At 69.9% G+C, this 56,295-nt stretch carries 50 protein-coding genes, 1 tRNA gene, 1 other RNA gene and 1 pseudogene (2 of these 53 running past the window's edge); 26 read left to right on the top strand and 27 right to left on the bottom strand.

What is annotated here, in order from left to right:
- A protein-coding gene (locus tag ACWGLC_RS08450; protein WP_452099458.1) for a DUF3253 domain-containing protein crosses the window boundary here: on the top strand, positions 1-425 show its 3' portion. Its footprint begins 100 nt before the window's first position; the window shows 425 of its 525 coding nt (coding positions 101-525); the start codon falls outside the window, past its left edge; its stop codon occupies positions 423-425.
- Between the two features lie 159 nt (positions 426-584).
- Positions 585-1,742 (top strand): acyl-CoA dehydrogenase family protein, encoded by a 1,158-nt coding sequence (locus tag ACWGLC_RS08445; protein ID WP_230929482.1) that lies wholly within the window; start codon positions 585-587, stop codon positions 1,740-1,742.
- Between the two features lie 152 nt (positions 1,743-1,894).
- Here the strand turns inward: ACWGLC_RS08445 and ACWGLC_RS08440 are convergent, their stop codons facing one another.
- Both ACWGLC_RS08440 and ctaC read right to left on the bottom strand, forming a co-directional pair.
- Positions 1,895-2,311, bottom strand: a complete 417-nt coding sequence (locus ACWGLC_RS08440; RefSeq protein ID WP_344989928.1) for a cytochrome c oxidase subunit 4 — start codon at positions 2,309-2,311, stop codon at positions 1,895-1,897.
- Positions 2,312-2,349: 38 nt separating this feature from the next.
- On the bottom strand, positions 2,350-3,468 hold the full coding sequence (gene ctaC, locus ACWGLC_RS08435; RefSeq protein WP_452099457.1) for an aa3-type cytochrome oxidase subunit II: 1,119 nt from the start codon (positions 3,466-3,468) through the stop codon (positions 2,350-2,352).
- 227 nt (positions 3,469-3,695) lie between these two features.
- Between ctaC and asnB the strand changes: the two genes are divergently transcribed.
- Entirely contained in the window at positions 3,696-5,621 is a 1,926-nt protein-coding gene (asnB, locus tag ACWGLC_RS08430) for an asparagine synthase (glutamine-hydrolyzing) (protein ID WP_452099456.1), read from the top strand.
- Positions 5,622-5,716: 95 nt separating this feature from the next.
- Here the strand turns inward: asnB and ACWGLC_RS08425 are convergent, their stop codons facing one another.
- Both ACWGLC_RS08425 and ACWGLC_RS08420 read right to left on the bottom strand, forming a co-directional pair.
- Entirely contained in the window at positions 5,717-6,694 is a 978-nt protein-coding gene (locus tag ACWGLC_RS08425) for a carbohydrate kinase family protein (RefSeq protein ID WP_452099455.1), read from the bottom strand.
- 66 nt (positions 6,695-6,760) lie between these two features.
- Positions 6,761-7,108 (bottom strand): HesB/IscA family protein, encoded by a 348-nt coding sequence (locus tag ACWGLC_RS08420; RefSeq protein WP_230929487.1) that lies wholly within the window; start codon positions 7,106-7,108, stop codon positions 6,761-6,763.
- Positions 7,109-7,274: 166 nt separating this feature from the next.
- Here ACWGLC_RS08420 and ACWGLC_RS08415 point away from each other — a divergent pair, with 166 nt between their 5' ends.
- The 3 genes from ACWGLC_RS08415 to ACWGLC_RS08405 all read left to right on the top strand — a co-directional run bounded on the left by ACWGLC_RS08415 (position 7,275) and on the right by ACWGLC_RS08405 (position 10,589).
- Positions 7,275-7,964: a DUF3043 domain-containing protein gene (locus ACWGLC_RS08415; protein ID WP_452099454.1), complete on the top strand. Its 690-nt coding sequence runs from the start codon at positions 7,275-7,277 to the stop codon at positions 7,962-7,964.
- Between the two features lie 69 nt (positions 7,965-8,033).
- Positions 8,034-9,806 (top strand): nicotinate-nucleotide--dimethylbenzimidazole phosphoribosyltransferase, encoded by a 1,773-nt coding sequence (gene cobT / locus ACWGLC_RS08410; protein WP_452099453.1) that lies wholly within the window; start codon positions 8,034-8,036, stop codon positions 9,804-9,806.
- A 6-nt stretch (positions 9,807-9,812) separates the two neighbouring features.
- On the top strand, positions 9,813-10,589 hold the full coding sequence (locus ACWGLC_RS08405) for an adenosylcobinamide-GDP ribazoletransferase (protein WP_452099452.1): 777 nt from the start codon (positions 9,813-9,815) through the stop codon (positions 10,587-10,589).
- Positions 10,590-10,646: 57 nt separating this feature from the next.
- Here ACWGLC_RS08405 and ACWGLC_RS08400 read toward each other — a convergent pair whose 3' ends face one another.
- Positions 10,647-11,738, bottom strand: coding sequence for a branched-chain amino acid aminotransferase (locus tag ACWGLC_RS08400; RefSeq protein ID WP_452099451.1), 1,092 nt, complete (start codon positions 11,736-11,738; stop codon positions 10,647-10,649).
- Between the two features lie 32 nt (positions 11,739-11,770).
- On the bottom strand, positions 11,771-12,883 hold the full coding sequence (gene gcvT / locus ACWGLC_RS08395) for a glycine cleavage system aminomethyltransferase GcvT (RefSeq protein WP_452099450.1): 1,113 nt from the start codon (positions 12,881-12,883) through the stop codon (positions 11,771-11,773).
- Between the two features lie 156 nt (positions 12,884-13,039).
- Between gcvT and ACWGLC_RS08390 the strand changes: the two genes are divergently transcribed.
- Positions 13,040-14,569: a leucyl aminopeptidase gene (locus ACWGLC_RS08390; RefSeq protein WP_452099449.1), complete on the top strand. Its 1,530-nt coding sequence runs from the start codon at positions 13,040-13,042 to the stop codon at positions 14,567-14,569.
- Positions 14,570-14,621: 52 nt separating this feature from the next.
- Here ACWGLC_RS08390 and ACWGLC_RS08385 read toward each other — a convergent pair whose 3' ends face one another.
- Positions 14,622-14,987 (bottom strand): oxidoreductase, encoded by a 366-nt coding sequence (locus ACWGLC_RS08385; RefSeq protein ID WP_230929494.1) that lies wholly within the window; start codon positions 14,985-14,987, stop codon positions 14,622-14,624.
- Positions 14,988-15,302: 315 nt separating this feature from the next.
- Between ACWGLC_RS08385 and sucB the strand changes: the two genes are divergently transcribed.
- The 4 genes from sucB to ACWGLC_RS08365 all read left to right on the top strand — a co-directional run bounded on the left by sucB (position 15,303) and on the right by ACWGLC_RS08365 (position 19,834).
- Entirely contained in the window at positions 15,303-17,156 is a 1,854-nt protein-coding gene (gene sucB / locus ACWGLC_RS08380) for a 2-oxoglutarate dehydrogenase, E2 component, dihydrolipoamide succinyltransferase (RefSeq protein ID WP_452099448.1), read from the top strand.
- A gap of 130 nt (positions 17,157-17,286) precedes the next feature.
- Positions 17,287-17,964 (top strand): lipoyl(octanoyl) transferase LipB, encoded by a 678-nt coding sequence (gene lipB, locus ACWGLC_RS08375; RefSeq protein ID WP_452099447.1) that lies wholly within the window; start codon positions 17,287-17,289, stop codon positions 17,962-17,964.
- A gap of 21 nt (positions 17,965-17,985) precedes the next feature.
- Positions 17,986-19,002 (top strand): lipoyl synthase, encoded by a 1,017-nt coding sequence (lipA, locus tag ACWGLC_RS08370; RefSeq protein ID WP_230929497.1) that lies wholly within the window; start codon positions 17,986-17,988, stop codon positions 19,000-19,002.
- A gap of 76 nt (positions 19,003-19,078) precedes the next feature.
- Positions 19,079-19,834, top strand: a complete 756-nt coding sequence (locus ACWGLC_RS08365) for a DUF4191 domain-containing protein (protein WP_452099446.1) — start codon at positions 19,079-19,081, stop codon at positions 19,832-19,834.
- 194 nt (positions 19,835-20,028) lie between these two features.
- On the opposite strand, the gene ACWGLC_RS08360 is transcribed toward ACWGLC_RS08365, so the two are convergent.
- Positions 20,029-20,517 carry an RDD family protein gene (locus ACWGLC_RS08360; RefSeq protein ID WP_452099445.1) on the bottom strand — a complete coding sequence of 163 codons (489 nt, stop codon included), beginning with the start codon at positions 20,515-20,517 and terminating at the stop codon, positions 20,029-20,031.
- Positions 20,518-20,737: 220 nt separating this feature from the next.
- On the opposite strand from ACWGLC_RS08360, the gene glnA (ACWGLC_RS08355) reads away from it, so the two are divergent.
- Positions 20,738-22,174: a type I glutamate--ammonia ligase gene (glnA, locus tag ACWGLC_RS08355; RefSeq protein ID WP_452099444.1), complete on the top strand. Its 1,437-nt coding sequence runs from the start codon at positions 20,738-20,740 to the stop codon at positions 22,172-22,174.
- Positions 22,175-22,321: 147 nt separating this feature from the next.
- Positions 22,322-22,732, top strand: a complete 411-nt coding sequence (locus tag ACWGLC_RS08350) for a hypothetical protein (RefSeq protein WP_452099443.1) — start codon at positions 22,322-22,324, stop codon at positions 22,730-22,732.
- A 67-nt stretch (positions 22,733-22,799) separates the two neighbouring features.
- Here the strand turns inward: ACWGLC_RS08350 and ACWGLC_RS08345 are convergent, their stop codons facing one another.
- The 5 genes from ACWGLC_RS08345 to glnA (ACWGLC_RS08325) form a co-directional block, all read right to left on the bottom strand.
- Positions 22,800-23,360 carry a DUF732 domain-containing protein gene (locus tag ACWGLC_RS08345; protein ID WP_452099442.1) on the bottom strand — a complete coding sequence of 187 codons (561 nt, stop codon included), beginning with the start codon at positions 23,358-23,360 and terminating at the stop codon, positions 22,800-22,802.
- Positions 23,361-23,387: 27 nt separating this feature from the next.
- Entirely contained in the window at positions 23,388-24,359 is a 972-nt protein-coding gene (locus ACWGLC_RS08340) for an endonuclease/exonuclease/phosphatase family protein (protein WP_452099441.1), read from the bottom strand.
- A complete protein-coding gene (locus ACWGLC_RS08335) occupies positions 24,356-24,721 on the bottom strand; it encodes a hypothetical protein (protein ID WP_230929504.1) in 366 nt (121 codons plus the stop codon). The genes ACWGLC_RS08340 and ACWGLC_RS08335 overlap by 4 nt, the downstream gene beginning before the upstream one ends.
- An 82-nt stretch (positions 24,722-24,803) precedes the next feature.
- Positions 24,804-27,887 (bottom strand): bifunctional [glutamine synthetase] adenylyltransferase/[glutamine synthetase]-adenylyl-L-tyrosine phosphorylase, encoded by a 3,084-nt coding sequence (locus ACWGLC_RS08330; protein ID WP_452099440.1) that lies wholly within the window; start codon positions 27,885-27,887, stop codon positions 24,804-24,806.
- A gap of 28 nt (positions 27,888-27,915) precedes the next feature.
- Positions 27,916-29,256, bottom strand: coding sequence for a type I glutamate--ammonia ligase (glnA, locus tag ACWGLC_RS08325; RefSeq protein ID WP_230929506.1), 1,341 nt, complete (start codon positions 29,254-29,256; stop codon positions 27,916-27,918).
- Between the two features lie 218 nt (positions 29,257-29,474).
- Here glnA (ACWGLC_RS08325) and panB point away from each other — a divergent pair, with 218 nt between their 5' ends.
- Positions 29,475-30,338 (top strand): 3-methyl-2-oxobutanoate hydroxymethyltransferase, encoded by an 864-nt coding sequence (gene panB / locus ACWGLC_RS08320; RefSeq protein WP_452099439.1) that lies wholly within the window; start codon positions 29,475-29,477, stop codon positions 30,336-30,338.
- Positions 30,338-31,366 (top strand): prolyl aminopeptidase, encoded by a 1,029-nt coding sequence (gene pip, locus ACWGLC_RS08315; protein WP_452099438.1) that lies wholly within the window; start codon positions 30,338-30,340, stop codon positions 31,364-31,366. Before panB ends, pip begins: the two co-directional genes overlap by 1 nt.
- Before the next feature lie 21 nt (positions 31,367-31,387).
- On the opposite strand, the gene ACWGLC_RS08310 is transcribed toward pip, so the two are convergent.
- Positions 31,388-32,206, bottom strand: coding sequence for an SDR family NAD(P)-dependent oxidoreductase (locus ACWGLC_RS08310; protein ID WP_452099510.1), 819 nt, complete (start codon positions 32,204-32,206; stop codon positions 31,388-31,390).
- Between the two features lie 65 nt (positions 32,207-32,271).
- A complete protein-coding gene (locus tag ACWGLC_RS08305; protein WP_452099437.1) occupies positions 32,272-33,777 on the bottom strand; it encodes a flavin-containing monooxygenase in 1,506 nt (501 codons plus the stop codon).
- A 173-nt stretch (positions 33,778-33,950) separates the two neighbouring features.
- Between ACWGLC_RS08305 and ACWGLC_RS08300 the strand changes: the two genes are divergently transcribed.
- Positions 33,951-35,582 (top strand): CYTH and CHAD domain-containing protein, encoded by a 1,632-nt coding sequence (locus ACWGLC_RS08300; protein WP_452099436.1) that lies wholly within the window; start codon positions 33,951-33,953, stop codon positions 35,580-35,582.
- A 10-nt stretch (positions 35,583-35,592) separates the two neighbouring features.
- On the opposite strand, the gene ACWGLC_RS08295 is transcribed toward ACWGLC_RS08300, so the two are convergent.
- Complete coding sequence (locus tag ACWGLC_RS08295; protein WP_452099435.1) at positions 35,593-35,766, bottom strand: SPOR domain-containing protein; 174 nt, start codon at positions 35,764-35,766, stop codon at positions 35,593-35,595.
- A gap of 354 nt (positions 35,767-36,120) precedes the next feature.
- Here ACWGLC_RS08295 and ACWGLC_RS08290 point away from each other — a divergent pair, with 354 nt between their 5' ends.
- Complete coding sequence (locus ACWGLC_RS08290; protein ID WP_452099434.1) at positions 36,121-36,927, top strand: hypothetical protein; 807 nt, start codon at positions 36,121-36,123, stop codon at positions 36,925-36,927.
- 71 nt (positions 36,928-36,998) lie between these two features.
- Here ACWGLC_RS08290 and rnpB read toward each other — a convergent pair.
- From rnpB to ACWGLC_RS08270, 4 genes and pseudogenes are all read right to left on the bottom strand, one after another.
- Positions 36,999-37,424: RNase P RNA component class A (gene rnpB / locus ACWGLC_RS08285), an RNA gene on the bottom strand.
- Positions 37,425-37,461: 37 nt separating this feature from the next.
- Positions 37,462-38,097, bottom strand: a pseudogene (locus tag ACWGLC_RS08280) (histidine phosphatase family protein); the annotation flags it as partial.
- Between the two features lie 8 nt (positions 38,098-38,105).
- Complete coding sequence (locus ACWGLC_RS08275; RefSeq protein WP_452099433.1) at positions 38,106-38,837, bottom strand: zinc ribbon domain-containing protein; 732 nt, start codon at positions 38,835-38,837, stop codon at positions 38,106-38,108.
- An 11-nt stretch (positions 38,838-38,848) separates the two neighbouring features.
- Complete coding sequence (locus tag ACWGLC_RS08270; RefSeq protein WP_452099432.1) at positions 38,849-40,039, bottom strand: Nif3-like dinuclear metal center hexameric protein; 1,191 nt, start codon at positions 40,037-40,039, stop codon at positions 38,849-38,851.
- Positions 40,040-40,259: 220 nt separating this feature from the next.
- On the opposite strand from ACWGLC_RS08270, the gene ACWGLC_RS08265 reads away from it, so the two are divergent.
- The 4 genes from ACWGLC_RS08265 to ACWGLC_RS08250 all read left to right on the top strand — a co-directional run bounded on the left by ACWGLC_RS08265 (position 40,260) and on the right by ACWGLC_RS08250 (position 43,678).
- Positions 40,260-40,928 (top strand): HAD hydrolase-like protein, encoded by a 669-nt coding sequence (locus ACWGLC_RS08265; RefSeq protein WP_452099431.1) that lies wholly within the window; start codon positions 40,260-40,262, stop codon positions 40,926-40,928.
- Positions 40,918-41,391, top strand: a complete 474-nt coding sequence (locus ACWGLC_RS08260; RefSeq protein WP_452099430.1) for a low molecular weight protein-tyrosine-phosphatase — start codon at positions 40,918-40,920, stop codon at positions 41,389-41,391. Before ACWGLC_RS08265 ends, ACWGLC_RS08260 begins: the two co-directional genes overlap by 11 nt.
- 30 nt (positions 41,392-41,421) lie before the next feature.
- Positions 41,422-42,441: an SURF1 family cytochrome oxidase biogenesis protein gene (locus tag ACWGLC_RS08255; RefSeq protein WP_452099429.1), complete on the top strand. Its 1,020-nt coding sequence runs from the start codon at positions 41,422-41,424 to the stop codon at positions 42,439-42,441.
- Between the two features lie 64 nt (positions 42,442-42,505).
- Positions 42,506-43,678 carry an RCC1 domain-containing protein gene (locus ACWGLC_RS08250; RefSeq protein WP_452099428.1) on the top strand — a complete coding sequence of 391 codons (1,173 nt, stop codon included), beginning with the start codon at positions 42,506-42,508 and terminating at the stop codon, positions 43,676-43,678.
- A gap of 36 nt (positions 43,679-43,714) precedes the next feature.
- On the opposite strand, the gene ACWGLC_RS08245 is transcribed toward ACWGLC_RS08250, so the two are convergent.
- The 3 genes from ACWGLC_RS08245 to ACWGLC_RS08235 form a co-directional block, all read right to left on the bottom strand.
- On the bottom strand, positions 43,715-44,587 hold the full coding sequence (locus tag ACWGLC_RS08245; protein WP_452099427.1) for an MBL fold metallo-hydrolase: 873 nt from the start codon (positions 44,585-44,587) through the stop codon (positions 43,715-43,717).
- A 46-nt stretch (positions 44,588-44,633) separates the two neighbouring features.
- Positions 44,634-44,709: transfer RNA gene (locus ACWGLC_RS08240), tRNA-Val, on the bottom strand.
- Positions 44,710-44,850: 141 nt separating this feature from the next.
- Entirely contained in the window at positions 44,851-45,285 is a 435-nt protein-coding gene (locus ACWGLC_RS08235) for a DUF3052 domain-containing protein (protein ID WP_452099426.1), read from the bottom strand.
- Between the two features lie 303 nt (positions 45,286-45,588).
- On the opposite strand from ACWGLC_RS08235, the gene aceE reads away from it, so the two are divergent.
- The 5 genes from aceE to ACWGLC_RS08210 all read left to right on the top strand — a co-directional run bounded on the left by aceE (position 45,589) and on the right by ACWGLC_RS08210 (position 52,766).
- The gene (aceE, locus tag ACWGLC_RS08230; protein ID WP_452099425.1) at positions 45,589-48,384 is read left to right on the top strand and encodes a pyruvate dehydrogenase (acetyl-transferring), homodimeric type; all 2,796 of its coding nucleotides are present in this window, start codon (positions 45,589-45,591) and stop codon (positions 48,382-48,384) included.
- Complete coding sequence (locus ACWGLC_RS08225) at positions 48,381-49,634, top strand: PucR family transcriptional regulator (RefSeq protein ID WP_452099424.1); 1,254 nt, start codon at positions 48,381-48,383, stop codon at positions 49,632-49,634. The genes aceE and ACWGLC_RS08225 overlap by 4 nt, the downstream gene beginning before the upstream one ends.
- Positions 49,635-49,789: 155 nt before the next feature.
- Entirely contained in the window at positions 49,790-50,716 is a 927-nt protein-coding gene (locus tag ACWGLC_RS08220; RefSeq protein ID WP_452099423.1) for an ACP S-malonyltransferase, read from the top strand.
- A gap of 102 nt (positions 50,717-50,818) precedes the next feature.
- Positions 50,819-51,070 (top strand): meromycolate extension acyl carrier protein AcpM, encoded by a 252-nt coding sequence (gene acpM / locus ACWGLC_RS08215; RefSeq protein WP_230929524.1) that lies wholly within the window; start codon positions 50,819-50,821, stop codon positions 51,068-51,070.
- A gap of 259 nt (positions 51,071-51,329) precedes the next feature.
- The gene (locus ACWGLC_RS08210) at positions 51,330-52,766 is read left to right on the top strand and encodes an acyl-CoA carboxylase subunit beta (protein WP_452099422.1); all 1,437 of its coding nucleotides are present in this window, start codon (positions 51,330-51,332) and stop codon (positions 52,764-52,766) included.
- 98 nt (positions 52,767-52,864) lie between these two features.
- Here the strand turns inward: ACWGLC_RS08210 and ACWGLC_RS08205 are convergent, their stop codons facing one another.
- The 4 genes from ACWGLC_RS08205 to ACWGLC_RS08190 all read right to left on the bottom strand — a co-directional run.
- The gene (locus ACWGLC_RS08205) at positions 52,865-53,374 is read right to left on the bottom strand and encodes a DUF3145 family protein (protein WP_452099421.1); all 510 of its coding nucleotides are present in this window, start codon (positions 53,372-53,374) and stop codon (positions 52,865-52,867) included.
- Between the two features lie 248 nt (positions 53,375-53,622).
- Entirely contained in the window at positions 53,623-54,486 is an 864-nt protein-coding gene (locus tag ACWGLC_RS08200; protein ID WP_452099420.1) for a serine hydrolase domain-containing protein, read from the bottom strand.
- Between the two features lie 47 nt (positions 54,487-54,533).
- Complete coding sequence (locus ACWGLC_RS08195) at positions 54,534-56,114, bottom strand: ABC transporter permease (RefSeq protein ID WP_452099419.1); 1,581 nt, start codon at positions 56,112-56,114, stop codon at positions 54,534-54,536.
- On the bottom strand, positions 56,111-56,295 hold the end of the coding sequence (locus ACWGLC_RS08190) for an ABC transporter ATP-binding protein (RefSeq protein WP_452099418.1). Its footprint extends 745 nt past the window's final position; only the last 185 of its 930 coding nucleotides appear in the window; the start codon falls outside the window, past its right edge — the gene reads right to left on this strand; it ends in the stop codon at positions 56,111-56,113. The genes ACWGLC_RS08195 and ACWGLC_RS08190 overlap by 4 nt, the downstream gene beginning before the upstream one ends.

Here is a 56,295-nt window from a genome sequence, read left to right as displayed (position 1 = left end):
CCATCCCGGAGAAGCTGCGTGTCGAGCTGGTCCGCGCGCTCATGGCCGGGCGACGCGGCGTGAAGAAGCACGGTGACGCGGCACGGGTGGTGGTGCACGACGCGAAGGTCGCCCTCGGCGAACGCGGCGATCCGTGGTGGGAACCGACGGAGGACGGGACACGCCGGCGGCTCGAGGCCACCATCAGGACACTTCTGCGCGCCCGGGGCACCGGGTCGATCTGCCCTTCCGATGCGGCCCGTGTCGTCGGCGGGGATCAGTGGCGCGAACTCATGGACACAGCTCGGTCGGTCGCCTTCGACCTCCGGGGGCGAGGCATGGTGGCGGTGACGCAGAAGGGCCAGCGGGTCGGCGGGGCCGACGTGAGGGGACCGATCCGCCTCGTCGCGGACTCCGCGCTGGAATTCGTCGAGACCACTGAGTGAATCAACACCAACGGATGAGCCGCGAGCCCGGCGGAGTGCACTCCTTTCCTTGTAAGCTACTCGTTGGTAGTAGTCCACCACCCTGAGGCCCCGCTCCTCTGACGGCACGTCCAGCCGCAGCGATTCGAGCGGCGGATCGACCATTGGAAAGGCAGACCTTTGCGCCGCACTGTGTTCGACGAAGACCACGAGGCCTTCCGCCAGACCCTCCGCTCCTTCATCGAGTCCGAGGTGACCCCCCACTTCGAGGAGTGGTACGAGGCCGGGATCGTCCCCCGCGAGTTCTACTACAAGCTCGCCGACCTCGGCCTGTTCGGTATCACGGTGGACGAGGAGTACGGCGGCGCCGGCCTGGACACCCACAAGTTCGAGGCCATACAGACCGAGGAGATCACCCGGGCCGGCGTGACCTTCGGCGGATCCAACGTCCATGTCGCGCTCTGCCTGCCCTACCTCAAGATGCTCGCCACGGAGGAGCAGAAGAAGCGCTACTTCCCCAAGTTCGTCTCCGGCGAGGAGATGTGGGCCATCGCCATGACCGAGCCCGGCACCGGCTCGGACCTGGCGGGAATGAAGACCACCGCGAAGCTCTCCGAGGACGGTACGCACTACATCCTCAACGGCGCCAAGACCTTCATCACCGGCGGCGTCCACGCCGACCGGATGATCGTGTGCGCCCGTACCTCCGCTCCGCGTGAGGACGACCGCCGGTTCGGGATCTCCCTGCTCGCCGTGCAGACGTCGCTCGAGGGCTACTCGGTGGGCCGCAAGCTCGACAAGGTGGGCCTCAAGACCTCGGACACCGCGGAGCTCTCGTTCACCGACGTCAAGGTGCCGGTCGAGGACCTGCTGGGTGAGGAGAACCGCGGCTTCAACTACCTGGGCCAGAACCTGCCGTCCGAGCGCTGGGGCATCGCCTTCGGTGCCTACGGTCAGGCCGCCGCGGCCGTCCGCTTCGCGCAGGAGTACGTGGAGCAGCGCGAGGTGTTCGGCAAGACCGTCGCCTCGTTCCAGAACACCAAGTTCGAGCTCGCGGCGTGTAAGGCCAAGGTCGACGCGGCCCAGGCCGTCGCCGACCGCGCCCTCGAGGCCCTCGACGTCGGCGAGCTCACGCCCGCCGAGGCCGCCTCGGCCAAGCTGTTCTGCACCGAGGTCGCGGCCGAGGTCATCGACCGCTGCCTCCAGCTCCACGGTGGCTACGGCTTCATCAACGAGTACCCGATCGCACGCCTGTACTCGGACAACCGCGTCAACCGCATCTACGGTGGCACCAACGAGGTCATGAAGACCATCATCGCCAAGGACATGGGACTGTAACCACACGTCCGCACCTGGCTGCGCGTCGCCCGGGGCCCCGTCCGCTCACCGCGGTCGGGGCCCCGCTCCGTTTCCGACGCCCGTCTCGGTGTACGCGAAAACCCCCGGCGCGGGTCCGCGCCGGGGGTTCTACGGGGTCGTTCACACCGGGATCAGTGCTTCTCGCGACCCCAGTGGTACTCGAAGACCAGGCCGCACACGGTGATGATCAGGGCAATCGCGCCGCCGATGATCACCCACCAGTTCCAGAACGCCGCACCATAGCCGATGATGAAGATCGAGAAGGCCATCATGAACGGCCAGAGGCTGTGCGGGCTGAAGAAGCCCAGCTCGCCGGCACCATCGGAGACCTCGGCCTCCTCGTAGTCCTCGGGCAGCGTGCTGATACGACGGGCCACGAAGCGCAGGTAGCCACCGATGAGCAGGCTCAGGCCGGCCGAGAGGATGAAGGCCGTGGTGCCCACCCACTCCACGCCGGTGCGGGAGGTGCCGGTCAGATAGCCGTACCCGATTCCCAAGACGGCGAGGAAGATAAACAGCCCGTCGAAGATTCTTACTGTTGCGTTCATCGCTTAAGGAGTCCTTCGCGTGATACCCGGGAGAGGCGTCAGTTGGCCGACGCGTTCTCGATGATGTTGTTCTGGTCACGCGTATCGCTACGGCCCGTCTTGAACGGGGACGTGGACGTGGCGTACGGCGTCTGGCCGATCTCCTGCAGCGCCTCGGCATTGCTGGCCGTCGGGTTGTCCTGACGGAACTGGATGTACTGGGCGAAGTCCTCCGGGGAGACCGCCCGCAGCTCGAAGTTCATCATCGCGTGGTAGACGCCACACATCTCGGCGCACCGTCCGACGAAGGCGCCCTCACTGTCGATCTTCTCGACCTGGAACATGCTCAGCTGCTGGTTGCGGCCGGGGTGCGGCATGACGTCCAGCTTGTAGATGAACTCGGGGATCCAGAACGAGTGGATCACGTCGGCCGAGGCGAGGCGGAACTCGATCCGGGTATCGGTCGGAACCACCAGGACCGGGACCTCCTCGGAGGTGCCGACGGTCTCGATGTTGTTGTAGTGCAGGTACGACTTGTCCTCGGCGAGGCGGCCGTGGATCGGGCCACCCGCGGCGGGCATCCCCTCGTGACCGAGAGCCTCGCGCTGCTCGTCGGAGAGCACGCCGGCCTCCTCGGCCTGGCGGGTCGCCTCCTCGTTGGTGCCGTCCGCGATGGTCACACCGTCGACGTCGACCTTGTTGTAACCGAACTTCCAGTTCCACTGGAACGCGGTCACGTCGACACGCACCCCGACCTCGTCCTCGGGACGCAGGTCGAGCACCTTGTTCTGCGTGATCACGGTGAAGTAGAAGAGGATCGAGATGATCACGAACGGCACTGCCGTGTAGATCAACTCGAGCGGCACGTTGTACGCGGTCTGACGGGGGAATTCCCCGTTGTCGTTCTTCTTCTTGCGATGGAACGCCATCGACCAGAAGATGAGGCCCCACACGAAGAAGCCGACAATCAGCGACGTGATGACGGTGCCCGTCCAGAACTCACGAATCGCGACGCCCTCCGGGGTGATCCCGGTGGGGAACCCGAAGTTGATCGTCTGGTTCCACCACTTGTTGTCGGTGTGGAGGCTACAACCGGACAACAGCAAGCCCAATGTGCCGAGAGACACAGCCAGTGTCGCCCTGCGCGTCCGACGACGCCCGTCACGCTGTTCCACCATCACGCCTTCCTGATCAGCGGCACCGACCACATGGCCGGGACACCTAAGAAGAGTAGACCACGACTCTCAGTTTGGATGCCGCGGGTCCGGCAATTCACCCGATGCGCCCCCGCGCCGTCCGCCGGAGCGGTACGGGGGCCCGGGACCAGTAGTATTCGAACCCGTCGCGGCCCGTGCTTCCGGGCCCTGCCCAATTACCGACTTCCGATCGACGAGGTACCCGACGCATGTGTGGCCTACTTGGTCTGCTCACCCCCGACGGCTCCGCCCGCACCCACGAGAACCGGGTGCTGGGCGCCATGGGATGCCAGCGGCACCGCGGTCCCGACGAGGTCGGTACGTGGGTCGACGAGAACGTGGCGTTCGGTTTCAACCGGCTGTCGATCATCGACATCGCCCACTCGCACCAGCCGCTGCGCTGGGGCCCGCCGGAGCAGCCCGACCGCTACGCGCTCGTGTTCAACGGCGAGATCTACAACTATGTCGAGCTCCGTGCGGAGCTCCGGGAGAAGCACGGCGCCGAGTTCCGGACCGAGGGCGACGGCGAACCGATCGTCGTGGCATTCCATCACTGGGGCCCCGCCGCGGTCCGCCGGCTCCGCGGCATGTTCGCCTTCGCGATCTGGGACACCGTCGAGCGCTCGCTCTTCATCGCCCGCGACCCGTTCGGGATCAAGCCGCTGTACATCGCGAGCGGCAAGGGCGGCACGGTCTTCGCCAGCGAGAAGAAGTCCGTGACGGAACTGCTCGACCTCGTCGTCGTCGACACCTCCCTCGACACCCGCGCCCTACAGCACTACGTCACCCTCCAGTACGTCCCCGAGGACGAGACCCTCACCCGCGGGGTACGACGCCTCGAGTCGGGCTGCCACGCGCGCATCACCCCCGGTACCGCACCGGTCATCGAGCGGTACTTCGAGCCCACCTTCCCTGTCGTGCCCGTCGCCGACGGCGACGCCGAGCGTCGCTACGACCAGATCGCCGCGGCGCTCGAGGACTCCGTCGCCAAGCACATGCGCGCCGACGTGACCGTGGGCTCGTTCCTGTCCGGAGGCATCGACTCCACCGCGATCGCCGCACTCGCCCGCCGGCACAACGAGAACCTGCTGACCTTCACCACCGGGTTCGAGCGCGAGGGCTACTCCGAGATCGACGTGGCCGCCGAGTCCGCCGCGGCGATCGGCGTCGAGCACATCGTCAAGGTGGTCTCCCCCGAGGAGTTCGCCGCCGCGATCCCCGAGATCATCTGGTACCTCGACGAGCCGGTCGCCGACCCCGCCCTGGTCCCCCTCTACTTCGTGGCCCGCGAGGCGCGAAAGCACGTCAAGGTGGTCCTGTCCGGTGAGGGCGCAGACGAACTGTTCGGTGGCTACACGATCTACAAGGAGCCGCTCTCCCTCGCGCCGTTCGAGAAGATCCCCGGCGGCCTGAGGCGCGCGCTGGGCAAGGCCAGCACCCGGATCCCCGAGGGCACCCGCGGCAAGAGTCTTCTGCACCGCGGATCGATGAGCCTCGAGGATCGCTACTACGGCAACGCTCGCTCGTTCTCCGAGGAGCAGGTCCGGTCCGTACTACGCGACTACCGTCCGGAGTGGGGGCACCAGGACGTCACCGCGCCGATCTACGAGCGCTCCCGCGGCTGGGACCCGGTCGCGCGGATGCAGCACCTGGATCTGTTCACCTGGCTGCGCGGCGACATCCTCGTCAAGGCGGACAAGGTCACCATGGCCAACTCTCTCGAACTGCGGGTGCCGTTCCTCGACCGCGAGGTCTACGAGGTGGCCTCCCGTCTGCCGCACTCCGAGAAGATCTCGCACGGCACCACCAAGTACGCGCTACGCCGCGCGCTCGAGCGGATCGTGCCGGCGCACGTGCTGCACCGCAAGAAGCTCGGCTTCCCCGTTCCGACCCGCCACTGGCTGGCCGGCCCCGAGCTGCACGACTGGGCCCGCGATCACGTCCTGGCCTCCGGCACGGACGAGTACGTCGACAAGGCGGCGGTCCTGCAGATGCTCGACGAGCACCGCCGCGGGGACTCCGACCACAGCCGTCGGATCTGGACGATGCTCTGCTTCATGATCTGGCACGGCATCTTCGTCGAGGGCCGGATCGTCCCGGACATCGAGCAGCGCGACTACCCGGTCCGTCTCTGACCTGACAAGACTGCGTCCCAACGAGCAGAGCGTTCAGCACACGATTCCCGGGTGAAGGTGTGCTGGACGCTCTGCTCGTTGCGAGGTGGCCCGGATCAGGCAGGTAGGAGCGCGCCGAGCTCCTCGGCCGCCTCGTCGCCGTAGGTCTCGGCCAGACGACGACGAGCGGCCACGGGGTCGATCGTCCACTCCTGAGTGCCGGTGGTCTCCAGGACGTGGGTGGCGATGAGCGCACCGAACTGGGCGGAACGCTCGAGCGACAGCCCGTCGAGCACGCCGCTGAGGAAGCCGGCGCGGAAGGCGTCACCGACGCCCGTGGGGTCGAGCAGGTTGGTCGAGGGCACGATGCCGACCTCGATCGGCTCGGCCCCCTGCTCCACGATCACGACACCCTTGCCGCCGCGAGTGGTGATGCGGGTGCCGACCCGGGCGTCGAGCTCCTCGGCGCTCCACCCGGTCTTGTTGAGCAGGAGCTCGTACTCGTACTCGTTGGTGAACAGGTAGCGGGCGCCGTCGACGAGCGCCGCAGCCGCCTCGCCGTCGAGGAACGCCAGCTGCTGCGACGGATCGGCCGCGAAGTCCAGCCCGAGCTCGCGACACTCCGCGGTGTGCGAGTTCATCGCTGTCGGGTCATTGGCGCCGATCAACACCAGCTCCGGTCGGCCGATCCGCTCGACGAGCTTCGGCAGAGAGATGGTGGAGGCCTCCCCCATCGCACCCGGGTAGAAGGACGCGAGCTGTGCCATATCCGAATCGGTGGTGCACACGAAGCGGGCGGTGTGCAGCGCCGAGCTGATGTGCACCGCCGAGCAGTCGACGCCGTGGCGCTCGAGCCAGGCGCGGTAGTCCGCGAAGTCCTCGCCGGCGGCACCCACCAGGTGCGGCTGGCGGCCGAGCACGCCGAGCGCGAACGCGATGTTGCCGCCGACCCCTCCACGACGGATCTGGAGCGAGTCCACGAGGAAGCTCAGCGACACGTGCGCGAGCTGGTCCGGCAGCAGCTGCTCGGAGAATCGACCCGAGAAGGTCATGAGGTGGTCGGTGGCGATGGAACCGGTGATGACGACGGGCATGCCCCAGACAGTAGACGACCCGGGACGACGATCTGTCGGCCCGGGTCGTCAGTTGAGACCGTGGGGTCAGTTGAACGAGTCGCCGCAGGCGCACGAACCGGTCGCCTGGGGGTTGTCGATCGTGAAGCCCTGCTTCTCGATGGTGTCGACGAAGTCGATCGAGGCGCCCGTCAGGTACGGGACACTCATGCGGTCGACGGCGAGCTTGACGCCACCGAAGTCATCGATGACGTCGCCGTCCAGGGAACGGTCATCGAAGAAAAGCTGGTAGCGCAGGCCGGCACAGCCACCGGGCTGAACGGCGATGCGCAGCGACAGGTCGTCACGACCCTCCTGCTCGAGCAGGGCCTTTGCCTTGGAAGCGGCGGCGTCTGTGAGCAGAACGCCGGTGGCGGTGTTCTCCGCAGTGGTCATGTCGGTTCTCCTTGCGATCCGAGAGGGCTTCGGGGACGTCTCGTGTGTGTCAACGCCCAGCGGGGAGTCCTCTATTCCCCGGCATCCGTTCCGCTCCCCACGATACGCCTGCCACCGCGTATGGGTGAATGTCCGGCCCCGTTCCCCGATCGCCTAGCCTGGTGATGTGAAGTTGCGCGCATTCGGCTCCAGAGATGACGAGAACGGCAAGGGCTCACCCGCCCCCGAGGCCCGGCCCGAACCGGAGCCCGACACCGGGCCCGTCGTCGACCCGCGCAAGCCCGCGGGCAAGGGCAAGCCGACCCCCAGACGTCGCGACCAGGAGCGGGCCCGCGGTATGCGTCAGGGCCCGGTCACGGCTCCGCTGACCCGCAAGGAGGCCCGCGACCGCCGCAAGGCCGCCGAGGCCGACATGACCAAGGAGGAGCGCAAGGAGGCCAAGGCCGAGGCCCGGGCCGCGCGCGAAGAGCGTCGCCAGCTCATGATGGAGGGTGACGACCGTTACGTGCTCTCCCGCGACCGCGGCGAGGTCCGCCGGTTCGCCCGCGACTGGGTCGACACCCATCGCCGCCTCATCAACTGGTTCATGCCGCTGGCGCTGTTCGTGATCGTCTTCCAGCTGATCCCGAACCCCACGCTGATGGTGTACAGCCAGACCCTGTTCCTCGTGCTCATCGCCGTCGTCGTCATTGACGGGATCCTCCTCGGCCGCACGGTCAACCGCGTGGTCAGGGAACGCTACCCCGACACCGAGGACACCGGGTTCGGTATGGGCTGGTACGCGGTCATGCGCGCGACGCAGCCCCGGATGCTGCGCACGCCGCGTCCGCGTGTCCGCCCCGGCGACACGATCTGATCTGATCGCGAGCGCCCTGCTCCCCGCACCGCTCTGATCCACCGACCTCCCCCGGAAGGGCCGAACCCCATGCGCCAGCTCGTCCTCGGCGGTACCCGCTCGGGCAAGTCCGTTCACGCCGAGTCCGTGGCCGGTTCCGCCGGCACCGACGTGGTCTATGTCGCCACCGCCCGTCACGATGCGGACGACGAGGAGATGTCGGCGCGTATCGCGGCGCACCGGGGCCGTCGGCCCGCGCACTGGACCATCGAGGAGACCGACGAGGTCGTCCGCGTCCTGCGGGATCACCCGTCCGCGACCGTGCTGGTGGACGATCTCGGCGGCTGGCTGGCCCGCCGGATGGACGCGACGCTGGGCTGGGCCGACGGTGGTGCGGCCGTGGCCACCGAGCTGGACGGGCTCGTCTCCGCGGTCGCCGACCGCACCGGGCCGGTGGTCCTGGTCTCCCCGGAGGTCGGGCTCGGGGTGGTGTCCGAGACGCTCGCGGGCCGACTGTTCGCCGACATGATCGGCTCGCTCAACCGACGCCTGGCCGAGGTCTGTGATTCGGCGGTGCTCGTCGTCGCCGGTCGGGTCCTCCCTCTGACCGGCGGGACGGCAGCGGCGCCGAGCGACGTGGCCGTCCCCGCCGCTCCCTCCTCCGGGCCCCCCGCCGTGCCTCTCCCGCAGCCCGGGACGGACGACGACGCCGCCGCCACCACCGACGACGACGACAACAACGCCACCGGGTCCCCCGCCACCGACACGGGGCCGTGCCCGGAGTTCGCCGGCCTCCGCGACGTCGCGTACTACGACGACCCGGTGGCCTTCGGCCCCGTCCACCCGCCCTCCCACACGGTGTCGGAGCAGGCGAGGGAGCGGCAGCTGACGCTCACCAAGCCGGCCGGTTCGCTCGGCCGTCTCGAAGAGCTGGCGACGTGGATCGCCGCCTGCCAGGACGCGTGCCCGCCCCGCCGGCTCGAGCGGGCCCGAGTCGTGGTGTTCGCCGGCGACCACGGCATCGCCGAGCACGGGGTCTCCGCTTTCCCGCAGGAGGTCACGTTGCAGATGGCCGACAACATCGTCGGCGGCGGTGCGGCCGTATCGGTGCTGGCCAGGCAGGCGGGCGCCACCGTCCGGGTGGCCGATATCGCGATGTCGGCCGAGCGCCCGGGTGGGCTCGACGATCACAAGATCCGACGCTCCTCCGGCGCGATCGACCGCGAGGACGCGCTGACCGGGGACGAGGTACGGGCCGCGATCGCCGCGGGCCGCCGGATCGCCGACGAGGAGGTCGACGCAGGGGCGGATCTGCTGATCGCCGGAGACCTCGGGATCGGCAACACCACCCCCGCCACCGTGCTCGCGTGCCTGATCACCGGCCGCGAGCCGGTCGAGCTGGTCGGGCGGGGCACCGGGATCGACGACGAGGGATGGATGCGCAAGACCGCCGCCATCCGCGACGCCATGTTCCGGGCGTCCGGTGATCTGCGGGATCCGGTCGCGATGCTCCGCAAGGTCGCCGGCGCCGACATCGCCGCGATGGCCGGCTTCCTCGCCCAGGCCGCGCTCCGCAGGACGCCGTGCATTCTCGACGGCTCCGTGGTGACCGCCGGGGCGCTCATGGCCGAGGCCCTCGCGCCGGGCTCTCGCCAGTGGTGGGTGGCCGGGCACCGCAGTGCCGAGCCGGCTCACACCGCCGCGCTGACCTACCTGACCCTCGAGCCGGTTCTCGAGCACTCCATGCGCCTCGGCGAGGGCAGTGGCGCCGTCGCCGCGCTGTCGGTCGTCCACAACGCGATCGCGATCCTCACGGAGATGGCGACCTTCGCCGACGCCGGGGTCAGCGGCAGGGACGACTGACCTCTCGTGCTGGACGCGGTGCGGGTGTCGCTGTCGTGGATGACCGTGCTGCCCGTCGGTCGCACCGGTGTTCCCGATGCGGCCACGGCCGGGCGCGCGATGACGGCGCTGCCGGTCGTGGGGCTGGTCTGCGGGACCCTGGCCACCGCGACCGCCCACGGCGTGCACGCCCTCGGCGCGGGCGCCTTGTTGTCCGGTGTCGTGGGGGTCGCGGCGGTGCTCGCTGTGACCCGCGGAATGCATGTCGACGCGCTGGCCGACACCGCTGACGCGCTCGGCTCGTACGCCGGTCCGGAGCGGGCCCTTCAGATCATGCGCTCCGGGTCGATCGGTCCGATGGGGGCCGCGGTACTCGCCCTGATTCTTCTCGCCGAGGTCGCGGCGCTGGGCCAACTCGTCGACTCGGGTGCCTGGCTCGCGCCGATCGCCGCGTTCGTCGTCTCGCGTTGCCTGCCGGTCGCGCTCCTCCGGCGGGGCGTTCCGCCCGCGTCGCCGACGGGGTTCGGTGCGATGGTCGCCGGCTCCCAGTCCAGGATGGCCGTGGCCGGGGTCGGCCTGCTGACCGTGGTCGCAGGTGCCGGCCTGGCGGGCGCGGGACCGCTCCCCGACCACTGGTGGATGCCGGCCGTGGGTGCCGCGGTGGGCCCGGCCACGTTCCTCGCCACCGCCGCCGCCGGCCGTCATGTGGTCCGCCGGCTGGGCGGCATCAACGGCGATGTGCTCGGCGCCGCCATAGAGACGGGAACGGCGACGACTCTCGTCGCCGCCGTCCTCCTGCTCTGACCGATCTCCGGGCCGGGTCGTGGTGACCGCCCGGCGTCGCCGGGCGGATCGCGCCCGTCAGGCCAGGGTGGTCATCCAACCGAACGGGTCCTCGACGGAGCCGCGCTGGATTCCGGTGAGGGTCTCGCGCAGCTGCATGGTGATCTCGCCCGGCCCGCCGTCGCCGACCGTGTAGCCCCCACCGGCGTGCTTGACGGAGCCGACGGGGGTGATCACGGCTGCGGTGCCGCAGGCGAAGACCTCGGAGATCTCCCCGGAGGCCACCCCGGACTCCCACTCCTCCACCGAGACCTTGCGCTCGGTGACCGGGTAGCCCAGGTGCCGGGCCAGCTGCAGCAGGCTGTCGCGGGTGACGCCGGGCAGCAGCGAACCGGACAGCTCGGGAGTGACGATCTGCGCGGAGTCCCCGGAGCCCAGGATGAAGAACAGGTTCATCCCGCCCATCTCCTCGACGTACTTACGCTCGATCGCGTCGAGCCAGACGACCTGGTCGCAGCCCTCGGCCGCGGCCTGCTCCTGCGCGCGCAGGGACGCCGCGTAGTTTCCACCGAACTTCGCGGCACCGGTGCCACCGGGGCTGGCGCGCACGTACTCGGTGCTCAGCCAGACGCTGACGGGCGCGACGCCGCGCGAGAAGTACGCGCCCGCGGGCGAGGCGATCACGGAGTACATGTACTCCTCGGCCGGTCGCACGCCGAGCCCGGTCTCGGTGGCGATCATGAACGGTCGCAGGTAGAGGGCCTCCTCGCCGCCGGCGGCGGGCACCCAGTCGCGATCGATTGCGATGAGCTGCCGCAGCGACTCCATGAACAGCTCCTGCGGGATCTGCGGCATGGCGAGTCGCTGCGCAGACCTGTTGAACCGGGCCGCGTTCTGCTCCGGACGGAAGGAGGCGATCGAGTCGTCTGCCTGGCGGTACGCCTTGAGCCCCTCGAAGATCGTCTGCGCGTAGTGCAGGACGACGGCCGAGGGATCGATGCTCAGCGGGCCGTACGCCTCGATGACGGGCGTACCCCAGGCACCGTCGGCGTACTCGATGGTGACCATGTGGTCGGTGAAGTGCTGGCCGAAACCGGGCGACGCCAGGATGGCCTCGCGCTCCTGCGCTGATCTCGGCGCGGCGGAGGGGCGGATATCGAAGTCGGACATGAGGTCTCGTTCCTGGAATGGGTGGTGCGTGGTCAGCGGGTGCGAATCTCGATGAGCGGGGGTACCGCGAGGCGGCAAGCTACCTCGCGCCCGCGTACGTCCACCACGACCTCGTCGTTCTTCTTCAGTCCCGCGTCCAGTTCGATGAACGCCAGCGCTATGCCGGTCTTGAGGGTCGGCGAGAAGGTGCCGGAGCTGGTGACGCCCACGTCGCGACCGTCGGCCCGCACCGTCTGCCCGGCGCGCAGCACCCCGCGGCCCGTCACCTCGAGCGCGTACATGCGGCGCGCTGGCCCGGCCTCCTTCTTCTGCAGCAGCGCCTCGCGGCCCCAGAAGCCGGGCTTGTCCCAACCGATGGCCCATGCGCAGCGCGCCTCGAGCGGATTGAGGTCCACGGACAGCTCGTTGCCGTGCAGCGGGTACCCGGCCTCGGTACGCAGCGAGTCGCGCGCCCCGAGCCCGCAGAGGGCGCCCTCGCGGGCGAGGACCTGCTCGGCGAGTGCGTCCCAGAGGGCGCCTGCGTGCTCCCACTCGGGCAGGACCTCGAAGCCGTACTCGCCGGTGTAGCCGGTGCGGCAGATCCGGACGGAGCTCCCGTTCCAATCGGCGTCGACGTAGGCCATGTAGTCCAGGTCGGTGGGCAGGCCGAGGGCGGTGAGGACCTCGCCGGACCGCGGCCCCTGGACGGCGATCACGGCGCGCGAGCGGTGCTGGTCGGTGATGGTGATCCCGGGCGCGCGCTCGGCGGCGGCGGCCTGCAGCATCCGCACGACCTCGGCGGTGTTGGCGGCGTTGGGGATGAGGAAGATCTCCTCGTCGGAGACGCGGTAGGCGATCAGGTCGTCGACCACGCCGCCGCTGTCGTCACAGCACAGCGTGTACTGCGCGCTGCCGGCGGAGATCCGGTCGATGTCGTTCGTGAAGCACGAGTTGACGAACTCGGCGGCGCCCGGCCCGGTCACGAGCGCCTTGCCCAGGTGGCTCACGTCGAACAGCCCGACGGAGGCGCGGGTCGCGGTGTGCTCGGCGACGGTTCCGGAGTACTGCACAGGCATCGACCAGCCACCGAACGGCGCGAAAGTCGCCCCGGCCTCGACATGGCGGGAGTGCAGTGGTCCCTCGTAGAGGTCTCCGGTATCAGTCATGTCGCCACTCCTCGCGCTCTCCAGTACGGCTGGACCCCCACGTTAGTCGATAGACTATGGTGCCCTCGCCGTGGCGCCCACGCCACGGTGCGCGGGCCCCGGGACCTGTTCCCGGCGATGTGCCCAGCCAGTTGCCCACGACCCCAGGAGCGCCTTATGCCGACCGCGGATTCGATCCTCAGCCACGACCCGGACCTCGCCCCGATCGAGGCGGTCACCTCGCCTGTGAAGTCCGACGTGGTGGTGGTGGGAATCGCCGCGGATGCCGCTGTCGACGGGGAGAAGAAGGCGGCCCCCGTCGTCGTCGCCCCGGGTCTCGAGGGTGAGGCGACCACTGCGCTGGCCACGCTCGCCCGGTCGCTCGGCGCGTCGACCAAGGTCGGCGCCACCACCCGCGTGCCGGCGCCGGCGGGGGTCCCCGGCGATTCGGTCGTGCTGGTGGGCCTCGGTGGCTCCGAGGACGAACGGACCGACGAGGTCCTGCGCCGTGCGGCCGGTGCCGCCGCCCGCGTCTGCCGTGGCCTCGGGTCGGCGCTGGTCCTTCTCGACGCCGGGCGCGCGGAGGCCGTCGCCCTGGGCGCCGGGTTGGGGTCCTTCGCTCCGGCCAAGGTCACCGCGAAGGACGAGAAGAACGACGACGACGCAACCGCCGCGGACACCCTCCGGGTATTCGTCGGCGAGGGCGGCTCGGACGCGGTCTCCCGGGCCGCCACCATCGCCGAGTGCGTCGGTCTGGCCCGCGACCTGGTCAACACCCCGCCCAACCTGTTGTTCCCGGGCTCGTTCGCTGATCGCGCGGCGGCGCTTGCCGCGGAGGCCGGCCTGGAGGTCGAGGTGCTGGACGAGGCCGCGCTCGCCGAGGGCGGGTTCGGCGGCATCCTCGCCGTGGGTGGCGGCTCGTCCCGCGGCCCACGCCTGGTGCGTCTGACCCATCGTGGCGGCCCGGGGCGTCCGACGGTCGCGCTCGTGGGCAAGGGCGTCACGTTCGACACCGGCGGCATCTCCATCAAGCCCGCGGCGGGCATGGAACAGATGACCATGGACATGGGCGGCGCCGCGGCCGTGGTCGCCACCGTGATCCTGGCCGCGCGCCTCGGGCTGGACATGACCGTCATCGCCTCGGTGCCGATGGCGGAGAACATGCCGTCGTCCACCGCCTACCGGCCCGGCGACGTGCTGACCATGTACGGCGGGACGACGGTCGAGGTGCAGAACACCGACGCCGAGGGCCGGCTCATCCTGGCCGACGCGATCGTGCGCGCCTGCGAGGACTCGCCCTCACACCTCATCGACACCGCGACCCTGACCGGTGCCCAGATGGTCGCGCTCGGTAAGAAGACCCCGGGCGTCATGGGTACCGAGGAGTTCCGCGACCGCGTCTCCGAGCTCAGCCGCGGGGTCGGCGAGGGTGGCTGGTCCATGCCACTGCCCGAGGAGCTGCGCGACGGCCTGGACTCGGAGGTCGCCGACATGACCAACGTGACCCCGCACCGCTGGGGCGGCATGCTCTCGGCGGCCCTGTTCCTGCGGGAGTTCGTGGCCGAGGGCGTGGAGTGGGCGCATATCGACATCGCCGGTCCGGCGTACAACGACGGCGGCCCGGAGGGCTACCTGCCCAAGGGCGCGACCGGCGTGCCGGTGCGGACCATGCTCGCGGTGCTCGAGGACATCGCCGCGACCAACTGACGGCGTTCGGCGGCTTCCGGCCGCCGACGGCTTCCGGGGGCCGACGGGCGGGCTACCGCTCGTCGGCCCCGCGCATCTGTTCGCGTAGACGTTCGGCGCGCTCGCGACGCTCCCGCTTGATGCGGACCTCTTCGTAGTCACGCATCCGCTGCGGGTACCCGTTCACGGAGGCGTCGAAGAGCGGCACCTTGAGTTCGGAGGTGATCCGACGGGCGGTGGCCAGGTCACCGACCGGACGACGCGTCCACTCGCCGTCGAACGCCACCAGGCACAGTCCCGGAACGGAGACCAGTGTCTCCGGTTCCAGGAAGGCCTCGACCCCCACGCGGGTGCGGCACCACCGGCGGAAGTGGTCCAGATCGGCCGGGTCGGCGGGGATCCGGGCGTTCCGCCGTCGGAAGATGTCCTGGATCCCCATCGTCGGCCTCCTTCCGCCGGACCCCCGTCCGGGGTGGGTCCGACCATGATGTGGCGATCGTACCGAGCCTCAGCAGCCGAGATCTGAGCGGCCACCTGCCGGAACCGGGTCCGGCCTGCGCCCGGATCGGTGCGTCCGGCAACGCCGACCAGTGGCAGAAGGCACAATGGACGACGATCATCTGGACTGGGCGCCACCGCGGACCGGTCCGGTGCTCCGACGAACAGATTGTTGCCCAACCCACGTCGCCGCTCATCGCGGGTGCGGACCGCGCCCGGGAGCTGCGCCTAAGAACTCTCGAGGAGTCACGACACCATGGCCTTCTCCGTACAGATGCCGGCACTCGGTGAATCCGTCAGCGAGGGAACCGTCACCCGCTGGCTCAAGAAGGAGGGGGACACGGTCGAGGTCGACGAGCCTTTGCTCGAGGTCTCCACCGACAAGGTCGACACCGAGATCCCTTCACCCACCGCGGGTACGCTGACCAAGATCATCGCCGGCGAGGACGAGACCGTCGAGATCGGCGGCGAGCTCGCCGTCATCGACGACGGCTCGGGCGGAGACGACGATTCCGGCTCTGGCGAGGACGCCGCCGAGCCGGCCGAGGACACCTCCTCTGACGATTCGACCGACGAGCCGGCCGAGGAGACCCCGGCCCCGGCCGAGAAGTCCTCCGGCGGCAGCAACAAGGGCGGCGGCAAGGGCACCGACGTGGTCATGCCCGAACTCGGCGAATCCGTCACCGAGGGCACCATCACCAAATGGCTCAAGGCGGTCGGCGACACCGTCGAGGTCGACGAGCCACTGCTCGAGGTCTCCACCGACAAGGTCGACACCGAGATCCCCTCCCCCGTCGCCGGCACCCTCCAGAAGATCGTCGCCGACGAGGACGAGACCGTCGACGTCGGCGCCACCCTCGCCGTCATCGGCGAGGGCGCCGCCGGCGAGGCCGAGCCAGAGGACGAGGGCACACCCGAGCCCGCGGAGGAGGCCCGCCCGGCGCAGGCCCCCAAGCAGGCCGAGGGTGACGCCACGGACGCCTCGGGCGCCGAGAAGCAGGCCGACAAGGCCGGCGACACCCCCGAGCAGGAGAAGAAGGCGGCCGCCAAGGCGGAGGCCAAGACCGACGGCGGGGACGCCGGACGGCGCGAGAAGTCGGCTCCGCAGGCATCCTCCGACTCGGGTGTGCCGAAGCGGGCCGAGCCGGCGGCTGCCGCCAAGTCGGGGTCGTCCCCATACGTGACCCCGCTGGTGCGCAAGCTCGCGCAGGAGAACGGCGTGGACCTGGACACGGTCAAGGGCACCGGCATCGGTGGCCGAATCCGTAAGCAGGACGTCCTCGCAGCAGCGCAGGGCGGCACGGACGAGAGCACTCCGGAGCCCCCCGCCAAGGCGGCGCCCACCACTGGTGGTCCATCGTCCGCGGGAGTCCGGCCGGAGCTCGCCGAACTCCGCGGCACCACCAAGAAGGCCAACCGGATCCGCAAGGTCACCGCCCGGATCACCCGTGAGTCGCTGCAGTCGAGCGCGCAGCTCACGCAGGTCTTCGAGGTCGACATGACGCGCGTTGCGCAGCTTCGTGCCCAGGTCAAGGAGCAGTTCGCCGACAAGCACGGCGTCAAGCTCACCTACCTGCCGTTCTACGCCAAGGCCGTGGTCGAGGCTCTCGTCTCGCATCCGAACGTCAATGCGTCCTACGACGAGGACTCCAACGAGATCACCTACCACGAGTCGGTGAACCTCGGCATCGCCGTGGACACCGAGGCAGGACTGCTCTCGCCGGTCATCAAGAACGCCCAGGACATGGATATCCCGACCCTGTCCAAGTCGATCATCGACCTCGCGGAGCGGGCGCGGGCCGCCAAGCTCACTCCCGACGATCTCTCGGGTGGCACGTTCACCATCACCAACATCGGCAGCGAGGGTGCCCTGTTCGACACCCCGATCCTGGTTCCGCCGCAGGCGGCGATGCTGGGCACCGGCGCGATCGTGCGTCGCCCGGTGGTGGATGCGGACGACGACGGCGAGTCGATCGCCATCCGGTCGATGGGCTACACCCCGCTGACCTACGATCACCGCCTGATCGACGGCGCTGACGCCGGCCGCTTCCTCACCACGGTCAAGGACCGTCTCGAGAAGGCCGAGTTCGAGAGCGACCTCGCGCTGTAGCCGGTAGGTCCTGACGACGGGCGCCCTCCTTTCGGGAGGGCGCCCGTTCTCCTGTCTCACGTGGGTATCGGCAGGGGCTTTTCGAGCCGGCCGCCCTCTGCCGTCGGCATCGGGGCCTACGCTGCAGGACATGCCCTTCAACGGTCAATCCCTCCGCCGCGACCCGACCCCTCCGGAGATCCGCCGACTCGACACGGTCGAGTACTCCCCCACGTGGGAGCTCCAGCGCACCCTCGCCGAGGAACGCGCGGACGGGCTCCGCGGTGACACGGTCCTGCTGTTGGAGCATCCCGCGACCTACACCGCGGGCAAGCGCACCGAGCCCTCGGACCGGCCGATGGACGGCACCCCGGTGGTGGACGTCGACCGTGGTGGCCGCATCACCTGGCACGGCCCCGGCCAGTTGGTGGGCTACCCGATCATCGCGCTGTCCGACCCGATCGACGTGGTGGAGTACGTCCGGCGGGTCGAGCAGGCGCTCATCACCACCTGCTCCCGCCTCGGGGTGGAGGTCAGTCGGGTCGAGGGCCGCTCGGGGGTGTGGTGTGCCGCCTCCGACGGGCGCCCCGAGCGCAAGATCGCGGCGATCGGGATCCGCGTCCAGCGCGGGGTGACGATGCACGGGTTCTCGCTCAACTGCGACTGTGACCTCGGTGCGTTCTCGCGGATCGTCCCGTGCGGCATCGTCGACGCGGGCGTCACCTCGTTGACCGAGGAGCTCGGCCGCACCGTCACCGTGTCAGACGTGCTGGAGCAGGCCACCTCCGACTTGGTGGAGGCCCTGGACGGCCGGCTGCCCGTCGTGTGATTCGAGCGTAGGGTGGCTGGCGTGACTGTGACTCCCGAGGGCCGCAAGCTTCTGCGTATCGAGGCCCGCAACGCCGAGACCCCGATCGAACGTAAGCCTTCCTGGATTCGAACCCGCGCCACCATGGGGCCCGAGTACAAGGAACTCAAGGGTCTGGTCCGTACCGGCGGCCTGCACACGGTGTGCGAGGAAGCCGGATGTCCCAACATCTACGAGTGCTGGGAGGACCGTGAGGCCACTTTCCTCATCGGCGGCGAGCAGTGCACGCGTCGCTGTGACTTCTGCCAGATCGACACGGGCAAGCCCAGCGCCCTGGACCGCGACGAGCCCCGCCGTGTGGCGGAGTCGGTCCGTGAGATGGGGCTGCGTTATTCGACGATCACCGGAGTCGCCCGGGATGACCTGCCCGACGGCGGTGCGTGGCTGTACGCGGAGACCGTCCGCAAGATCCACGAGTTCAATCCCAATACGGGCGTAGAGAATCTGATCCCCGACTTCAACGGGAACCCGGACCAGTTGGCCGAGGTGTTCGAGTCCCGCCCCGAGGTGTTGGCGCACAACCTGGAGACCGTGCCCCGGATCTTCAAGCGCATCCGGCCCGCGTTCCGGTTCGACCGGTCGCTCGAGGTCATCCGCGCTGCCCGCGATTTCGGGCTCGTCACCAAGTCGAACCTCATCCTCGGCATGGGAGAGACCACCGAGGAGATCGTGGACGCGATGCGCGATCTGCACTCCGCCGGGTGCGACATCCTCACGATCACGCAGTACCTTCGCCCCAGCCCGCTCCACCACCCGATCGACCGCTGGGTCAAGCCCGAGGAGTTCGTGGACCTGTCCGAGCAGGCCCGTGAGATCGGTTTCGCCGGCGTCATGGCCGGGCCGCTGGTCCGCTCCTCGTACCGCGCCGGCCGCCTCTACGTCCAGGCGCTCGAGCACCGTGGCGAAGAGGTCCCGGAGCACCTGGAACAGCTGAAGACCGGCGGCGCCGCGTCCCAGGAGGCCTCGAGCGTCCTGGAGCGCGAACAGGCTCGCGTCTGACCGTTCTCCCCCGCACTCCCCCGGAGCGCTCACCGCGGTTCTCGAACCGTGGTGTCGGCCACGTATCCTGATGGGCATGGCGAAGAGCGAGCTCAGCAAGGCGGACAAGAAGGAGGCCCGGGCCGCTCGGCGGCAGGCGGGCAAGGAACAGCGCGGCCAGATGTGGGAGGCGCTGAAGATCCAGTCCAAGCAGGACAAGCTCCTGTGGCCGCTGATGATCGGCGCGGTGGTCCTCTCCGCCCTGGTGTTCTTCTTCCTCGGCAAGATCTGGGGCGGCGAGTGGTGGATGCTCCCGCTGGGCGTCCTGGTCGGCGTCATGCTCGCCATGACGATCTTCTCCCGCCGTATCCAGAACACCGTGTACGGCAAGGCCGAGGGCCAGCCCGGGGCAGCGGCGTGGGCCCTGGACCAGCTCCGCTCGGGCTGGCGCGTCAACCAGGCGGTCGCGGCGACCACGAACTTCGACGCGGTCCACCGCGTCGTCGGCCGCTGCGGCATCGTGCTCGTCGGCGAGGGACAGCCCCACCGCCTCAAGCCGCTCATGATGCAGGAGAAGAAGAAGGTCGCCCGCGTGGTGGGTGACACCCCGATCTACGAGCTGATCGTGGGCGACGAGGAGGGCACGACCCCCGAGCAGGTGCCGCTGCGCAAGCTCAACCGTCGACTCACCCGGTATCCGATGAACATCAGCCGGCAGAAGGTCGATGCGCTCGACACCAGGCTTCGCGCGCTGAGCACCAAGACCGGGGTGCAGAACCAGATGCCGAAGGGCCCGGTCCCCCAGGGCGCCAAGGTCCGCAACATCCAGCGCAGCGCCCGCCGGAGAGGGTGAGCGACCCGACGGCCGAGCGGCCGCGGCCTGGGACGACACAAGGTCCCGGTCCGCGCACGACAAGAGCGTTCCGACCCTCTCGCATCAGCGGGAAAGTCGGAACGCTCTGGTCATTTCCGGGGCCGGGCGATGCCGGGCCGGGCCGGTGACCGCGACCGGGTCCTCGGCGCTGGGCGAGTCGGCGAGCCGGCGTATCAGCGGGTGCGGATCAGTGCGGTGCCCGTGGCGCGGTCGTGCATCCCCCGGCCGTCCTCATCCTGAACCAGCGGCGGGATCAGGAAGAAGATGAAGACGACCCGGACCAGCGACCGCACGAATCCGACCCGCTCATCGGCGTCGATCCTGGCGGTTCCGATCCCGAGCATCGCCTGCCCCGGCGACTGGGCGAACAACCAGACGCAGACCACGCCGATCACACCCCAGACCGTCGGGACCGCCCAGCTGGTGACCGCGGCGGCCGTCTCTCCGCCCAGGGCCCCCGGCCCGGCGAATGCCACGACGATCCCGACCAGCGCGTAGGCGAGGAACCAGTCCACGATGAGCGCACCGAAACGGGCGCCCAGCGAGGCCATGGACCCCTCGCCGGCGGAGGGCATCCCCAGGCGCTCGCCCTTGTACTTCTGTTCGGGTCCGCCCCCGGACGAGGTCGGTCCGGACAGCCATGAACCCGCTACTTCGCGCATGTACCCAGGGTAGCCGGGGAAACCGCCGATCCCCATGTCGGTGGCCTGTGCCCCGCCGGACTAGGCTGGGACGAGTGGGAAGGACTCCACCCGGTCCGTCGGTTAACACTCGCGAAACATTCACTTGACTGCCGGGCAACACCACGCCCATATCGTGAGGTCACCGCTCGACGGGAAGACACCGGTCGCCCGTCGCACTGAAGAGACGAGGAGCGACACCGTGGCATTCTCCACGCCGGACGAGGTCATCAAGTTCATCAAGGATGAGAACGTCGAGTACGTCGACATCCGGTTCACCGACATGCCGGGCGCCGAGCAGCACTTCTCGATCGCTGCCGCCGCCTTCGACGAGGACATGATCGAAGAGGGCCTCGCGTTCGACGGCTCCTCGATCCGCGGGTTCCAGTCGATCCACGAGTCGGACATGATGCTCCTGCCGGATGTCACCACGGCGCGCCTGGACCCGTTCCGCAAGGCCAAGACGCTCAACATCAGCTGCTTCGTGCACGACCCGTTCACGCGCGAGGCCTACAGCCGCGACCCGCGTAACGTCGCGCGCAAGGCGGAGGAGTACCTGATCTCCACCGGCATCGCCGACACCTGCTTCTTCGGTGCGGAAGCCGAGTTCTTCATCTTTGATTCGGTTCGCTACGGCTCGGGCACCAACCACGGCTTCTACGAGGTCGACTCGGTTGCAGGCCACTGGAACACCGGTGCCCCGTCCGAGGCTGACGGCTCCCCCAACCTCGGCTACAAGGTGCGGGCCAAGGGTGGTTACTTCCCCGTCGCCCCGTACGACCACTTCGTGGACCTGCGCGACGAGATGTCGACCAACCTCACGAACGCCGGCTTCGAGCTCGAGCGACTCCACCACGAGGTGGGCACCGGCGGCCAGCAGGAGATCAACTACAAGTTCAACACCCTGCTGCACGCGGCGGACGACGTCCAGTTGTTCAAGTACATCGTCAAGAACACCGCCTGGCAGAACGGCAAGTCAGCCACGTTCATGCCGAAGCCCCTTTTCGGTGACAACGGCTCGGGCATGCACGCCCACCAGTCGCTGTGGAAGGACGGCAAGCCGCTGTTCCACGACGAGTCGGGTTACGCGGGCCTGTCGGACATGGCACGCCACTACATCGGCGGCATCCTGCACCACGCGCCCTCGCTGCTGGCGTTCACCAACCCGACGATCAACTCCTATCACCGGCTCGTCCCGGGCTACGAGGCCCCGATCAACCTGGTGTACTCGCAGCGCAACCGCTCGGCGTGTGTCCGCATCCCGATCACGGGCAACAACCCCAAGGCCAAGCGCATCGAGTTCCGCTGCCCCGATTCATCGGGTAACCCCTACTTCGCGTTCGCCGCGATGATGATGGCGGGGATCGACGGTGTGAAGAACAAGATCGAACCCCTGGACCCGGTCGACAAGGACCTCTACGAGCTCCCGCCGGAGGAGGCCGCCGACATCCCCCAGGCGCCCACCTCGCTGCCGGCCGTGATCGATCGCCTCGAGCAGGACCATGAGTACCTGACCGAGGGCGGCGTGTTCACCGAGGACCTCATCGAGAACTGGATCTCCTACAAGCGGGAGCACGAGATCGCGCCGATCAACCTGCGACCCCACCCGCACGAGTTCGAGCTCTACTACGACTGCTGAGCCCGGACCCCGCTGCACCGCGGGGTCGCCGGATGACCTCAAGACCTGAATACCGTAAACGCCCCGGCCGATCGGCCGGGGCGTTTACGGTTGGACCCAGTGGGACACGCCGACGTCGTGAGAAGCGCCGGAAGGAGCCGGGTGGATATGGATGCCGACGAGATCGACTTCCGGAGCTCCTCCCCGCGGGCGCGGCCGCTGATGGTCGTCGCCGCCGCCCTCGACCCGGATCACGACCCGCGGATCGACAGGGACGGCCAGGGGTACCCCGTGTTCCTCAAGCTGTCCCGGGTACTCGACCCCGAGGAGGCGCGCCTCATCCTCGACCGCAATCCGTTCCTCCACGCGACCGCCGGCTCACGCAAGCTAATCGCCATGGACACCACCGTGGAGACCGTGCGCGAGCAGAAGGACCGCCTGCAGCTACTGCTGGCGGAGGTCGAGGCCGATGCCCTGGCCGAGCAGGCGCGCCAACGCCTCGAAGAACATCGGGCTGCCGAACTGCGGCTGGCCGAGCTACGCCGACGAAACGACGTGCTCGGCGAGATCGACTGGTAGCTGCCTCAGCCGCCTCGGCAGTCCCAGCCGGACAGAAGGCCCGGTGGATTCAGCCCGCCTGGCGACCTCAGCCCAACTTCGGGAAATTCTGCGGGCAGTACGTCATGACCGCCGTGCCGAGGAAGTAGCCCTGCCCGTCCGGGTCCAACCGGGCGTGCTCGCCCAGCCATCCGGACACCTCGTCCATCTGTTGCCCACCGTCGAAACGGCCGCACGCCTCGTGCGCGGTCGCCACCGGATCCATGCCCTCCGCCAGCGCGATACCGCGCCCGTCCAGTAGCGCCACGAAGTCCCCGGCGCCAGGGGCGGGCGGCGGGGCGCCACCGGACTCCGGCGCGGGCTCACCCTCCGGGGCCGGCTCGGGTGCAGGGGGCGGGTCGGGTTCGCCGGGAAGCGGCGAGTGTGACGTGGACGGGGGCGGGGACACCGGCCCGGTCGGCTTCTCCGGACGCTCGTCAGCGAACGGGGTGGTGGTGGCGGCCGTGGTGGCCGAGTCCTGGGCGATGACCTCGGGGGCCTCGCCGTCGACCGTCGCCCCGCCGCAGCCTGCCAGAGCGGCGGCGAGCGCGACCGTGGCCGCACCGGAGGCGATGAGACGCGATCGGGATCTCAACGGGCGTGAACTCATGGTGCGCATGCTAGGGCACCGGGTCCGCTACGCGGGTAGACGCACCGTCGCCGTGACGCCACGATGATCGGTCCGGTCCACGCGGACGGTGCTGGTCTCCCCCACCGAGACCGCGCCCCGGGCGAGGATGTGGTCGATCCCGATGAGCGGAGGGAAACGACGGTCGGCCGGCCACGTGGGCACCCACCCGTCCCCGCCCGCCGACACCGAATCCGCGTAACCGAGTTCGCGCAGTTCGCGGAACCTGACGTGATCCCAGGTGGCGTTGAAGTCCCCGCCCACCACGACCGGCGCCGGACCGGGCAGCCCGCCGAGATACGACCGCAGCCTGTCCGCCTCCTCGACGGCACGCGGGCCGTCGAAGACCGGCGCCACCGGGTGCGCAGCCACCACCGTGACCGGACCCGAGGGGCCTGCCATCTCGGTCCGCAGAACGCCCAGGCTGAAGCCGGGGATCCGCTCCGGGGAAGAGAGCGGATAGCGCGACCACACCGCCACGCCCTCGGTGCCCGGCGCGGTCGCCGCCGACTCATGCGGGAGCAGGCTCGTCAGGCCGGCGGTGCGCAGCGCATCCGCCGACTCCGGGGTGGCCTCCACGGTCAGCAACATGTCCACCCCGCCGGTGCGGACGGCGCGCACCAAGTCGTGCGGGGCAGCTCTGCCGAACTCGAGGTTCTGCACCATCACCTTCAGGGGCACCCCGCCGGCGGGGTCGTCGTCGTAAACCGGTGACGACGCCACGAGCGGACCGTACTGGACCACCCCGGCGCCGACGAGCGCCAGGGCCAGGATGGTCAGCGCCAGGGAGCGGGCACTCAGCGCCGCGACCAGCGCGACCAGGCAGAAGAGCCAGGCCGCGAACGCGAACGTGGCCAACACCAGGACCGTGGGGTTCGCGGATCGGGACAGGTGGAGGGCGACCCCCGCGGCGGCGACCAGCGCCGCGAGCACGGACACGGCCCGCGCCGCCGGCCGGCGCCCCACGGGAGGTGGCGTCACCGAAGGAACTTGCGCAGATCCCCCAGCGCGGCGATCACGCGGTCGAGGTCGTCACCGTTGCGGACCATCGAGCGGACCGTCTCGGCGACCGAGGCGACGGTCGGCGAGGACGGAGCCCCGGACGCGGCGCCCGGCTCGGCGGTGGGCTCCACGAGCGCACGGGAGGCGGCGCGGGCTGCCCCGGGGCGACGACGATCCGGGCCCAGCTCGATCTCGAACCGGTCGCCCTTGTCGTCGGACCCGAGGCAGCGGACGCGCTCGTCGGCGGGCACTCCCGCGGCGCGGACGGCGTCGACGAACTCGTACAGCTCGCCGTAGGTGACCCCGTCGAGGGTGAGGGTGAGGTTCATCGTGACTGGCATGGGCCCAGGTTATCGCCGTTGGTGCCAGCGGCGCATCGGTGAAGACCCCGGGGTCGACCCTGATCTCACGCGGCGCGGCTCGTCAGACCTCGCCCCAAAACACGTGCTCGACGGCCTTGCGACCGTGGCGGGTCACCCGCAGGTACTCGTTGAGGAACTCGGCGCCGTCCGAGGACCCCGTGCAGATCGAGGCTACGGCGGACAGGATCTTGCCCTGGCCCGGCAGCTGGTCGACGGCCTTACCGCGCGCCAGCACGAGCGCGTTGCGGGTGTGGCCGGCCATGAGCCACGACTGCACCAGCGCATCGCGCTCGCCCTCGCTGAGCAATTCCGCGGAGGCCGCGGCGTCGAGCGCCTCGAGGGTCGAGGTCGTGTGCAGTCCGGGCACGCGTGCGGCGTACTGCATGGTGAGCAGCTGGGCGCACCACTCGACGTCCGCGAGCCCGCCGCGGCCGAGTTTGGTGTGCGTGGCGGGGTCGGCGCCGCGCGGCAACCGCTCGGCGTCGATGCGGGCCTTCATGCGGCGGATCTCCTGCACGACCTTGGGCGGGACCCCGTCCTCCGGGTACCGGTGGTCGTCGATCATGTGGAGGAAATCCAGCCCCAGGCCGCGGTCACCGGCCACGAACGACGCGCGCAGCAGCGCCTGCAACTCCCACGTCTCCGCCCACGTGGAGTAGTAGGCGCCGTAGGAGGCCAGGGTCCGCACGAGGGGACCACTGCGCCCCTCGGGACGGAGGTCGGTGTCCAGGTCGAGAGGAGGATCCGACGACGGCGAGGACAGCAGCCTGCCCACGCGTTCGGCAACCTGGGTGGCCCAATTCAGGGCGTCCTCCTCGGCCACCCCCTCGGCCGGGTCGCACACGATCATCACGTCCGCGTCCGAACCGTAGGACAACTCGTTCCCGCCGAGACGGCCGAGACCGATGTAGGCCAGCCGGGCCGGTTGCCCGCCGCTGCCGGGCAGCATGTCACGGATCACCGCGGCGAGTGATGCCTCGAGTACCGCCTTCCACACCGCGGTGAGGCGTCGGCCGACATCGGGCACGGAGATCATCCGCAACACGTCCGCCGCCCCGATGCGCGCAAGCTCGGCGCGGCGCAGGGAACGGGCGGCCGCGATGACCCGCTCCGGGGTGCGGTGGCGGGCGGCGGAGGCGGTGAGCGCCGAGGCGATGTCGGAGACCTTCGAGGCCATCAGCGCCGGCCCCTCCGCGCCGTCGGTGAGGTCGGGGATCACCTCGGGGTTGCGCATGAGCAGCTCCGCCACGAACGGGGAGGTGCCCAGAACCTGGACCAGGCGGCGGGCGACGATGCTGTCGTCCCGCAGCGTGCGCAGGAACCAGGTGATGTCCTCGTTCTCCTCGCACAGGCGGCGGTAGGCCAGCAGACCCGCGTCGGGATCCGGGGTGTCGGCCAGCCATTCCATGAAAGTCGGCAGGAGCAGCGCCTGGATGCGGCCGCGCCGGTTGTTCTGCCCGGCCAGCGCGCGCAGGTGCCCGAGGGCGTTGCGGGGCGCGCCGAAGCCCAGCGCGCCGAGCTGGCGCTCCATCGCCTGGGGACTGAGCGAGAGCGCCTCGGCGTCGTACGAGGCGATCGAGTCCAGCAGCGGGCGATAGAACAGCTTCGAGTGCAGGCGCCGCACCCGGCGGCGGACATCACGCAGGCGCTTGCGCAGCACCTGCGCCGCGTCACTGGGTCCGTCGGGCCGGATTCCCGAGGCGCGGGCGAGCCAGCGGTACCCCTCGTCGTCGCCGTCCTCGGGCAGCAGGTGGGTGCGCTTGTACCGCTCGAGCTGGAGCCGGTGCTCGAGGAGCCGGAGGAACTCGTAGGCGGCAACGAGGTCGGAGCCGTCCTCGCGCGCGATGTAGCCCCCGGCGCGCAGAGCGCCCAACGCCTCGACGGTGCTGGTGACGCGTAGCTCCTCGTCGGTGCGCCCGTGCACCATCTGCAGCAACTGGACCGCGAACTCCACGTCGCGCAGCCCACCCCGGCCGAGCTTGAGCTCGCGGTCCCGCAGGGCCTCGGGCACGTTCTCCTCGACCCGACGACGCATCGCCTGGACGTCGTGGACGAAGTCCTCCCGCTCGGCGGCGGTCCACACCATCGGGTAGACGGTGTCGTGGTACTCGGTGGCCAGGGCGAGATCGCCGGTCATCGGCCGGGCCTTGAGCAGCGCCTGGAACTCCCACGTCTTGGCCCAACGCCTGTAGTACCTGGCGTGCGAGTCCAGGGTGCGGACCAGTTCGCCGGCCTTGCCCTCCGGGCGCAGCGCGGCGTCGACCTCGAAGAAGGCCATCGAGCCGATACGCATCATCTCCCCCGCGACCCGCGTGGTCTTGGCATCGGCGGGCTCGGCCACGAAGATCACGTCGACGTCCGAGATGTAGTTGAGCTCGCGCGCTCCCCCCTTACCCATCGCCACCACGGCCAACCTCGTGGGCATCGGTGAATCCGGGTACACGGTCGTCACGGCCACCGAGAGCGCGGCGGTGAGGGCGGCGTCGGCGAGATCGGACAGCCTGGACCCGACCTCGCCGAACGGCAGGGCCGGCTCACGGGTCTCGACCGTCGAGGCGAGATCGTGGGCCGCCAGCAGCGCCACATGGTCGCGGTAGACGGACCGCAGCACGTTCACCGCGGCGCCGCCGATGATCCCGGCCCGATAGGTGCCGACGCTGCGCAGATCCTCGGACTGCGTCGGTTCGGGGGCGTCCCCGACCGGGGCCTCGGGGACGGCCTCGACCGCCGCGAGCAGGTCGGACAGGACGTCCTCGCGGGAGGGCAGCGGCGACCGCATCAGGGTCCACCGGGTCGGCTCGGCGACGATGTGGTCCCCCAGCTGGCTCGACGAGCCCAGAAGTGCGAGCAACCGCGCCCGCACCCGCGGATCGGAGCGCAGCGTCGAGTCGAGTGCTGCCACACCGCTGTCGACGGACAGGGTGGCGCCACTGCGTGAATGCGACTCGGCCGCCAACGACTCGCGGAGGCGGACCAGGGTAGCCAACGCCAGATCAGGGTCCGGAGCCCGTGACAGCGCCCGGAGGACGGGGACGGCGTCGTCGTCGTTCCATCCCAGGTACTCGAGGCGCTCCGCCGCCCGGTCATCCAGGAGTCCCAACCGCCCGGGGCTGGGGGTCCGGGGGCGGGCGGAATGCGGACTCACGCCGATACCTCGGGCGCCCGACCGCCGGTCACAGCGCGAGGTAGTTGCGGAGCTCGTACGGGGTGACGTCGCTGCGGTACTCGCGCCACTCGCGGCGCTTGTTGCGCAGGAAGAACTCGAAGACGTGCTCACCGAGCGCCTCGGCGACGAGCTCCGACTCCTCCATCGCGTCCAGCGCCTGCTCGAGACTGCCCGGCAGATCGGTGTAGCCCATCGCGCGCCGCTCGCGGCGGCTCATGGTCCACACGTCGTCCTCGGACTCCGGCGGCAGCTCGTACCCCTCCTGCACGCCCTTGATACCGGCGGCGAACATCACCGCGAACGCCAGGTACGGGTTGCAGGCCGAGTCCGGGCTGCGGACCTCGATCCGGCGCGAGGACGCCTTGTTGGGCGTATACATGGGCACGCGCACCAGCGCCGACCGGTTGGCCCGGCCCCACGTGGCCGCCGTGGGGGCCTCGCCGCCGCCGATGAGCCGCTTGTAGGAGTTGACCCACTGGTTGGTCACCGCCGAGAACTCCGGGGCGTGGCGCAGGATGCCGGCGACGAACGACTTGGCCGTGGCCGACAACTGGTACTCGTCGTCCTGCTCGTGGAAGGCGTTCGCGTCGCCCTCGAACAGGCTCATGTGGGTGTGCATCGCCGAGCCCGGGTGATCGCGCAACGGCTTGGGCATGAACGAGGCCCACACGCCGTTGTTCATCGCGACCTCCTTCACGATGTACCGGAAGGTCATGATGTTGTCCGCCATGCTCAGCGCATCGGCGTAGCGCAGGTCGATCTCCTGCTGACCCGGCGCGCCCTCGTGGTGGGAGAACTCCACGGAGATGCCCATGGCCTCGAGCGCCTCGATCGCGTGGCGGCGGAAATGCGGCGCGGTGTCGTGGACCGCCTGGTCGAAGTAGCCGCCGTTGTCGGTCGGCACCGGCTCCGCACCGTCGGTGTCCAGGCTGCGGAACAGGAAGAACTCGATCTCCGGGTGCACGTAACAGGAGAAGCCGAGGTCGGCCGCCTTGTTGAGCTGGCGGCGGAGCACGTGGCGGGGGTCGGCCCAGCTCGGGCTGCCGTCCGGGTTGAAGATGTCGCAGAAGATGCGGGCCGAGTGCTGGCCGCCGTCGGCGTGGGCCCACGGCAGCACCTGGAACGTCGACGGGTCCGGCTTGGCGACGGTGTCCGCCTCGGAGACCCGCGAGAAGCCCTCGATGGCGGAACCGTCGAACCCGATGCCCTCCCCGAACGCGCCCTCCAGCTCGGCCGGGGCGACGGCCACGGACTTGAGAGTCCCCAGCACATCGGTGAACCAGAGCCGGACGAACCGGATATCGCGTTCCTCTAGGGTCCTGAGAACGTACTCCTGCTGGCGGTTCATGCCGTCCAACCTAGTGCCTGCCGCATTACGTCCGTGTGACATCCCGCCCTGCGCCGCCGAGCCGTCGCCGGGGACACGCGCCGCGCCGTGCCGGTCCGGGCCGTGGCAGACTCGTCCGCGACGCCGCGCGGCCCCGGCTGCGCACGTCACCGCCCCCTATCCGCCCGGGGACCGGCGTACGACCGGCCTCGAGGTCACCCAAGGAAGGCCACACCGCCATGAGCGACAACCCCGACACCCCCGTCTACGGATCCGGCGCCGCGTCGGACACCGAGCAGCAGGGTCTGACCCGGGTCACCCGCATCCACCACCTCGCCGAGCTCAAGGCCGCCGGCGAGCCCTGGCCGATGCTCACCGCGTACGACTTCGTCTCGGCTCGTCTCTTCCAGGAGGCCGGGATCCCGGTCCTGCTGGTCGGCGACTCCGCCGCCAATGTCGTCTACGGCTACGACACCACCGTCCCCGTCACCGAGGACGAGATGATCCCGCTGGTGCGGGCCGTCACCCGCGGCGCCCCCAGGGCGCTCGTCGTGGCCGACCTGGTCTTCGGCTCCTACGAGGGCTCACCCGAGATGGCGGTCGCCGCCGCCACGCGCATGATGAAGGAGGGCGGTGCGCAGGCGGTCAAGCTCGAGGGCGGTGTGCGCATGGCCCCGCAGATCCGGGCGATCGTCGACGCCGGTATCCCCGTGATGGCGCACATCGGCTTCACGCCGCAGTCCGTCAACGGGCTCGGCGGCTTCCGCGTCCAGGGCCGGGGCGACGCCGCCGACGAGCTCTGTGCCGACGCACGCGCGGTACAGGAGGCCGGGGCGTTCTCCGTGGTGATGGAGATGGTGCCGGCCGACCTCGCCAAGGAGGTCTCCGACGAGCTGGAGATCGCCACCGTCGGCATCGGCGCCGGCAACGGGTGCGACGCCCAGGTGCTGGTCTGGCAGGACATGGCCGGGCACGGGACCGGGCGCACCGCGAAGTTCGTCAAGCAGTACGCGCAGCTGGCGGACAGCCTGCGCGACGCCGCCCGCGAGTACGGCACCGAGGTGCGCTCGCGCGCGTTCCCCGGCCCGGAACACTCCTTCTGATGACGGCCGACGGGACCGCCCCGCGCGACGGGGGAACCCTGCGCCGCGCGCCGTATCCGGAGATCGAACCCCACGAGTCCGGGATGCTCGACGTGGGCGACGGACAGCGGCTGTACTGGGAGTGCTCCGGCACCCCGGACGGCACGCCGGTGGTGTTCGTCCACGGCGGTCCCGGCGGCGGCACCACCCCCGCCCACCGGCGGATGTTCGACCCGTCCGTCTACCGGATCATCCTGGTCGACCAGCGCGGCTGCGGCCGCAGCACCCCGCATGTCGCCGACGGCGCCGACCTCGCGGTCAACACCACCTGGCACCTGGTGGGCGACCTCGAGCGCCTCCGCGAGCACCTCGGAGTCGAGCAGTGGCTGCTCTTCGGCGGATCGTGGGGGTCGACGCTCGCGCTGGCCTACGCCCAGGAACACCCCGACAGGGTCCGCGGCCTGGTCCTGCGCGGGATCTTCCTGTGCCGGCCGTCGGAGATCGACTGGTTCTACCGTGGCGGCGCGGCGCACCTGTTCCCTGACGTGTGGGAGGGCTACCTGGCGCCCCTGATCGCCGCCGACGGCGCCGACGCCGTCCACCGGCCCGGGTACGACCACGTGGCGTCCTACCACCGGCTCATGCACTGCGGCGACCCCGCGACCGAGCTCGAGGCGGCCCGCGCGTGGACCACGTGGGAGACATCCACGTCGGTGCTGCTGCCCCGCACCCCTGCCGGCGACGGCGTCGGAACCGGTGATCAGGATCGGTTCGCCCTGGCGTTCGCCCGGATCGAGAACCACTACTTCGTCCATGACGCCTTCCTCGACGGCGCCGCGATCCTGGACCGGATGGACCGGATCACCCACCTGCCGGCGGTGATCGTGCACGGCCGCTACGACGTGGTGTGCCCGGTAGCGAACGCGTGGGAGCTACACGCGGCCTGGCCGGGCTCCGAGCTGCACATCGTGCCCGACGCCGGCCACGCCATGGCCGAGCCCGGCATCACGCATCTGCTACTCGAGGCCACGGACGCCTTCCGCCCCTGAGCCCGGCGGGCCGGTCAGCCCTCAGAGCACGCCGAACCGGCGGGACATGGCCACCGTGCCCCGCTGGTACGCGGACGGGAATAGCCGGACCAGGGCGTCGATGAGGTGCGCGTCCGGCCCCACGAGGATCCGGGCCCGCCGCCGCTCGACGCCGTCGAGGATCACCCTCGCGGCCGTCGAGGCCTCGGTGCGGGCGAACTTCTCGTCGAAGATCGAGGCGAAGCCCGCGCTGTCGAGCCCCTCGGCGGCGCCGGCGTTGCGGGCCACCGCGGTCTTGATCCCGCCGGGGTGGACGCAGCTGACGTCGACGGGATGCCCGTCGGCGAGCATCTCCATCCGCAATGACTCCGTGAAGTGCTGTACTGCCGCCTTGGCGGCGTTGTAGGCGTTCTGGGTGGGCACGGACAGGATCGCGAAGATGCTGGAGACGTTGGCCAGGTGTCCGTCGCCGGAGGCGATGAGGTGGGGCAGGAACTCCTTGGTGCCGTGGACGACGCCCCAGTAATCCACGTCCATGACGCGGGCGATGTCCTTGTACCCGGATTGGCTGACCCGCCCGGTGAACGCGATACCGGCGTTGTTGATCACCAGGTTCACCACGCCGAAATGCTCGACGACCTGCCCCGCGTACTCGGCGACCATGGCCTGCTCTGTCACGTCGAGGCGCTGGGAGTGCACGTCGGTGGCACCGTCGGTGCGGGCCATCGCGACGGTCTGCGCCAGGCCGTCGACGTCGATGTCGCTCAGCGCCAACCGAGCGCCGCGGCGGGCGGCCTCGCGAGCGAGCTCGCGGCCGATCCCTGATCCGGCCCCGGTGACGACGACGACCTTGCCGTCCATCCGCCAGCGGGATCGGCGGCCCGTCAGCCCGCCTATCGTCTCGGTCGTCCTGGCGATCATGCCGCTCATGCCCGGGCCTCCTGTCGGGTGTGCTGCGCCGCCGCGTCGGCAGGAGTGCGGCGGTACGCGCTGAGATCGAACTCGCGCGTCTCACTACGGAAGGAGAAGGTGAAATCGGGCCACACGGCGGGGGCGTTGCCCTTGTCGTCGAGGTACCAGCTCCGACAGCCGGTCGTCCACACGGTGTCGCCCGTCGAGGCCCGCAGTTCGCTGTTGTAGGCGTCCTGGACCACCTCGCGGACGTCGACGGTCTGCAGGTTCCGCTCCCGCATCGTGCGCAGGGCGTCCGCGAGGTAGTTCAGCTGGGACTCGATCATGTAGATCATCGACGAGTGCCCCAGGCCCGTCGCCGGGCCCACCAGGACGAACAAGTTGGGATAGCCGGACACGGTCGTGCCCTTGTACGCCTCCATCCCGTCTGCGGCCCACTTGTCGGCGAGGGTCCGGCCATCGGCGCCGCGGACCCGTTCGAAGAACGGCGAGTCGGTGACATGGAAGCCGGTGGCCACCACCAGCACGTCCGCGGGGTGCTCGACACCGTCGGCGGTGGTGATGCCGCTGCCGGTCACCCGCGTGATGGGCGAGGTCACCAGATCGACGTTGTCTCTGGTGAGCGTCGGGTACCAGGTGTTGGACAGCAGGATCCGCTTGCAGCCGATCTCGAAGCGCGGCGTGACCTTCTCGCGCAGGCTCCGGTCCCGCACCTGCATCGCGAGGTGCGCACGTCCGATCGCCCGGATCGGCGCCAGCGCCGCGCGGCTGCGGGTCAGGCCGACGACCTGGAACTCGCGGCTGACGTACTGCAGGGTCCGCATGACGCGCTGCAGGCCGGGGATCCTCCGGTACGCCTTCCTCTCGATCTGCGGATACGTCCGGTCCATCCGCGGCAGGATCCACGGGGCGGTGCGTTGATAGACGTCCAGATGCGACACCGTGGGGGCGATGGACGGCACCACCTGGATCGCCGAGGCCCCGGTACCGATGACCGCGACCCGCTTACCCGCCAGCGTCACCGAGTGGTCCCAGCGGGCGGTGTGGAAGACCTGTCCGGCGAAATCGTCGATGCCCTCGATTTCCGGCCGCTTGGGCTCGCACAGTGCGCCGACCCCCAGCACCACCACGCGGGCATCGTAGGTGCCCTCGCTGGATTCGACGGCCCACCGGCCGCGGGCCTCGTCGAAGTCGACGGCGGTCACCTCCACGCCGAAGTGGATCTTGTCGCGGACACCGGCCTCCTGGGTGACCCGACGGATGTAGTCGTAGATCTCCCCCTGCGGCGAGAACGCTCGCGACCAGTCCGGATTGAGGGCGAAGGAGTACGAGTACAGGTGCGACGGGACATCACATGCCGCACCGGGATAACTGTTGTCGCGCCACGTGCCGCCGACGTCCGTGCCCCGTTCGAGGACGACGAGATCGTCGAATCCGTCCTGCGTGAGCCGGATGGCCGCGCCGAGCCCCGAGAACCCGGCGCCCACCACGAGCACATCGACGGTCCTGACCTGTTCCACTTGACCCCCCAGAGACGACATCAGACTGCAGACCCCGGCCGACCGCCTACGCCCTGCTCAGCATGTGACCAGTGCCACGCGAGCCCGGGGCCACGTCAGACCTTACTCCCAAGTAAGTCCGTGCAGGGGTGAGGGGACCTGCGGCGTTAACCCGGTGCTGGTAAAACCAGATCATGGCGATCAGCGAGACAGTTGAGGTGGAGAGCAAGTTCGAGGTCGGGGCGGACGATCCGGCCCCCTCGGCCGAGGCCTTCGCGCCGCTGGCCGCGGACGATCCGGTGGAGCATCAACTGTCGGCCACCTACTACGACACGGCAGACCTGTCGCTGACCCGCCACAAGGTGACGCTGCGGCGCCGCACCGGTGGCGACGACGCGGGCTGGCACCTCAAGCTGCCCGGCCGCGATGGCCGGCTCGAACTGCAGGCCCCGCTCGGGGACGAGGTCCCGACCGAGTTCGTCGACGCCGTCGCCGGGCTGGTGCGCCGGCGGGAACTGTCGCCCATCGCCCGGATCGACAACCAGCGCCGGGTCACCCTCCTGCGCGACGCCGACGGGACGGCGGTCGTGGAGTTCTGTGACGATCGGGTGACCACCGAGTCGTTCGTGGCCGGCGGCTCCGCATCCGGATGGCGGGAGTGGGAGGCCGAACTCGTCGACCCGTCCCTGCCCCACGCCGGGGAGGCTCTGGCCGCGGTCGCCGCGGCATGCATTTCCGCGGGGGCGCAGGCCTCGTCGTCGTCGTCGAAACTCGCCCGCGCCGTGGGCCCGGTCCCCGAGGCGTGGGACCGCGGCGTCTCCCCCGTCCGCGACGCGCTCGGCGAGGACCTCCGGCAACTCCTCGACCACGACCCGGCCGCGCGGCGCGTCACCATGACCGGCGTTCACCAGATGCGCGTCGCCGTGCGCGGGTTGCGCAGCACCATCGGCTCGTACGCCACCGAGCTCGATGCCGAGACCGCCGGAAGCGATGTGGACCTGGCCGCGCTGCTCGAGGAGCTGAAGGTGCTCGCCGCCGTGCTGGGCAAGGTGCGCGACATCCAGGTGGTCGACCAACGGCTCGGGACGATCGCCGCCGAGTACCCCGAGGATGTCGTGACGCTGCAGACGCGTCAGCGGCTCCGGTCCGAGTTCGACGCCGAGGAGAAACGGGCGGGCGAGCGCGTCATCGCGGCACTGCTCTCCGACAGGTACCTGGACCTGCTCGACGCCCTCCACGAACTCATGCGTGTGGCCGGCACCGAACCCGGACCCGGCCAGCCCGGCGATGACCGCTTCCCGGCCGAGGCGGACAAGAGGCAGCGACGCGAGGCCGAGGAGATGGTCCTGCGCGGTGTCGACCGGCAGTTCGCGAAGTTCTCGAAATCCCGCACCCAGACCGAGCGCGACCTGGCCTCGCTCGACCTCAGTCTGGCGCAGCGGGAAGAACTGACCCACGTGGTGCGCAAGCGCGCCAAGGCGCTACGGCGCAACGTCGGCTCGCTACCGGACAGGGACGGATTGAACGTAGCGCCGCTGCGGACCGCGTGCCAGCGGCTTCATACCGTACTGGGCGAGGTCCAGGACAGCGTGACCGCGCGCCGGTGGATCCGTCGCATCGCGCGGCGGGCCGAGGCGGCCGGCGAGTCGACCTTCGGGTTCGGCGTGCTCTTCGAGCACGAGCGCGGATTCTCCGAGCGCACCCTCGCCGGGTTCGAGAACGACGCGGCCACGGTTACCGCCGCCTACCGCGAACTGTCAGAATCGCGGCGTGCGACCCGACGCAAGAGGAGCAAGGGCGGCAAGAGGTCGCGGAAGAAGGGCTGAGCCGGGCCCGTCACTCGTCCTCGTCCTGCGCGTCCCACGCCTCGTTGCGGGCCTTGGCTTTGGCCAACGCGGCCTCGGCCTCACCGCGGCTGGCGTACGGGCCCATCCTGTTCTCCCAGCCGCTGGTCTTTCCCTGCACGGCCTCGCCCGAGGCGAGGTCGTAGTACCACTGGTCGTCGGCCACGGCCGGTCTCCTTCGCTCGGTCCCACGGTGTGGCCCCACCCTATCGAGCCGCCCGGTGCGCCGCTGGGAACCCGGCGTCAGCACAGTGGGCGAACTCAAAGCCCGCTGCTCATTCGTCCCACCGGTAACATTCCCACCATTTGGGAAACAAGCACTATTCTCTCACTTTTGCCCTCGCGGCCTCTCTGACGTGCGAACTCGACACCTGACACCTCGACTGGACACCGGAAAAAACCGGATTGCGGTTGAGCTCGTTATTTCGCTGCGGTTACGTGGCCCTCAGCTGCGGCATGTGAGCAGCACCACCATCTCGCGGTCGTCAGATCGGCGGCCGAGAAAGCAGAAGGGGGACGCATGAAGAACGTCATCCGATCCGTCGGAGTAGCCTCTGTCGCCGTCGCATTCGGTGCCGGGGCGGCACTTTCCGCACCGATAGCCGGGGCCCAGTCATCGCTACCCGGCGGCTCACTCGGTGGCTCGCTCGGCGACGCCTGTGGCACGGAGGTCGTGACCCCGGAGACCCTCGAGGCATCCGGGTGGTTCACCCCGACCGATGAGACCGACGCGAAGATCGATGCCGTCGACGGCGCGCCCGAGTCGGTCGGCGCGGCCGCGCTGACCCTGCCCACCGACGCAGCTCAGGGCTCGTCACTGTACAAGAACGCCGAACGGGCACCGCTCGCCGACCTCCTCCGGGACGGAGAGAACCTCACCCCGCTGAGCTACGAGTACACCGCCGATGGTCAGGCCCCGGCACTACAGATCCGTCTCAACAAGGCGAGCCTCGCCGATTCAGAGACCGGCGCGGGCAGCGACATCGGGTTCGCCACCATCGTGTGGAGCCCGCCCACCGCCGACGGCTGGAGCAACGCTGTTCCCGGTGATAGCGATCAGTTCTTCGTGACCCGGGCACTGGAAGGCGAGGGCGGCCAGGACGTCCCCCGCGGCACGATGATGACGCTCGATGAGATCATCGACCTCAACCCTGACGCGGTGGTCACCGAGTACGGCGTGCAGAAGACCCGCGACAACACGGCTGATGACGTGGCGATCGACAACTTCACGCTCGGCTGCGAGACCACGAACTTCGAGCTTGAGGCCGAGGACACCGGCAGCCTCGGCGATGCGTTCGGCAGCCTCGAGGACATGCTGCCCTCGTAACACGCACTGCGTCGTCAACTCGACAATGACCGCCGTGGGCGGAGTCCATCCGGACTCCGCCCACGGTGTGTTGAACGAGCCGGCCTGTAAGCCGGATCCTGTGCCCTCCACGAGGGAGGGCGACGACCATCCATCTGGGTACACCGTCGCCGGGTACCTCGAGCGGTCCACCCGCGGACTCGGGCGAGCAGCCCTTTCGTGCATCGCTGCACGTCATCCGCGCAACCGCACCACCAGTGGTGCGGTCTTTGACCTTGCTCCGAGCGGGGTTTACCTAGCCACCCCGGTCACCCGGGGTGCTGGTGCGCTCTTACCGCACCGTTTCACCCTTACCGCGCCAACGGCGCGGCGGTCTGTTTTCTGTGGCACTGATCCCGCGGGTCACCCCGGGTTGCCGTTAGCAACCGCCCTGCTCTGTGGAGTCCGGACTTTCCTCGGGAGGCGGGCCTGTCGCCGACCGGCGATGGTCCCCGTCCCGCGGCCGTCCGGCCGGCTCGTTCGCCAGACAGTCTAAACTCTCGCGGCTCTGGACCTTCAGTCGAGATGCGAGGTGTCGTTGACCAGGTGTACCGAGGTCGGCCCGTCAGAGTAGAAGCGCACGTCCGAGACGGACGCCAGGTCCAGATGCAGACGGAACAGCAGATCGTCGCCGGCGTTCAGCCCCGCCCGGATCGCGAGCTTGATGGGCGTGACGTGGCTGACCACCGCGACGACCCCACCGGGGCGCTCGTCGACGATCCGGCGCAGCCCCCGCTCGACACGTTCGCGGACAACGGCGAAGCTCTCCCCGCCCGGGGGCGCGACGGTGGTGTCGCCGAGCCACTGCGAGTGCACGTCGGGGTCCTGTTCGGCGGCCTCGCGGAAGGTCAGCCCCTCCCAGGCACCGAAATCGGTTTCGATCAGGTCGTCGTCGACGAGCAGCGGGACACCTGCCGCCTGGGCCGTGCGCTCGGCCGTGGCCAGGCACCGGCGCAGCGGCGAGGACACCACGGCCGCCAGGTGCGGCTGCGCCGCCAGGCGTGCGGCAGTGCGCTCGGCCTGGGCGACGCCGAGCTCGGTGAGTCCCGGGTCACCCTGACCGGAGTAGCGTCGGTCCACCGACAGCGGCGTCTGACCGTGCCGCGCGAGCAGGATGTGGGTGGGCCTGCCGACGGCCCCGGTCCAGCCCGGGCCGCCGCTCACGAGTTCGCGGTGCGGACCACGATCACGCCGCACTCGGGACAGTTCAGGACCTCGTCGGCCGCGGCGGAGCGGAACGCCGAGATCGTGCTGCGGTCCAGGTCCATGGCACACGCCGAGCAGCGGTTGCCGTTGAGGATCGCGGCGCCAACGCCTGCGGAATCCGCACTACGGCTGTAAAGCTCCAGCAGGTCGGCGGGCACGTCCTCGGCCTCGCGCGCCCGCTCCGCGATCGTCGCGGTGACGGAGTCCTCGAGCTCGGCCAGAGCGGTGTCGCGGACGGTGATGGCCATTCCGATCTGCGCATCCAGGTCGGTGACTACTGCTCCGGAATGCCGTACATCGGCCTCGACCGCCTCATGGCGTTCGCCGAGCTCGGCCAGCTCCTCCTGCAGAGTCGCCTCGCGGCGGGCCAGCGACCGGAGCTCGTACTCGAGTTCCGTGCTCTGTCGTTCGGAGATGCCGCCGGCAGCAAGCATCTTCGAGTCGTTGGCGCGGCGCTTACGAACAGCGTCGAGGTCCGAGCGCAGCTTGGCGATCGCCCGGTCGAGATCCTCGACGTGGATCCCGGCGCGCGCCGCCGACTCCACTCCCGCCCGCCGCTGCGCCTGAAGATCATCGAGAGCCGCCTGCTCCGGCAGCGCATCGCGCCGGTGCGTGAGCCCGGCCAGTCGCAGGTCGAGGTCGGCGAGGTCGACGAGTCGACGCTGGAGGTGGGGATCGGCCTTCATGGGGCCCAAGACTACCGCCGCCCGCCGCCGTCTCCCCCCGCGGAGACCGTCCACGGGTCGGTACGTCGGTCACACACCGTCGCCACGACCCCGGCCCGCTCCTCGAGCAGCGCGGCGGCCTGGGCGCACCACGGGAACTCGAGCGCCCAGTGGGCGGCGTCGACGAGCATCGGCCCGCCCTCGCGGAGGTGCTCGTCGACCACGTGGTGCCGCAGGTCGCCGGTCAGATACACGTCCGCACCGACCGACCGGGCCAGACCCAGCAGCGAGTCGCCGGACCCGCCACACAGTGCCACGCGGCGGATCCGTGCCTCCGGGTCACCGGCCGCGCGGACCCCCCACGAGGTGGACGGCAGCCTGCCCGCCACCAGCCGGGTGAACTCCGCCAGCGTCATGGAAGCGTCCAACTCGCACACCCGACCGAGGCCTGCGTCCTCTGCGCTCGGCGCGGGTCCGGCATGGTTGACCAGCACGTCCATGGCAGGAACCTCGTACGGGTGGCCATCGATGACGGCCCGTCGCACCACCGACCGCAGCTCCGGCGGGGCGACGAACTCCACCCGGAGCTCGGCCACCTCCTCGGCCTCACCCACCGCGCCGATCGTGGGATCGGTGCCGTCGCCGGGTCGGAACCGCCCCGTCCCGGCAACCGAGAAGGAACACTCCGTGTAACCACTCATCCGCCCCGCCCCGGCGGCGAACACCGACTGCATCAGCGTGTCGACGTCGCCCTCGGGCACCGTCACGACCCACCGGTCGACCGTTCCGTCACCGCTCGGTGCCAGCGGCCGGCCGGGGGTCAGCCCCAGTACCTCTGCGAGGGCGTCGTTGACACCCGGCCGGGCCGAGTCGGCGTTGGTGTGCGCCGAGAACAGGGCGCACCCACCTGCGATGAGCCGGTGCAGCAACCGCCCCTTGGGAGTATCGGCGGCGACCGAGTGCACACCCTTCATCAGCGGCGGGTGATGGACCAGCAGCAGGTCGGCGTCCTCGGCGAGCGCGTGATCGACGACCTCGTCCGTGGCGTCCACGGCCACCACGACCCGCCTCACCGGCGCCGAGCGATCCCCCGCCACCAGCCCGACCCGATCCCACGACTCGGCGAGTCGGGGCGGGTAGGCCTCCTCGAGAATCGCTATGACCTCGCCGAGGGTCGGGGCCCCGGGGGTCGCCGGCTCGGTTGCTGCAGATCCGGTGGTCACTGTGATTCCCCTATCCGTCCCGCGTCCGCCGCACGCGGACGACACCGCCCACCATCGTGCCCCGCCGCCCCCGCGACTGTCCGCGGCACCGGTGAAGGATGAGGGGGTGGGGGCGATGTTGTCGTCGTCGCTTCTCCCCGTCCCCCGGGCCACTCACCCACGCCACCCGCTCCCCCGGCCGGCCCGGCCCCGCGCCGGCGATCTCTGGGAGGATGGCGGCATGTCCGACCGACCGATCCTGCTCGTCGACCTCGACGGCACCATCACCGACTCCCTCGACGGCATCTCCCGCTCCCTCCAGCACGCCCTCGATGCCGTGGGCGGCCGCTGGGACTCCTCGCGCGACATCCGCTCCATCGCCGGGCCGCCCATGACGGAGACCCTCGCCTCACTCGGTCTGGCCGGCGCCGACCTGGACCGCGCGCTGGCCGCCTACCGCGAGCGCTACGACGAGGTGGGCTGGCAGGAGAACGCCGTGTTCACCGGCATGGACACCCTCCTGAACCGACTCGCCGTGGACGGCTACCGGATGGCCGTGGCGACCAGCAAGGACCAGGACGCCGCGCGGCGGATCCTCGCCCACTTCGACCTGGCCGCGCCGTTCGAGTTCATCGGCGGCGCCGACCTGTCCGTGGGCAGGCTGGCCAAGGCCGACGTGATCGCTCATTCCCTCGATGCGCTCGGGGTCGCGGCCGTGCCCGCTGCCGACGGCGGGACCCGGGGCGCGCTGATGATCGGCGACCGGGAGCACGACGTCGAGGGCGCGGCCCTGTACGGCATCGACACCGCGCTGGTGCGGTGGGGCTACGGGCGGCCTGAGGAGTGGAACGACGCGCGGTGGTCCGCGATCGACACGGCCGACCTGGAGGCGATCATCCGTGAGCAGTGATCGCGTGCGAGTGGTGTTCGTGTGCACCGGCAACATCTGCCGCTCCCCCATGGCCGAGTCCATGGCGCGGCAGGCGTTCGCCGACGCCGGGATCGGCGACCAGGTGGTCGTGTCGAGTGTGGGGACCGGCGGGTGGCACGTCGGTGACGGCATGGACCCGCGGGCGGCCGCCGAGCTCGAGGCGCACGGGTTCGGCAGCGTGCATGCCGCGGCCAAGCTCTCCGGCGCTGATCACGACGCCGACCTGGTGGTGGCACTCGACAGCGGCCACCGCGACCACCTGCTCGCCGAGGACGTGGCCGCCGAGCGGATCCGTCTGCTGCGCTCGTACGATCCGAGCGCCGACGGCACCGACGTCGCCGACCCCTACTACGGCGACCACAGCGGTTTCACCCGCACCCGCCTCCAGATCGCGGCCGCGCTGCCCGGCCTCGTCAGCGAGGTGCGTGGCCTGCTCGGGTAGCCCCGCCGGTCCGACGGATACCCTGGAGGCATGCGGAATCTGCGGCGTTTCCTGACCCCCGGCTGGGTTCTGGGTGTGTTGGCCGTGATCGTGTTCGCCTGGGCGTGCTTCGCGATCCTCGCCCCGTGGCAGCTCGGCAAGAGCGGCGACCTCGACGCGCGCAACGCGCGGCTCGCCGAGTCCGTGGAGGCGGCACCGGCGCCGTTGGCCGAGGTGGTCTCGAGCCCCGGGGACTACGCCGAGCGCGAGTGGCGTCTGGTCACCGTCGCCGGGCGGTGGCAACCGGAGGCGGAGGCGCTGCTGCGGCTGCGCTCGGTCGACGGCGAGCCCGTCTACCAGGTCCTCACCGCGTTCGCCGCCGATGACGGCCGGGAGTTCCTGGTCAACCGCGGCTACATTCCGGTCGGCGAGAACAACACCGTGCCGGAATACGAGGCCGCCCCCGGCGGGAACCTGGAGATCACCGCCCGGCTGCGCGCCGCGGAGGACGGGCAGGCCGAGCCGGTGACCGTGGACGGGCTCCCCGCGGTGCGGATCGTCGACCCCGTGGTCCTCGGTGAGACCCTCGGCCAGCCGGTGGAGACCGTCGGCTACCTGCAGTTGTCCGGCGGCCAGCCCGGCGCGCTCAACCCGGCGCCGATTCCGTCGATCGAGGCCGGCCCCTACCTCTCGTACGGCCTGCAGTGGCTCGCCTTCGGCATCCTCGCGCCCGCGGCGCTCGGCTACTTCGCGTGGTCCGAGGTCAAGGCCCGGCGTCGCGACGCCGAGGAGGCCGCGGTGTCCGACGTCGAGGCGCGAGACGCCGGTGGTGGCGAACCCCGCGATGATTCCGACGACGACACAGTCACCGGCGACACCCCCACCCGCGCGCGTGCCGGGACCGGTACCCCCGGCTCCGGCGCTGACGGGGCCGGCGCTGACGAGGCCGGCGCCGATCCGACCACCAACGTGGCGATAGCCCGGGAGCGGGCGATGCGGGCCCGCTACGGCCAGCGCGACGACGCGGAGAAGCGCCGGGCGCACCGACGCGCGGACCGCCTACGCTCCTGATATCCGGCCGCGCGATTCACCTGAACTCCCCCGCCGTCGCCGTCCATGGGGTGAGATCGCTGATATGACTCGACTGTTGCGCGCCCTGGGCGCCGCGACCTCGCTCGGCATGGCCCTGGCCGGACTGACGTCGTGCACCGCCGCCGACCGTGCCGTCACGACCGCGGATCAGTGCTCGGACTCCTCGGCCGCCCCCACCCCGGACCGGCACGAGCCCGGGCAGGCGATCCTGATGGCACCCGCCGTGCGCAGCTCACTTCCCGTCGGACCCGTTCGGGGCTGGGAGCAGGTCGTCTCCGTCGCCGACGGGCGCACCACCCTTGCGGCCGTGCACACGGACGGCACGGTCTCGGTCGTCGGCGTCGACTACCAGGGATCGCTCGCCGGCACCGGCGGCGGCGCCGGCGAAACCCTCGCCCCGCGGGTCGTGCCCGGGATCTCCGACGCGGTCTCGGTGGCCGCCGTGGGTTCGAGCTTCCTCGTCACGCACCGCGACGGCACGGTGACGGGATGGGGTGATCCCCTGATCGCCGACGGCGGACAACGCGATGACGAGCTCGACGGCATGGCGCCCACCCGGGTCGGCAAGGTCGAGGACATCGTCCACATCGCCGACGGCAGTCTCAACGTCCTCGCGCTGCGCGCCGACGGACGCGTCACCGGGTGGGGCACCAATCTGGTCCGGAGTCTGGGGGAACCGAACGGAACCCGCGTCCGCGACATCAAGGACGTCTCCGGAGCGGTCAGCATCGCCAACCCCGGGGACGTCGCCGTGATCGCCACCGGCGCCGGCGAGGTGTGCGCGTGGGGCAACAACCAGAACGGTCTGCTCGGCGTAGAGCCGCGAGGCGGTGAAACCGCGAGGCCGGTGCGGGTGGGCGACCTCGAGGGTGTGTCACACGTGGCCGGCGGCATCAATTATGCGCTGGCCCTGGATACGGAAGGCCGGGTCTGGGCCTGGGGGCGCACGGTGTCAGGTGTCCTCGGCGACGGGAGCACCGAGAACACCGCGATAGCCACCCCGCGCGAGGTCCCCGGTCTGCCCCCGCTCACGCGGATATTCGCCGCTGACTCCGCCTCGTACGGGCTCGACGACGACGGCGGCCTGTGGGCGTGGGGAGGCAGCCGCCGGGAGGGACCGTACGAGAACACCGATCGTCTTCCCTACCTGCTCCCGCTCCCCGGGCCGGCCCAGGAGGTCTCGGGCAACGTCGTGCTGCTGGGACCCTCGTCCTGACCGGGATCCGACTCGGGGTCACCACATGATCCCCGCTCAGGCGAGCCGGAAGTCGCCACCCTCGTCGACGGCGAGACCGCGGGAGACCAGGTCTTCGAGGTGTTTGACGCACACCTCCCGCTCCATGTGGTCGGCGAACAACGGCCGGGGGCCGGGCCGGTAGAGGACACCCTCGCCCACCATCTCGTCGGCCCGCGACCTCCCCGCCCCGAGCAACTCGACTACCCGGGCTTCCCGGGCATCCATCATCGACGCGTATTTCGCGAGCGCGTCCCGGTACTCGGCTCGGTCGGAGAACGGACCCTTGTGGTGGAACGTCGCGTAGCAACGGGCCTCAACCTGCGCACAGATCTCCACGGTGCGACGCATGTCGCCCAGGCTCGCACTTCGATCGCTGTAGAGGGGGCCGAACGCGGACAGGTCGACGTCCGCGAGGAAGAGAACCCCGTCGGGCTCGATGAGAAAGCCACAGTGCCCCGCCGTGTGGCCGGGCATGGGGATCACCGTCGCCGTCACCCCACCACCGAGGTCGAAGACCTCGTCATCGGTGTAGGTCGAGACGCCAGGGATCGGGGCCCAGTCGAAGGCGTCCCGCATCTCCGCCTCCCAGGCACCCCGGGCGAACCCCATCTCGTCGACGAACGCCTCCCAGTCCCTGACTGGGCCTGCGTCCTTCTCGTGGACCACGACCGGGCCCGTGCGGCGACCGGCGCCCACGACATGATCCTCGTGGAAGTGGCTGAGCAGCAGCAGGTCGGCCGCGGTGGGGTCCAGATGGGTGGCCGAGTCGAGCAGGATTACACTCTCGCCCGCCCGGATCTGCAGCGGGTTGCCGTCGGGGTAACGACCCCCCTGCGGTCCGACGAGCTGGTCGACATTCGGTCCCAGTGGGCGTCGCCGGGCATTCATGGGCGCTACCTCCGCTCACGAGGGGACGCACGGAGTGCATCTTCCGTGGTGCGCGCGGAGGGAATCGAACCCCCGACCGCTGGTGTGTAAAACCAGAGCTCTAACCGCTGAGCTACGCGCGCGTGGCCCGGTGCGTCGAGCGCACCGGTGCAGGTGAGACTAACGCACTCGCCTCGCGGACCGACTGCCGCCCCGCCCCCGGTTCGCCGGGGGCGGCGCTCACATTCGGCTCGGGCGAGAACGCGTTACCTACCCGGGAAGGACTACTTCCGGGGAGCGCTGTTCTTCCGGAGGGTGAGTCGGCTACCGGCCCAGTCGCCGAGGGCGGCCGTCCGGGTCTGCAGCATCCCCGCGGTCTGCGCCGATTCCGCGATGACCGCCGGCTCGACATGCCCGTCCAGCCCCGTCTTGGGGGTGAGGACCCACACGGATCCGTCGTCTGTCAGAGGAGTCACCGCATCCATCAGCCGATCGACGAGGTCGCCGTCACCGTCGCGCCACCAGAGCAGCACAGCGTCGACCACCTCATCGGTGTCTTCCTCCAGCAACTCTGATCCGACGGCGTCCTCGACAGCCTCGCTGATCGACTCGTCACAATCGGAATCCCATCCGACCTCCTGAACGAGCATGCCCTCCGCCAGTTCGAGCTGACCAGAAACCTGGTCCGCTTCGCCCTGCTGGTTCGCCGCGGCGACCACCGTGGTGTTCCTCCCTCTAATCCGGGTTGATGTTTCGGTTCTTCGCTGACTAGGAACAGTACCCGCGCACGGGCGCAGGCGAAACGACTACCGCCGATTTAACGGGTCCGGCACCGCCCACGTGTCGCCCGTCACGCTTTGGGGCACAATCGGGATCGTGGCCCGACTAACGGTCCATACCGGGCTCGCCGCCCTCCCGCCCACACCCGCGGCACACGCGGCGGCCCGGAAGCTGCACCACGACATGGGTGATGGCCCCACCTGGCCATCACGGTTTGAATCGCAGAAGTGAGGACGAGAGATATGACGCCCAGAGCAGGCTCCAAGGACGGTTCCGCACCCACCAATGTGCCGGTCCTCCGCGAGGGGGTCGCCTCGTACCTCAACGACTCCGACCCGGAGGAGACCCAGGAGTGGATGGACTCGCTCGACGGTCTCCTGGCCGAGGCCGGCCCCGAGCGTGCCCGCTACCTGATGCTCCGTCTGCTCGAGCGCGCGTCGAAGCAGCGTGTGCCGCTTCCCGCGCTCACCTCGACCGACTATGTCAACACGATCCCCACCAGTCTCGAACCGAACTTCCCCGGTGACGAGTCCGTGGAGCGCACCTACCGCCGCTGGATCCGCTGGAACGCCGCGATCATGGTGCACCGCGCCCAGCGCCCGGGCATCGGGGTCGGCGGCCACATCTCGACCTACGCCGGCGCCGCCCCGCTGTACGAGGTGGGTTACAACCATTTCTTCCGCGGCAAGGACCACCCCGGCGGCGGCGACCACATCTACTTCCAGGGCCACGCCTCTCCCGGCATGTACGCACGCGCCTACCTCGAGGGCCGGCTGCGTGAGCACGACCTGGACGGGTTCCGACAGGAGAAGAGCCACCCCGGACGGTCGCTGCCCTCTTACCCGCACCCCCGCTGCCTCCCCGAGTTCTGGGAGTTCCCCACGGTCTCGATGGGACTGGGTCCGCTCAACGCGATCTTCCAGGCGCGGTTCAACCGGTACCTGCACAACCGCGGGATCGCGGACACCTCTGAGCAGCACGTCTGGGCGTTCCTCGGCGACGGCGAGATGGACGAGGTCGAGTCGCGGGGCGCCCTCCAGGTCGCGGCGAACGACGGCCTGGACAACCTCACGTTCGTGATCAACTGCAACCTCCAGCGACTCGACGGGCCGGTGCGCGGAAACGGCCAGATCCTCCAGGAACTGGAGTCGTACTTCAGCGGTGCGGGCTGGAACGTCATCAAGGTCGTCTGGGGCCGCGAGTGGGACAAGCTGTTCGAGAAGGACACCGAGGGTGCACTGGTATCCCTGATGAACTCCGTCTCGGACGGCGACTACCAGACGTTCCGCGCCAATGACGGCGCCTGGATCCGCGAGCACTTCTTCGGCCGGGACCCCCGCACCGCGAAACTCGTCGAGGACATGACCGACGACGAGATCTGGGATCTCCGCCGCGGCGGCCACGACTACCGCAAGATCCACGCCGCGTACAAGGCCGCCCTGGAGCACACCGGACAGCCGACGGTGATCCTCGCGCACACCATCAAGGGTTTCGGCCTCGGCCAGAACTTCGAGGGCCGCAACGCGACCCACCAGATGAAGAAACTGACCCTGGACGACCTGAAGCTGTTCCGCGACACCCAGCGGATCCCCATCACCGATGAGGAACTCGAGGCGGATCCGACGCAGCCCCCGTACTACAACCCGGGCCCGAACTCCCCCGAGATCCGCTACATGCTCGAGCGGCGGTCAGCGCTCGGCGGCCACGTCCCGGAGCGTCGGCAGACGTTCACCCCGCTGTCCGTCCCGGGAATCGACTCCATGCCCTCGCTCCGCAAGGGCTCGGGTAAGCAGTCCGTGGCCACCACGATGGCGCTGGTGCGCACGGTCAAGGAACTCATGCGCGACGAGGACCTGAAGGACCGCTTCGTGCCGATCATCCCCGACGAGGCCCGGACCTTCGGGATGGACTCCTGGTTCCCGACGCTGAAGATCTACAACCCGCACGGGCAGAACTACACCTCGGTCGACCACGACCTCATGCTCAGCTACAAGGAGGCCAAGGACGGCCAGATCATGCATGAGGGGATCAGCGAGGCCGGTTCGGTGGCGGAGTTCACCGCCGCCGGCACCGCGTACGCCACCCACGGCGAGCCGATGATCCCGCTGTACATCTTCTATTCGATGTTCGGCTTCCAGCGCACCGGCGACGGCATCTGGGCCGCCTCCGACCAGCTGGCCCGGGGTTTCCTGTTGGGCGCCACCGCCGGCCGCACGACGCTCACCGGTGAGGGTCTGCAGCACATGGACGGCCACTCCCCGCTCCTGGCCGCCACCAACCCGGGGATCATCTCCTACGACCCGGCGTGGGGCTACGAGGTCGCGCACATCATCCGCGCCGGCATCGAGCGGATGTACGGCCCCGGGGCCTCGCATGAGACCGAGACCGACGGGATCGACCGCAACGTCTCGTACTACATCACGCTGTACAACGAGCCCGTCCCCCAGCCGGCCGAGCCCGAGGACCTGGACGCCGACGCGCTGCTCCGCGGCCTCTACCGGTTCCGCAAGGCCGAGAGCGGGACCCACAAGGCCTCGATCCTCGCCTCGGGTGTGGCCATGTACGCGGCCGTCGAGGCGCAGAAGATCCTCGCCGAGACGTGGGACGTCGCAGCGGACCTGTGGTCGGCGACATCCTGGAACGAGCTCGCCAGGGACGGCTTCGAGTGCGAGCGGCACGAGCTGCGTCACCCCGATCAGCAGCCGCGCGTCCCGTTCGTGACGGCCGCGCTGGCCGACGCGAAGGGCCCGAAGGTCGCGGTGACCGACTTCCAGAAGGCTGTGCCGGACCAGATCCGCGCCTGGGTGCCCGGCGACTTCACCGTGCTGGGCTGCGACGGTTTCGGCTTCTCCGACACCCGGCCCGCCGCCCGTCGGTTCTTCAACACCGACACCGAGTCGATCATCGTGGCCGTGCTCGCGGGCCTGGTCCGCGAGGGCAGCATCGAGAAGCGCACCCTGCTGGAGGCGGCCCGCCAATATCAGATCGACGACGTGATGGCGGCTCCGGAGTCGACGACGGACCCCGGAGTGGCGTGACCGATACGACCGACCCCGAGCCCGGGGCACAGGAGAAGCAGTCGATCCGGCGGCGGTCCGCCACGCCGCCGGATCAACGGCCTGTGTCGGACGCGCTCCTCAAGCGCATCACCCGGTACTCGGGGACGTTGTCGACCGAGGCCGTCCGCGCCCTCGAGGTGGAACTGCCGTTCTTCGCGGAACTGTCAGCCGATCAACGCGCGGAGATCCAGCTCATCATCCAGAGTGCGGTGCGAGACTTCGTGACCTGGATGCGCAACCCGCAGGCGCAACACACGGACACCATCGCGGGATTCAAGCTGCTTCCCAAGGGACTCGGGCAGGGACTGACCCTGCAGCAGACCGTTCAGCTGGTCCGTTCCACCCTCGAGTACTTCGAGCTGGTGATGCCCCGAATCACCCACAACGAACGGCAACGCGGACTCATGATCGCCGCCGTCCTCAAGTTCGGTCGCGAACTGGGATTCACCGCGGCCTCCGTGTACGCGGCCGCGGCTGAGAACCGCGGCGCGTGGGACACCCGCATGGAGGCGATGATCGTCGACGCGGTCGTCCGTGGTGACCGCTACGCCGATCTCACCTCGGGGGCCTCCGCCCTCAACTGGGATCCGACCACGGCCGCCACCGTGATCATCGGTTCCCCCCGTGACGACCTCGGCCTGGCCTCGGTCACCGCGGTGCATCGGGCGGCCGTCGCTTCCGGCCGCCACGCCCTGGCGGTGGTGCAGGGGGCGCGGCTCGTCGTCATCCTCTCCGGAGAGATCGAGTCGACCGTAACCATCCCCCCGGCGGTTCTCGGCGCCTTCTCCCCCGAGGCCCCCGTCGTCCACGGGCACACGGTGGGGTCGCTCGTGGAGGCGCCGGACAGCGCAGCCGAAGCACTGTCCGGCGCAGCGGCCGTGAGCGGATGGCCGGGTGCACCCCGGCCCGTGGCCGCGATGGACCTCCTCCCCGAGCGTGTCCTCGGCGGAGATCGCAGCGCGGCCTCCATGCTCGTCGAGCGCGTCGTCGCACCGCTCCGCGGTGCGGATTCCTCGGTCGAGGACACCCTGCGGGCCTATCTCGACTCCGGCGGACACGTCGAGAAGTGCGCTCGGGAGTTGTATGTCCATCCCAATACCGTGCGCTACCGCTTGAAAAGAGTGAGCCAGATCACCGCCTTCGACCCCCTTAACGCCAGGGATGCTTTTGTCCTCCGAATCGCCCTGGTTCTGGGGAAGTTCGACGATCGCGGATCTCAGGAGAGCTAAATAATCACTCTCGTCCCAAGGTGTAACGAAACGGACTCTCCGATAGATGGGCCAGCCACCAACTCGCGTTTTGTGGGAACTCCACAAAATCTCGTTTCCGTTTCTGGCTTGCAGAACATCAGTGGAACCGACCCCGGCCGTGTTGTCTGATACCCGTGCTTTGCCTTACTGCCCCCGGACAAGGGTCCCAGAAGGCCGGGATGCTCGCGCCCTGGCTCGAGCTACCCGGTGCCCAAAGCCGTATCGATGAGTGGACCGCCGCCAGCGGACTCGACCTCGAGCGGCTGGGAACCACTGCGACCCTTCAGGACATCACCGACACCGCGGTGACCCAGCCACTGGTCGTGGCCTCCGCGCTGCTCGGCGCGGCCGAGCTCCGTCGTCGCGGTCAGATCCCCGCCGACACCATCGTGGCGGGACATTCGATCGGCGAGGTCGCGGCGCTCGCGATCGCCGGGGTCATCTCCGAGTCCGACGCCCTGCGGCTCGCCTCCGTGCGGGGCCATGCCATGTCCCAGGCGTGCGCTGATCGCCCCACCGGGATGATCGCCGTGCTCGGCGGCGTCGAGGCCGATGTGCTGCTCGCGCTCGAGAACGCCGGTCTGACGCCCGCCAACCGCAACGGGGCGGGCCAGATCGTCGCCGCCGGGCCACTGGAGGCGTGCGACGCCCTGGAACAGAACCCGCCGAGCCGTGCGCGGCTGCGTCGACTCGAGGTCGCCGGCGCGTTCCACACCCAGTTCATGGCCTCGGCGGTCGACGGGGTCGGCGAGCTCGCCGCCTCGATCCGGGTGAGCGATCCCGAGCTGACGTTGCTGTCGAACGCGGACGGCATGGCCGTCACCTCCGGCCGTGAGGCGCTCGATCGCGTGATCTCCCAGATCACCAGCCCCGTCCGCTGGGACCTGTGCACCCAGACGATGCTCAAGCGCGGCGTCGACACCTTCGTCGAGCTCCCGCCGTCCGGTGCGCTCGTCGGGCTCGCCAAGCGGATGATGCGCGATGTCCCCCGCTACGGGCTCAACACCCCCGAGGATCTCGAGCAGACGCTCGACTCGGTTCCCGCGCTCAGCGGCACCTAGACCACACCCATCCACCCGCGAGATCCGGCGCCCGCCGGAGATCGCCTACTGCCGTTCGTCATGCCCGCCGGGCACGGCGTAACCCAACCGAAAGGACACCACATGGCACGCACCGAGGCCGAGATCGTCTCAGGACTGGCGGAGATCGTCGAGGAGGTCACCGGAATCGAGCCTTCCGAGGTGACCCCGGAGAAGTCCTTCGTCGATGATCTCGACATCGATTCGCTCTCCATGGTGGAGATCGCCGTGCAGACCGAGGATCGCTACGGGGTAGAGATCCCCGACGAGGACCTCGCGAAGTTGCGTACCGTGCAGGATGCGGTCGATTACATCAAGAAGATCGACCAGGCCTGATATCCCGCCTCGCATGACGGGCGGGGACGCGCTCATGGGCCGAAAGGTGCGGTCGGTGCACCACGTCGAGCCCGCGTCCCCTCCCGTCACCGCGGGGCACTCCATATCAACGACAACCCGCCCAGCGCGGGAGACCGGGTACGAGAACCGGATCGGGACGGGGGTCCCGATCCCGGCGCTCACCCACCAGCCAGTCCGGGGGTCCGTTAACGGCGCACTCTCCCTCACCGGGACATGCGCCAGGGAAAGGACTGCACTCATGACCATCACCAGCACTGTGGACCAGAACACCCAGATCGATCCGCGCGACCCCGTCGTCCGGCTCGAGAACCTCTTCGATCCCGCCTCTCTGGAGTTCATCACGGAGCCCGACGCCTCGGGTGCGCTCGCCGCACGCGGGCGCATCGACGGCATCGCCACCGTCGCGTACGCCACTGACGCGACCGTCATGGGCGGCGCCATGGGTCTCGACGGCTGCCGCCATATCGTCAAGGCGATCGACGTCGCCATCGACGAGGAGCTGCCCGTCATCGGCGTGTGGCATTCGGGCGGTGCCCGTCTCGCCGAGGGCGTCGAGGCGCTGCACGCCGTCGGCACCGTATTCGAGGCGATGGTCCGCGCATCGGGCCGCGTGCCGCAGATCTCCGTCGTGCTCGGCCCCGCCGCCGGCGGCGCCGCCTACGGCCCTGCGCTGACGGACGTCGTGATCATGGCCCCGGAGGGGAAGGTCTTCGTGACCGGACCCGCCGTGGTCCGCGACGTCACCGGCGAGCAGGTCGACATGGAGGGCCTGGGCGGCCAGGACGTGCACCACCGCAAGTCGGGTGTGTGCCATATCGCCGCGGATGACGAGCGTGACGCCCTGCACCGGGCTCGCCGCCTCGTGAACCTGCTGTCGGCGCAGGGCGAATTCGACCAGCGTGCTCTCGAGTCCGACCACACGGATCTCGCCGGGCTGCTGCCCGAGTCGCCCAAGCGCGCCTACGACGTGCGGCCACTGGTCCACGGCATCCTCGACTCCTCCGAGCTCGACGGCAACACGACGTTCGAGGAACTCCAGGCCAAGTGGGCCCCCAGCATCGTGGTGGGCTTCGGCCGGATCGCCGGCCGCTCGGTCGGCGTGATCGCCAACAACCCGCTCCGGCTGGGCGGCTGCCTGAACTCCGAGTCGGCCGAGAAGGCCTCCCGGTTTGTTCGCCTCTGCAACGCCTTCGGCGTCCCCCTCGTCGTGATCGTGGACGTGCCCGGCTACCTGCCGGGCGTCTCACAGGAGTGGGAGGGCGTCGTCCGTCGCGGCGCCAAACTCCTCCACGCGTTCGCCGAGGCCTCTGTCGCCCGGGTCACCCTGGTCACCCGCAAGATCTACGGCGGCGCCTACATCGCGATGAACTCCCGCGCTCTCGGCGCCTCGGCCGTGTTCGCCTGGCCGGACGCCGAGGTCGCCGTGATGGGAGCCAAGGCCGCAGTGGGGATCCTGCACAAGCGCACCCTGGCCGCCGCGCCCGAGGAGGAGCGCGAGGAACTCCACGAGCGTCTGGCGGAGGAGCACGCGGCGATCGCGGGCGGTGTGGGCCGTGCCATGTCGATCGGCGTGGTGGACGAGGTCATCGAGCCCACCGACACCCGTCGTCGTCTGGCCGAGGCACTGGGCTCCGCGTCGCACACCCGCGGCCAGCACAAGAACATCCCGCTGTGATCTGACCTGCCCTCCGGCCGGTTCCCGGAACACGAGAACGCCCGCTCCCCGATCGTCGGGAGCGGGCGTTCTCGTGGTGGACGCGGGAGCGTACGGCGTCAGCCGACGCGCGAGAGCCAGGTGACCTCGGCGGCGGCGGGATGGCCACGCAGAGGCTCCAGCGCACGATCCCAGGCGGAGCCCAGCTCGGCCTCGACCGCGGCATAGAACGCCGCGGGACCGGCGGCCATGAGGTGCCGGAGCCTGTTTTCTCCGAGCACGACGTCGCCGCTCGCGCCTGTCTGCCCGCGCCACATGCCCAACTCGGGCGTGTGCGAGAAGCGTTCGCCGTCGACGAGGTCGCTCGGGTCCTCGGTGACCTCGAAGGCCAACATGGACCACTTTGCCAACGCGTCAGCGAGGCGCGCGCCGGTGCCGACCGGGCCGATCCAGTCCACGATGGCCTTACGGGCACCGGGCTGGGCCGGCTGGTCTTCCCAGCGCATGGCCGACGACGCGTCGAGAATGCTCGCGAGAGCCCACTCGACGTGAGGACACAACGCGGTCGGCGCGGCATGGATGAACACCACGCCGGTCGTCGTATCCGCGAAATGGTTAAGGTCAGACATCACTTCACTCCCGACTCACTGAGGGACGTCTTCCCCAACGACCTCATGAAATCGTGTGAATGATGTTGCGTGTGTTGTTGTTGTTCACCACTGTGCCCCAAGTGATCGACTTACACCAGTGACACTTCTGGATTCTCAGCAAAGTTACAGCACCGTGATTCCGGTGATCCGACCACGCCGCGGTGTGTCGCGAACTCTCCACCAGAAACCGTGCGACGCCCGCGAGTCGCGTCAGATGCCCCGGCGCTTCAGCCCCGGAGCGCGTCCGTCTGACTCGCCCGCGCAGTGGCGGCGTCCACAACGCGATCGGACAACTCGGGCCACAGCGGCTTGGCCCAGTCCCCGAAGTCCCGGTCGGTGAGCACGACCAGCGCCGTGTCGATCTCCGGCTGGACCCACAGCAGCGTCCCGGACTGACCGAAGTGACCGAACGTCGCCGGCGAGTTGTGCTGCCCGGTCCAGTGCGGATGCTTGGCGCCGCGCAGCTCGAAGCCCAGCCCCCATTCGCACGGCTTGTGCATGCCGTACCCGGGCACGAGCCCGTCGAGTCCGCGAAACTGCTCACTCACCGCCTCCTCGAGGGTCGCTGCCGCGAGCAGCCGGGGCGCAACGAGCTCACGCGCGAACGCCACGAGATCGGCCAGACTGCCCGACGCGCCGTGCCCGGCCGAGCCCTCGAGGACCGTGGAGGTCATGCCGAGCGGCTGGCACACGGCCTCGTCCAGATACTCCGGAAACGCGATGCCCGTGGCCTCCGCGATGTGGTCGGCGAGCACCTCGAAACCCGCGGAGGAGTAGATGCGTCGCTCCCCCGGCGCGGTGCGGACCTTGTCGCGGTCGGCGAAGTCCAGGCCCGAGGCGTGGGCGAGCAGGTGCCGCACGGTCGAGCCCTCCGGCCCGGCCGGGTCGTCCAGGGAGATGGCCTCTTCCTCGACGGCGAGGAGCGCCGCGAGGGCCACGATCGGTTTGGTCACCGACGCCAGCCGGTACACGCGGGACCGGTCGCCGTGGGTCGTCACCGCACCGTCGGGGCCGACGACCGCCGCCGAGACGTTGTCCACCGGCCAGTCCTCGACGGTGGCGAGCGCCTTCTCGAACAGGTCGTGCGACATCGGTTCCTCCGTGGTGCGTTTGTGGTCCGGTCCTGCCCGCCAGTCTGTCAGGTCCGGGGCACGTCCCGACGCCGGAAGCCCGCGAGTCCCGCGGTCACGAGCACAGCCGTCACCGCGAGCAGCACCACGACCCCCGCCGTGTCGACGGGGCCGGCGGGCGGGGTGCCCACCGCCCCGAACGGGGAGAACCGCATCTGGGCGTCGGTGAGTCGGAGCGTGGGTCCCATGAAGGTGACGACGACGGCGACGACGAACACCACCCACGCCAGGGTCTGCAGTCGCGGTGCGAGGCCGAACAGTCCCACGGACAGTGCCGCGAACGCCAGCACGGCCGGCAGCTGCCACAGCCCCGCACCGACGATCGAGCCGAACGTCCCGGGGTCGTCGAGCGCGGCCGCAGTAGTCGCCGCGAAGGCGAGCGAGCCGGCCGCGACCACCACGGTCGCGCCCACGGCCGCCACCACCGCGTGCCCGGCCAGCCAGGACAGGCGCGTACGCTCGCCGGCCAGTTCCACCTCGAGTCGCGCGGACGTCTCCTCGCCGCGAAGTCCTCCGAGCGTCTGCAGCACGAACCCGGCCCCGAGGAAACCGGTGAACGCGACGAGCATCCGGACCACCGAATCCACCACCGCGCCCGAGCCTCCGAGAAAAACGGCGAGATCCGGGTTGGATTCGATCGCGTCGACCACCACGGTCATCAGGCTGCCGTACAGCCCCATCAGTGCCACCACGCCGACCGTCCAGCCGATCAGCGCGCCGAGGTGCTGGTGCACCGCCGCGCCCGTGCGGGACGCGCGCCACCGGCTCGCGTGGGCGGGGCCCGAACCGGTCGGGATCATGCCCTCGCCGACGTCCCGCCGACCGGCGAGCCACACCGCGAGCGCCCCGAGCGAGCCGGCCACCGTGACGGACAGCAGCAGCGGCCCCACGGAGGGGTCGCCGAAGGGCCGGACCAGGGTGTGCCAGCCGAGAGGGGAGGCCCAGCCGAGCGCGGTGCCCCGGGTGTCGCCGATCCCGCGCGTGACCAGCGTGGGTCCGGCGATGGCCAATCCCACCGCCCAGACGGTCCGACTGTGGGCGAACACCTGGGCCAGGACGGCGGCGCCGGCGGCGTAGACCCCTCCTGTGGCCGCGATGGAGGCGACGTAGAGCACCGCGCCGGTGCGGTCGATGTCGAGCGCGAATGTGGCCGCCCACAGTGCCAGCCCGAGGAGGAGGAAGATCCCGACGACGACGACGAGGGCGGCAGTGACCGGGGCGAGTCTGGCCACCCTGGCCGACAGCATCAGCTCGGAGCGTCCGGACTCCTCTTCCCTCCTCGTCACGCCGACGGTGAGAGCGATCGCCATGATCGGGATGCCGAACGAGACGAGCGACGCGAACTCGTTCATGACGATCCCACCGAGGGTGTCGAGTCCGGCTACGCGGCCGGTGAGCATCACCATCGTGTCGCCGAGCGAGGCCGAGTACGTGGCTCGCTTGGCCGGGGTGTCATACAGCGACGCGATCGACACGCCGGTGGCCAGGAACAGGACGGATAGTCCGATCACCCACGCGGCTGCGGGTCGCCAGCCCGTGCGCAGCGCGACCCGGGCGAGCAGTCCCGTGCCGGCCAGCGGCGAGGTCACGCCCGCGCTCCCGAATAGGCGTCCAGGAAGAGATCGTCGAGGCTCGGCGGGGTCGCGGTGAGGGTGTGGATCCCGGCGTCGTGCAGAACCCCTGTCACCTCTCCGAGCAGAGCGGCCGGCACGTGGCAGCGGACCTCGAACCGACCGTCGACCTCCGTGACCCGCAACCCGTCCACGCCAC

Source organism: Dietzia sp. NPDC055877, assembly GCF_053615975.1.
This window is presented reverse-complemented; position numbering and strand designations above follow the sequence as displayed.

Excerpts from the sequence above, each read along its gene's own strand:
- ACWGLC_RS08440 (WP_344989928.1), bottom strand. The coding sequence starts at position 2,311 with ATGAACGCAACAGTAAGAATCTTCGACGGGCTGTTTATCTTCCTCGCC.
- ctaC (WP_452099457.1), bottom strand. The coding sequence starts at position 3,468 with ATGGTGGAACAGCGTGACGGGCGTCGTCGGACGCGCAGGGCGACACTG.
- asnB (WP_452099456.1), top strand. The coding sequence starts at position 3,696 with ATGTGTGGCCTACTTGGTCTGCTCACCCCCGACGGCTCCGCCCGCACC.
- ACWGLC_RS08425 (WP_452099455.1), bottom strand. The coding sequence starts at position 6,694 with ATGCCCGTCGTCATCACCGGTTCCATCGCCACCGACCACCTCATGACC.
- ACWGLC_RS08420 (WP_230929487.1), bottom strand. The coding sequence starts at position 7,108 with ATGACCACTGCGGAGAACACCGCCACCGGCGTTCTGCTCACAGACGCC.
- cobT (WP_452099453.1), top strand. The coding sequence starts at position 8,034 with ATGCGCCAGCTCGTCCTCGGCGGTACCCGCTCGGGCAAGTCCGTTCAC.
- ACWGLC_RS08400 (WP_452099451.1), bottom strand. The coding sequence starts at position 11,738 with ATGTCCGACTTCGATATCCGCCCCTCCGCCGCGCCGAGATCAGCGCAG.
- gcvT (WP_452099450.1), bottom strand. The coding sequence starts at position 12,883 with ATGACTGATACCGGAGACCTCTACGAGGGACCACTGCACTCCCGCCAT.
- ACWGLC_RS08390 (WP_452099449.1), top strand. The coding sequence starts at position 13,040 with ATGCCGACCGCGGATTCGATCCTCAGCCACGACCCGGACCTCGCCCCG.
- ACWGLC_RS08385 (WP_230929494.1), bottom strand. The coding sequence starts at position 14,987 with ATGGGGATCCAGGACATCTTCCGACGGCGGAACGCCCGGATCCCCGCC.
- sucB (WP_452099448.1), top strand. The coding sequence starts at position 15,303 with ATGGCCTTCTCCGTACAGATGCCGGCACTCGGTGAATCCGTCAGCGAG.
- lipB (WP_452099447.1), top strand. The coding sequence starts at position 17,287 with ATGCCCTTCAACGGTCAATCCCTCCGCCGCGACCCGACCCCTCCGGAG.
- ACWGLC_RS08365 (WP_452099446.1), top strand. The coding sequence starts at position 19,079 with ATGGCGAAGAGCGAGCTCAGCAAGGCGGACAAGAAGGAGGCCCGGGCC.
- ACWGLC_RS08360 (WP_452099445.1), bottom strand. The coding sequence starts at position 20,517 with ATGCGCGAAGTAGCGGGTTCATGGCTGTCCGGACCGACCTCGTCCGGG.
- ACWGLC_RS08350 (WP_452099443.1), top strand. The coding sequence starts at position 22,322 with ATGGATGCCGACGAGATCGACTTCCGGAGCTCCTCCCCGCGGGCGCGG.
- ACWGLC_RS08345 (WP_452099442.1), bottom strand. The coding sequence starts at position 23,360 with ATGAGTTCACGCCCGTTGAGATCCCGATCGCGTCTCATCGCCTCCGGT.
- ACWGLC_RS08335 (WP_230929504.1), bottom strand. The coding sequence starts at position 24,721 with ATGCCAGTCACGATGAACCTCACCCTCACCCTCGACGGGGTCACCTAC.
- glnA (WP_230929506.1), bottom strand. The coding sequence starts at position 29,256 with ATGAACCGCCAGCAGGAGTACGTTCTCAGGACCCTAGAGGAACGCGAT.
- panB (WP_452099439.1), top strand. The coding sequence starts at position 29,475 with ATGAGCGACAACCCCGACACCCCCGTCTACGGATCCGGCGCCGCGTCG.
- pip (WP_452099438.1), top strand. The coding sequence starts at position 30,338 with ATGACGGCCGACGGGACCGCCCCGCGCGACGGGGGAACCCTGCGCCGC.
- ACWGLC_RS08310 (WP_452099510.1), bottom strand. The coding sequence starts at position 32,206 with ATGGACGGCAAGGTCGTCGTCGTCACCGGGGCCGGATCAGGGATCGGC.
- ACWGLC_RS08300 (WP_452099436.1), top strand. The coding sequence starts at position 33,951 with ATGGCGATCAGCGAGACAGTTGAGGTGGAGAGCAAGTTCGAGGTCGGG.
- ACWGLC_RS08290 (WP_452099434.1), top strand. The coding sequence starts at position 36,121 with ATGAAGAACGTCATCCGATCCGTCGGAGTAGCCTCTGTCGCCGTCGCA.
- ACWGLC_RS08275 (WP_452099433.1), bottom strand. The coding sequence starts at position 38,837 with ATGAAGGCCGATCCCCACCTCCAGCGTCGACTCGTCGACCTCGCCGAC.
- ACWGLC_RS08265 (WP_452099431.1), top strand. The coding sequence starts at position 40,260 with ATGTCCGACCGACCGATCCTGCTCGTCGACCTCGACGGCACCATCACC.
- ACWGLC_RS08255 (WP_452099429.1), top strand. The coding sequence starts at position 41,422 with ATGCGGAATCTGCGGCGTTTCCTGACCCCCGGCTGGGTTCTGGGTGTG.
- ACWGLC_RS08250 (WP_452099428.1), top strand. The coding sequence starts at position 42,506 with ATGACTCGACTGTTGCGCGCCCTGGGCGCCGCGACCTCGCTCGGCATG.
- ACWGLC_RS08245 (WP_452099427.1), bottom strand. The coding sequence starts at position 44,587 with ATGAATGCCCGGCGACGCCCACTGGGACCGAATGTCGACCAGCTCGTC.
- aceE (WP_452099425.1), top strand. The coding sequence starts at position 45,589 with ATGACGCCCAGAGCAGGCTCCAAGGACGGTTCCGCACCCACCAATGTG.
- acpM (WP_230929524.1), top strand. The coding sequence starts at position 50,819 with ATGGCACGCACCGAGGCCGAGATCGTCTCAGGACTGGCGGAGATCGTC.
- ACWGLC_RS08210 (WP_452099422.1), top strand. The coding sequence starts at position 51,330 with ATGACCATCACCAGCACTGTGGACCAGAACACCCAGATCGATCCGCGC.
- ACWGLC_RS08205 (WP_452099421.1), bottom strand. The coding sequence starts at position 53,374 with ATGTCTGACCTTAACCATTTCGCGGATACGACGACCGGCGTGGTGTTC.
- ACWGLC_RS08200 (WP_452099420.1), bottom strand. The coding sequence starts at position 54,486 with ATGTCGCACGACCTGTTCGAGAAGGCGCTCGCCACCGTCGAGGACTGG.